The following is a 57,671-nucleotide window of genomic DNA, read 5'->3' on the forward strand; positions in this document are numbered from 1 at the left end:
CTATAACGGTCCTAAGGTAGCGAAATTCCTTGTCGGGTAAGTTCCGACCCGCACGAAAGGCGTAATGATTTGAGCACTGTCTCGACAATGCATCCGGTGAAATTGAAGTACCAGTGAAGATGCTGGTTACCCGCGCCAGGACGGAAAGACCCCATGGAGCTTTACTCCAGTTTGGTACTGGGATTCGGTACTGCATGTACAGGATAGGTGGGAGACTAAGAACTTGGGACGCCAGTTTCAAGGGAGTCGCTGTTGGGATACCACCCTTGCAGTATTGGATTTCTAACCAGCCGCCGTGATCCGGCGGTGGGACAATGCCAGGCGGGGAGTTTGACTGGGGCGGTCGCCTCCGAAAGGGTATCGGAGGCGCTCAAAGGTTCCCTCAGAATGGTTGGAAACCATTTGAAGAGTGCAAAGGCAGAAGGGAGCTTGACTGCGACACCGACGGGTGGAGCAGGTAGGAAACTAGGACTTAGTGATCCGGTGGCATAAAGTGGGATTGCCATCGCTCAACGGATAAAAGCTACCCTGGGGATAACAGGCTTATCACTCCCAAGAGTTCACATCGACGGAGTGGTTTGGCACCTCGATGTCGGCTCATCGCATCCTGGGGCTGTAGCAGGTCCCAAGGGTTGGGCTGTTCGCCCATTAAAGCGGTACGCGAGCTGGGTTCAGAACGTCGTGAGACAGTTCGGTCCCTATCCGGCGCGGGCGGAGGATATTTGAGAGGAGCTGTCCTTAGTACGAGAGGACCGGGATGGACGGACCACTGGTGTATCTGCTGTCGACCAACGGCATGGCAGAGTAGCCAAGTCCGGAAGGGATAAACGCTGAAGGCATCTAAGCGTGAAGCCCCCCTCAAGATGAGATATCCCTCACATAAGTGAGTAAGATCCCTTGAAGACTACAAGGTAGATAGGGCAGAGGTGGAAGCACGGTAACGTGTGGAGCTGACTGTTACTAATCGATCGAGGGCTTGACCAAATATAACGAATAATGTTTGCAGGTTTGATGGATGGATTCTGTGTGAAGTTTTGAAGGTACAACTTATTTATGATAGGTTTTACCGGAAGCTGTGTATCAGCTAATATTCCTCGATAGCTCAGTCGGTAGAGCACGCGGCTGTTAACCGCGCTGTCGTAGGTTCGAGTCCTACTCGGGGAGTTTTTTTTGACTGTAGAAGTGTATTTGTAAAACTACCTGGCTCCATGGTCAAGCGGTTAAGACATCGCCCTTTCACGGCGGTAACACGGGTTCGATTCCCGTTGGAGTCACTAGCTTTTGGCTGGCTGTAATCAGCTGAGGTAAATATGCCGATGTGGCTCAATTGGCAGAGCAGCTGATTTGTAATCAGCAGGTTATCGGTTCGAGTCCGATCATCGGCTTATAGAAGTAATCTACTTGGACCATTAGCTCAGTTGGTTAGAGCAACCGGCTCATAACCGGTCGGTCCTGGGTTCGAGTCCCCGATGGTCCACTTGTCACAAAAGCGTTTGTAAGATGTCTGGCCTAATGGCTCAGTTGGTTAGAGCGCCGCCCTGTCACGGCGGAGGTCGCGGGTTCGAGTCCCGCTTGGGTCGCTCATGAGAGCAAAATTGTTCTTATGATAATTTCATATGGGATCTTAGCTCAGCTGGGAGAGCATCTGCCTTACAAGCAGAGGGTCATAGGTTCGAGCCCTATAGGTCCCACTTCTGTAACAACTGTTACAGTAATGCCGGCGTGGCGGAACTGGCAGACGCGCAGGACTTAAAATCCTGTTGTGGTGACACAGTACCGGTTCGATTCCGGTCGCCGGCATTCATATCCAGCTACTTGACAAGAGTGCTATAATAGATATGTAAAAAAGAATATGTGTGCGTAGCTCAGCTGGATAGAGCACTTGGCTACGGACCAAGGTGTCGGGGGTTCGAATCCTCTCGCGCACGTAGGAAAGCCCGGAAGATCATCTTCCGGGTCTTTTTTTCCTCTATAGTATATATCTTTTGATTTATCTGAAAATCATATCGTAGAAATGCTTTATAAATCCCTCGATTGAAGCCCAAATTTAGCCACAATTACTATTGAAAATCATGCAAAAAGTGCGTAATATACAGAATTGGTGTCAAAAAGAGGACATCAGGATTGTGTATAAAAAGAGGAATGAGGATTAGAAATGCAAGAGGGAAAGAAACAGAGAATCGAATTTCTGGATTATCTCAAGGCAGTCTGTGTCATTATGGTAATCATTACGCACTATGGATGGGAGGATAAGACATCTCCTTTTTTTACGATGCTGATCAACATGGCAGTGCCGGTATTTATGATTGTGAGCGGTTATAATTTTGCAATGTCAAACCGCAAAAAAGCAGACGGAAATCTGGAGAAAATGTATGGCTGGAATATGATGAAACCAAAGCTGATCCGCTTTTTGCTGCCGTTTTTTGCCATTTGTCTGCTTGAGATTCTGTTGCTGGCAGCGCAGGATAAAAATATACCGTTGTTCCGTATTTTTGTGCTTGGCGCATACGGACCTGGAAGCTATTATGTACCGATCATGCTGCAGCTGCTTGTTATTTTTCCGTTGATTTATGTGATGATCGCATACAATGCTAAGCTTGGACTTGCTGTGGCAGCGCTCGCCAATCTCGCGTTTGAGGTGTGCGTCATCGTGTTTGATATGGATAAATATTATTACCGCCTGAGCATCGGAAGATACCTGCTCTTAATCGCGTTTGGCTGTTATCTGTATCTGCATCCGGAGCAGAGGGTAAAGCCGTATCAGATGTGGATGATGTTTCTGGCAGGACTGGCATATCTGATTGCAGTTTTCGGATTCGACAAGGATTTCGAGTTGTTTGGCTACTGGAAGACGACAGCGATGCCGGTTGCGTTCTATATTTTCCCGATCGTTATTTTATTGTTCCGGAAATTTTATCACTGTACGATTCCGGGATTTGCGGGGAGACTGCTCACACAGATTGGAAAAGCTTCCTATCATATCTTCCTGATTCAGATGGTATACTATCACTTTGAACTGGGCGGCGCGATCATGCAGACGGCATGGTATATTGCTGTCCCGTTTAACATTCTGGTTACGGTTCCGCTTGGCCTTGGATTCTATGAGCTGGACAACCAGTTTGTGAAAAAGCTGCGCGAGGTAAAGCATTACATCCGGGCGGTTGTATAGGGAACATATTTATTTGCGCACAGGTTGTGTCACGTGACACGGTCTGTGCGTTTTTTATGTAATAGGATTCTTTTTTCAGGAAATGCCGCGTTACATTTAGCGGTGAAAGTTGGGCGCGCAGGCAGAAAGGCATTGCACAGAGAGGGAAAAGAGTATAGAATAAAAATGGAATTTTAGCATCGTATCATGGGATAAGTGAACGAGAGCAGGAGGAAAAAATGAATAAGCAGAGCGAAAAGCCAAGGGGACTTTTGAGCGGGAAAACCGTACTCCTTTGTGTGACGGGAGGAATTGCCGCTTATAAGATGCCGAATGTAGCGCGCATGTTGAAGAAGCTTGGGTGCAACGTACATGTTCTGATGACGCAGAATGCCACGAATTTTATCACAGCGACGACGTTTGAGACGCTGACGGCGAACAAGTGTCTGATTGACACGTTCGACCGGAATTTTGAGTTCTCGGTGGAGCATGTGGCGCTTGCGAAACAGGCGGATCTGGTGCTGATTGCACCGGCTACAGCAAACGTGATCGGCAAGATTGCGAACGGAATTGCAGACGACATGCTCACAACGACGGTGATGGCGTGTACCTGCAAGTGCCTGATCGCCCCGGCAATGAACCATAATATGTACCACAATCCGATTGTGCAGGACAATATCCGCAAGCTGGAGCATTACGGCTATGAGATGATTGAACCGGTGCGGGGGATGCTGGCGAACGGCGATACGGGAGACGGCAAACTGCCGTCCGAGGAAGAGCTGGCCGAGTATGTCTTAAGAGAACTTGCTGCGCCAAAGGACATGGCAGGATTAAAAATTCTTGTCACTGCAGGTCCGACACAGGAAGCGATTGACCCGGTGCGCTATATTACCAATCACTCCACAGGGAAGATGGGATATGCGATTGCGAGACGCGCCATGTACCGAGGGGCGGATGTGACACTTGTGACCGGACCGACAGCGTGCGAGCCGCCGCGGTTTGTGAATGTTGTTCCGGTTGTGACGGCGGCACAGATGTATGACGCGGTCATGAGCCGTGCAAAGGAGCAGGATATTATTGTCAAGGCGGCAGCGGTGGCGGATTACAGACCGGCATCTGTGGCGGAGGAGAAGATCAAGAAGTCCGATCGGGAAGCTTCGATCGAACTGGAACGCACACAGGATATACTGGCAGCTCTAGGGGCGGACAAAGGAAAGACGATACTGTGCGGGTTTTCCATGGAGACGGAGCACATGCTTGAGAATTCAAGAAAAAAGCTTCGCAAAAAGAATGTGGATCTGATCGCAGCCAATAATCTGAAGGTGGAAGGCGCCGGTTTCGGAACCGATACGAACGTGCTGACACTGATCACAGAGGACGGCGAGCGGGAACTGGCACGGATGAGTAAAGAGGAGGCAGCGGACGAGCTGCTTACGGAATTGTTAATAATAAGTAAAGGACGCGCGAAGGGGCAGTAGACACACGGTCATGTGCGCAGGCAGGGGACAGAGAGACGATGACGACAGTAAAGGTACAGAAGAACCAGATAATTGCCAAGCAGAAAGAGAAAGTAAAAAAATGGTATATCGTGCAGGAGGGTACTGTCATTCAGTGCAATTCCTACGCCAAGATTGTTCTTGGAAAAAATGCGGTGATTGGAATTTCTGAGGGCGACAGATATCTGTGTGATTATGTTGCGACCGAGGATTCCGTGCTGGCGGTGTTCAATTGTGAATCGGCGGAGGATTTAAAGGAGGCGATTCACGGGCAGGAGAGCATGCGCAGTATTCTGCTTCGGGCAGCACTCGGACAGCGGCAGATGCTTCTTAGAACCTATGCCGGTTTTACCAATCTGGTAAGGCAGTTTCACTCCTTTGCCGAGAATGAGTACAGCCAGTATGAGAATCTCTGCGCACAGTACCATCTGGACGAGCAGAGTTTTACGCGCATGGACAATTTCAAGCCGTTGGAGATGGTGCACCGGGCGGAGAACTGGGAGATAGGCAACAGTGCCAGCCTGACCGGAAGTTATTTAGAGGAGTATGTGCATCTGATGCAGCGGGACGATAATCTCTGCATCGGGGCGATCATGGAAGCCAGTTATCAGACCAGGCGTGTGACGCAGGGAATCATTGAGATGGTGGAATATCTCCGCTACAATCAGGATATTCTTCTGGCGGAATCGAAAAACGATCTTTTTAACCTGTTCTTTGCTCTGGCGATTCAGGCGCAGAAGAAAAATTATGATGTAAAGCCGCTTTTAAATGAGATGGACCGGATTGCCGAGGTAATCAAAAAGCTTGGCATCTACAGCGGAAAGCTGGTCGACATGCGGATGGAAGAATACCGTGGATACCATTTCGAGACAGAAGGTGCAGCGTATGAGACGCCGCAGGCACAGGATGGCGAGGAGGAAGAACCGCAGGAAGAGCGCAGTGAAGACTGCCTGGTTCATATCCTGACCTATGCGGATACCGAGCAGAGCGTCATTGAGGAGATGCAGGAGCTTGTGCAGAAGTACCGGGATCTGCCGGATATGTTTTCCACGGACGCGCAGACGTTTGCAATCCGCAAGCGGATCACACAGATTTTCTACGATACCTACTTAAAAGCGTTTATGCATACCGTAAAGGGGGAAAAAGAGCTTACCCCGATTGTGGAAATGTTTTTGAATTTCGGATTTATGGATGTGCAGATGGCCGGCGAGGAGAATGCCAATATTCTGTTCGATCTCACGGAGCATCTGGATGTCTGCAAATCTGACCATGTATACACGATTTTTGAATGGCTGCGCAGTGTTTATGACGGAAGAAACGAGCCGTCGAAAAATGAGTTCGATATGGATTATCCGGCATATCTTGCAGAGATGCGCAAGACCGGCAAGATTACGACAGAGCAGCAGAAGCATTTTATGTCCAACCGGGAGCTCAAAGTCAAGTTTGAGATTCAGAACATGTTCACGTCCGGAAACCGTGCGACCTATGGCAAGCTGTCCACGTTCTGCCCGATTTTAGGGGAGTATGATCTGATCAACTCCATTGAAAAGATGCTCGTGACGGCGCAGAAGCTGGACGAGTCACTGCACAAGATCCGCGACATCGATTTCTCCGCGTTCTATCGTGAAGTGCAGTTCTCGGATCCGGACAAGGGCATCAACCGCGAGATGATTATGAAGGAGATCATGCCGGACATCATTCTGATGCCGAATGCAGGAACACGCTCGATGATGTGGCAGGAGACAGCAGGCGTGCGAAGAGATACCTCGGCGCGTTTCCTGTTCCCGATTTTTACAGCGGTCGATATTGACGATATGATGGTCGATACGGTCGGAAGATACCGCTGGGAGATCTGCAGGAAGATTCAGGGTGTACACTGGAACGATATCCGTGAGAAGTCCCTGACGGCGGAGTATTGCGATTATCTGCAGTTCTACCGGAAGAACCGCGAACTTTCCGCCGAGGCGAAGGAGAAGATCAAGAGTGCGCTCTTGCGTGGAAGAAATAATTACCGTGAGGTCTTCGTCAAGGATTACCAGAACTGGATGAAGTATGAGTCGAAGGGAAGCTACCGCCTCAACAAGATCGCAAGAGAGATCCTGATTACCTATTGCCCGTTCGCAAAGCCGATCCGGGAGGAGTTAAAGGGGAATCCGATGTATGAGAGCGCTCTGCACCGCCTCGATCTTTTGAACGCGAAGACCGTGCAGCGTATCCAGGGAGTCTATGACAAGTATCAGAAAGCCGGAGGCAGGATCACGCAGGAGCTTACCGACAATCTCGAATATTATGAACTGTGATAAGATATGAACTGTGATAAGATAGAAAAAGCCAGGTGCGATGCACTTGGCTTTTTCTGAGGGGAGTATAAATAATTAATAAGGGGTATAAAATGATATGTTTTACATATCACAGCATTAGTATAGAACATTCTTTTTGAAAAAGCAATGCAAAACCACAAAAGCCATGTATATTTTCCGGGGAACATCAGATACTAACCATGCAGTAAGCAAATAAAAAGATTCGGCACGAGCACGTGCCGGGATGGAGGGCAACATGGCAAAAAACGAAAGTACACAGAATTCGACTTCTAATTGCAGAGACGGTTATGAGAACAGCTACGAGAACAACGCGGGAAGCGGTTCCAACAGCGCAAAGAATAAGTCGACCAACAAGTCAACCAACAAGACATCCAACGTGTCCGGTTCCAACAAGACCTCTGACAAGTATCAGCAGTAGACTGGCACAGGCAGAGAAAAAGCGCATAGGATAGAATAAGATTGACAGAAACAGATTACAGAGAACCTCTTTGTAATCTGTTTTTGCGATTACAGGAGCATATGGCGGAAAAGGAGGATACGCGGGCATGACGTTTTATACGATACATCCAAGGGAATTGGAAGATATTATGAGAAGAAAGCACGGAATTCTGATTGATGTGCGGGAGGCGGATTCTTATCGGGAATACCATTATCCGAACGCCAGAAATCTTCCGTATGAAAAGATCGATCAGTGGATGCACCGTCTGCCGAAGAACAGACCGCTGGTGCTCTACTGCGATTATGGAAGCACCAGTCTTCTGGCGGCGAGAAAGCTCGGCAGGGAGGGGTATGAGGTATATACCGTGGTTGGCGGCATTGAGGCAATGCGAACAAGTGATTGACAGGGAAAATTAGAATGGATAATATATTATTAGGAAATTAGACATATGATACAGAGGAGAATACATGAAGACATATGAACTGGTGGTTCCATGTCATTTTGGACTGGAAGCGGTACTTAAGAGAGAAATCTATGACCTGGGATATGAGATCAGCCGGGTGGAGGATGGCAGAGTCTCATTTCAGGGGGATGCGGAAGCTGTCTGCCGTGCCAATATCTTTCTGCGCACGGCAGAACGCGTGCTGATCGAAGTGGGCAGATTCCGCGCAACGACCTTTGAGGAATTATTTCAGGGAATCAAGGCGCTTCCGTGGGAGGACTATATCCCTGTGAACGGAAAGTTCTGGGTAAAAAAGGCGTCTTCTATCAAGAGCAAGCTGTTTTCTCCGTCTGATATTCAGTCGATCGCGAAGAAGGCGATGGTGGAGCGCATGAAGCAGCACTATGATGTGGAATGGTTCGCGGAGGACGGGGCGCCGTATCCGGTGCGCATCTTTCTGCTGAAGGATGAGGTTATGGTGACGCTGGATACGTCCGGGGACTCCCTGCACAAGCGCGGATACCGCACATTGACGAGCAAGGCGCCTCTGACCGAGACGCTGGCAGCTTCCCTGCTGCTGTTGACGCCGTGGAGACCGGACCGGATTCTGGTGGATCCGTTCTGCGGCAGCGGTACGTTCCCGATAGAGGCGGCGATGATTGCTGCCGGTATTGCGCCCGGAATGAACCGTGAGTTCACGGCGGAGCAATGGACGAACCTGATTGACCGCAAGCTGTGGTACGAGTGCGTAAAGGAAGCCGAGGAGATGATCCACACGGATGTGAAGGTCGACATACAGGGCTATGATATTGACGGGGACGTCATAAAGGCAGCCAGGGAGAATGCAAAACGCGCCGGCGTGGATCACCTGATTCATTTTCAGCAGCGCCCGGTAGCGGAACTCCACCACCCGAAGAAATACGGCTTTATCGTGACGAATCCGCCGTACGGCGAGCGCCTCGAGGACAAGGCGGATCTGCCGAAGCTGTACGGGGAGATCGGGGCGGCATTCCGGGGACTCGATTCCTGGTCGATGTATCTGATTACGAGTTATGATGAAGCGGAGCGCTATATCGGCAGAAAAGCGGACAAGAACCGCAAGATCTACAATGGAATGCTTCGCACCTATTTTTACCAGTTTATGGGGCCGAAGCCACCAAGGCGGAGCGTAAGGGATACCGCCGGAGGGGATGAATGAAATATTCAAAAAGATATATCGTGTTTGGCGTGCTGGTAGCCGCCATGCTGATTTTTAAATTAGAACCGGGGGCATCGGGGAGCGGAACGGTGGAAAATTTCCGCGGAGCCAATCTGCAGGCGGCAACCTGGAACCCGTTGATCGCATCCAGCGTAAATGATAATCTGTTGTCGCTGGTGATCGATAACAAGGAATACACCAACGAGAACCATACGTTTTATATGGATGACCAGCTGAATATCATGGTTCCGGTGAACATTCTGCGCGATGCACTCAACTGCAGCGCGCATGTGTATGACGGAAAGCGGCTCCTTGTGGAGAAGCATGCGAATGAGGTGGAGTTTTCACTGGGCGCCTCGGAGGCGAAAGTCAACGGAACCCGTGAGGTGATCGTGTCGCCGTTTATCCGCAAGGACGATACCTACTATGTAAGCCTGAATGATCTGGCGAATTATCTGGATTATTCCTATTCCTGGGATATACAGGAGAATCAGGCGTCGGCGATGGACACGTCGGACAGTGCGACAATCATACCGACCCGCTATGATCTGAGGGAGAAGGGACGGGCGGCAGCAGTGCGCAATCAGGGAACTTTCGGCACCTGCTGGGCGTTTGCCGCGCTGGGGGCACTGGAGTCGTCGTTGCTGCCGGAAGAGAAACTGCAGTTTTCGGTCGACCATATGACGATGAACAATGGATTTACACTGACGCAGGATGACGGCGGGGAATATACCATGGGAATGGCTTATCTGGCGGCATGGGAAGGACCTGTATACGAAGCGGATGACCCTTACGGGGACAATAAAACGAATCCGGATCTTACAGCGGTCAAGCATGTGCAGGAAATGCAGATCATCGACGGAAAAGATTATGAGAAGATCAAGGAGTCGGTCTTTTTATACGGCGGAGTGCAGACGTCGATCTATAACGGGCTGCGCAGCTCGCAGTCAAAGTCTCCGTATTACAATCAGAAGACAAATTCCTACTGCTACATCGGTACAGAGAAGCCGAATCACGACGTTGTGATTATCGGCTGGGACGACAGTTATTCCAAGGAGAATTTTAATGTGGATCTCGAGGGAGACGGCGCATTTATCTGCCAGAACAGCTGGGGAGATACGTTCGGCGAGGACGGGGTGTTTTACATATCGTATTATGATACGAATATAGGCACCCACAACGTTGTGTATACAAAGATCGAAGAGCCGGGCAACTATGACCATATCTATCAGAGCGATCTGTGCGGCTGGGTCGGACAGCTTGGCTATAACAAGGACAGCGCCTACGGCGCCAATGTCTACACGACGTCACAGGAAGAGGAACTGGTGGCAGCCGGTTTTTACGCGATAGGAAAAGACTCCCAGTACGAGCTGTACGTTGTAAGGAACTTTGAGGATGCCGGTTCGCTGACGCAGCGGATTCCGGTGGCGTCCGGCAAACTCTCCAACGCGGGCTATTATACGGTTGATTTTAATCAGGCAATTTCACTGGATGCGGGGGAGCGTTATGCGATTGTGCTTCACATGATTACGCCGGGGTCGGTGCATCCGATGGCAATCGAATACGCTGCCGACGAGGCGACTGCGGATGTGATTCTGGACGATGGCGAGAGTTATATCAGTACCAACGGCGCCAGATGGGACAGCGTGGATACGGTGGAGGAATGTAATCTCTGTATTAAGGCATTCAGTAAGAATCGATAAAGGAATATACGGTTATGGAAGAAAAAGCATTGAGACTGTCGGCTGTCTTTCTCATGATTCTGACAGCTGTATCTTTTGTGCTTCTGCCAAAGCTTCCGGCGCTTCACACGTGGGAGGCGGAGGCGAGAGAGGAACGCATTGCTGAGGAAGAGTTCGCCCAGAGTCAGGTCACGATGCAGAACTTAAAGATCAAAGAGCAGAATGAAGCGGCGGGGGCAAAGGGAGAATTGAGTATTCGCCTGCCGGAGGGTGTGACCGGGGATCAGATTGCTGTCAGCAGCGATTATGTGACCCAGACCATCCGGGTGGAAATTCCGCAGGCGGACCGCACGTATTTTGACAGCTACCCGGTTCTGGGGAACAGCGACTATATTGACGGCCTCTCCTACACCAGGCAGGGGGAGACGGGCGTGATAGAGGTCACGACCAACAAGGTATATGAACTGCAGACGGAATATGACACTCAGACTTTTTATTTTAATTTTTTTGACACCTCATGAAGTCTATGATAAAGTAGTCGTAATCGATGCGGGGCACGGAGGAAGAGCCGTCGGTGCGAACAAGCAGGGAATCAACGAGAAGGACATTGACCTGGCGATCGTGCTGAAGCTGAAGGAGATTTTTGACAACAGCGATGAGAACATCGGTGTGTATTACACCAGGACGGATGACAGCAATCCGACGTTTGACCAGAGAGTGCAGCTTGCCAACAAGTCTGACGCGGATCTTTTCATCAGTATACATAATAACTCGACGAGAAGCGGACGCATGTCAGGTACCAGCGGTACGCAGGTGATGTACGACGAGACGTCGGAGGCGAGCCGCCAGTTCGCGCAGATCTGTCTGGAGGAAGTCACAGGCAGGATTGGAAGCCGTGACAAGGGACTGGTGGAAGGCGACAGTATTTATATCATTAGAACCAGTGAGGTGCCGGTTGCACTGATTGAAGTCGGATTTATGACGAACAAAGATGAATTGGAAAAGCTGAATTCTGATGCATATCAGATGGAGACGGCAGAGGGCGTCTATCAGGCAGTGCTTCGCGCATTTGAAGAAGGATACTAAAAAGAGGACAAAGCCATGAGAATAATTTTTGCCACCGGCAATGCCGGAAAAATGAGAGAAATCCGCGAGATTATGGCGGATATGGATATGGAGATCTGCTCCATGAAGGAAGCAGGTATTTCCCTGGATATTGAGGAGAACGGCACGACGTTCGAGGAGAATGCGCAGATCAAGGCGAAGGCAGTAGCTGCCTGTACGAAGGATATTGTGCTGGCTGACGATTCCGGTCTGGAGGTAGATTATTTAAACAAGGAGCCGGGCGTATATTCGGCGCGGTATCTGGGCGAGGATACCTCCTATGATATTAAGAATCAGGCGATTCTCGACCGTTTGAAGGGCGTGCCGAAGGAGCAGCGCACGGCGCGGTTTGTCTGTGCGATTGCAGCAGTGCTTCCGGACGGGAAGACACTTGTGACACGGGAGACGATCGAGGGATATATCGGGGAATGTCCGGCAGGGGAGAATGGATTTGGATATGATCCGATCTTCTATGTGGATGAGTATCACTGCTCGACGGCGGAGCTGACAGAAGAGCAGAAGAATGAGATCAGCCACAGAGGAAAAGCACTTCGTTCCATGAAGAAGCTGCTGCATGAGTACGGGTTTTAGCCTATGAAAATACTGGTTGTAAGCGATACGCACAGGAAACTTGAAAATTTAAAAGTTATCTTAGAGCGTGAGCAGCCGATGGATCTTCTGATCCATCTGGGTGACGCGGAGGGAGATGAGGACAGTATTGCGGAGATGGCGGGCTGCCGGCTGGAGATCGTTGCGGGCAACAATGACTTTTTTTCCAATCTTCCACGGGAAAAAGAACTTCGCATCGGCAGCTACCGTGTATTGATCACGCATGGACATTATTACTATGTCAGTGCGGGGATCGCCGATATTGAGCGGGAAGCGGCGGCACAGGGCTATGATATTGTGATGTTCGGACACACGCACAGGCCTGTGATCGATTACACAAGGGATGTGATTGCGCTCAATCCGGGCAGTCTTTCCTATCCGAGGCAGGAGGGGAGAAGACCGTCCTACATTGTGATGGATCTGGACAAAAACGGAAAGGCAAATTTTGAAATAAAATATTTATAAAAAAGTGTTGACTTTTCAGAAGCTGTCCTATATAATAATCCTTGCGTCACGAAAAGGACAGCTCAGTGGCCGGAAGAGTGCGCAAGCGATAAAATCCTTCGGGGTGTGGCTCAGCTTGGCTAGAGCGCCTGGTTTGGGACCAGGAGGTCGCAGGTTCGAATCCTGTCACCCCGATTTCGTGCGGGTGTAGTTCAATGGTAGAACACCAGCCTTCCAAGCTGGATACGTGGGTTCGATTCCCATCACCCGCTTTAAATCTGCACTGACAGGTTTATACAAGATCATATGTGTTCGTAGCTCAGCTGGATAGAGCAACGGCCTTCTAAGCCGTGGGTCGGGGGTTCGAATCCCTTCGAGCACATTTTATGGTGGGTATAGCGCAGTTGGTTAGCGCGCCAGATTGTGGCTCTGGAGGCCCAGGGTTCGAATCCCTGTATCCACCTTAGTTGCGATAGGTGCAACGATTATTTGTTGGGCTATCGCCAAGCGGTAAGGCACTGGATTTTGATTCCAGCATTCGCAGGTTCGAATCCTGCTAGCCCAGCTTGCTTTTGTTGTAATCTGATATAGGGGATACTAGCTCAGTTGGTAGAGCACCTGACTTTTAATCAGGTTGTCGGGGGTTCGAATCCCCCGTGTCTCACTAAGGAATGGAGAGCGGAAAGCCGGTAAAGGTTTTCCGCTTTTTGTGACTTTGGAACAAAACTTAGTGAGAATTGCCTATTGTATTACCGCTAAGGTATGTTATACTGTTACCGTTGCAAGTAAATATTGTTCGCAGAGTAGACACATGCGCGTTAAGTGCCGGCTGAACAGGGAGTTGTCAGCCAGACGAAAAGAGTTTCTTGCGGTGCATGAGTCGCATCCCGCTGCATCCGAAGATAGGAATATTATCTCCAGTTGTAGTATGATGAGGTCTGCAAAGGAGGTAATTTTTTTATGAAAAAATTCGTCGCTTTGTTCACCGATTCCTACCGTGAATTAAAATCGGTAAGAACCATCACTACCATGGCTATGCTGGCAGCCATCGCCATTATTCTTGGCATGTTCTCCATCGAATATGGCAATTTTATCCGCATCGGTTTTTCGAGTATCCCGAACGGAATCATTGCCTACCTGTTTGGACCGACGGTTGGCGGCATTTTTTCCGGAACGCTTGATATTATTAAATACATCTTAAAGCCGACCGGTCCGTTCTGTCCGCAGCTGACACTGGTTACGATGCTGGCAGGCGTCATGTACGGCTGTATGTATTATAAGAAGAAACTCACACTGCCGAGGGTGCTTGCCACCAAGTTTATCGTGATGCTGGTGTGCAATGTGTTCCTGAATACATTGTGCCTCACCGTGTTATATGGACAGGCATTCATGGTGATCCTTCCGGCGCGTGCATTAAAGAATCTGATTATGTGGCCGATTGATTCCGTCATCTTCTTTGCAACAGCGAAGGCGCTTGAGAGCATTGGCGCATTCCGGTTTGTGCGAAGGGCGCAGGCGGAGCGGATCGCCAGATCATAAAGAGATAAGAAATAAGAAATAAGAAATGCTGCCGGAATACGGCAGGCATATAGAGCGAAAATCCTCACGATGTCATATTCCGGCATCACGGGGATTTTTGTTGTTTCATGGGAATAGTGCGAAAGTACGAAAAAAGGCATGTAAATTTTCGGACAGTATGGTATAATATAGGCGAAGGCAGAAGTGAATATGGTGCCAGGACGGACGCCCGCGTTTTCATGCGGCGGACGAAAGTGTTCAGAATATAAGGAAGGTAAGCAGGGAGCATCACCGGAAAAGGAGGAGACCTATGAAGAGTCGAAGAATTCCGTTAGAGTCCGAAGTAGACAAATACGAAGTGGGAAAAGGGATGGAAGATGGTTTTGAACTGTTTTCCGATGTTGTGACCAAGGGATGGATCGTGACGGATTCGCTCGTAAAGATTGAGCGGCCCGACGGTACGATCGTGTGCCCGTACATCAAGCACCGCAGAGGACGTACCTTTATCGGTGAGGGCGATTATATTATCGTTCAGCAGGACGGCACGAAGAATGTATGCGGCGCGGACAAAGTGTGGACACGCTATGAGAAGCCGGAGGCTTAAATCCAAAAAGAAGTTGCAATCTGTCTGCCAGCACGCTATAATATACCGGTAGCTTTCCAAGGGAAGCAGTTATTTCTCTGATAAGCGGGTATGGCGGAATTGGCAGACGCGCCAGATTTAGGTTCTGGTGGGAGACCGTGCAGGTTCAAGTCCTGTTACCCGCAGTAGAGCAGGAGAAAAGTGGAAGACAGGACTTGAACCTTTTCAAGCTCCTGTTACCCGCAGTAGAGCAGGAGACAGAGCGCAGAATACGGCGTGAAGTTTTCGGGTTTTACGGGCGTTTCCGTGAATAGGAATAGAATAAGAAAAGCCATGTACGAAGATGTATACTTCGTATGTGGCTTTTTTTTGGTGCTGTGTTACAGTGCAGTGATAATGAATCAGCGAGATGCTCATATAAAGAAAGAGACTGATTCAACGGCCGGGCCATTCGGTGCGGCGCGCACTCCACTGTTCGTTCAGCCAGTCGACCACCTGCTCTTTGCCCTCCGGCGTAAACGGAAAGACAGCAGAACTTTTCAGATCGTCCGCGGTGCTGGCAAAATTATAAGGACCGGGCCAGATGGTGACGCGAAAAATATCATGTTTTACATTTTCGTCCTCGGCATCCTCCTCCTGATCTTTTTGGATGAGGTAACGCATTCCCTGATAACTGCCGGTAAATTTTTCCTTTTTATAAAAGTTCATATTCAGAATATCATCATTTTGAATCATGATGGATCTGCCTTCTTTCTGTAAGAGATAGTGTGATTGAAGAAAGTATAACAAATTTCTAAAAAAAAAGAACAGAGTATTTATGTGGGAAAAACACTTGTATTTACTGGGCGTACAGAAAAAGGAGGTAATATCCATGTATTTTTGTATACAATTAGCAGTTGACAAATGATAGTGAGCGAGTATAATACATTTATATTATTTTATCGGGTTAACGTGACATTGCATTAGAGATACAAACAGATAAAAGAACGCAATGCTAGAGCGATAAAATGAGAAAGAATTTTCAAGAAGCAGGAGAGAAAAAAAGTGGGAAAGTATATCGTAAAACGAGTTTTACTGGCGATTGTATCCATCCTGATCGTCAGTGCCATTACATTCTTTGTGATGAACATTATCCCGGGCGGTCCTTTCAATAAGGAAAAGGCAACGAGTGCGGAGGCACAGAAAGTCCTGGAAGAGAGATATAATCTGGACAAACCAATCCCGGAGCAGTATGTGATTTATATGAACAATCTTCTTCATGGTGACTGGGGCGTATCTTTACATAGCGGCCGTGATATCTGGGGCGAGATTTCTTCCCGTTTTAAGGTATCGGCAAAGCTTGGCGGCATGGCTGCATTGGTGGCAATCGTGGCTGGGCTTGTACTTGGAAGCATTGCGGCGTTGACGCGTAATCACTGGCCGGACCGGCTGATCGTATTTTTTACAACACTTGGTACGGCGATGCCGTCCTTCGTGCTTGCAACACTGCTTCTTCTGGTGTTCTGCTTAAAACTCGGCTGGTTCCCGGTATGGTCGTCCACGAGTCCGAATTATGTACTGCCGATCATCGCGCTGAGTGTTTATCCGATGGCGTATATCACACGTCTGACAAAGACCAGTATGCTGGATTCCCTGAACCAGGATTACATCCGTACCGCGAGAGCGAAGGGTGTTCCGGGCTGGAAAGTCATTTTCAAACATGCACTGCGCAATGCGCTGATTCCGGTAATCACTTACGTGGGACCGATGGTTGCATACATTTTGACAGGTTCCATGGTTGTTGAGAATATTTTTACTATCGGAGGACTGGGATCGTCTTTCGTAACAAGTATTACCAACCGTGACTATACGATGATTATGGCAACGACAATTTTCCTCGCAATTCTGATGGTTGTGGCAAACCTGCTGACCGATATTGCATATAAGTTCGTCGATCCAAGAATCACATTTGAGTAAAGTACGAAAGGACGGATAGAAGTAATGGAGTTGAAACATAGACAGATTCTGTCGGCACAGGTAGATCTGAGCAAATTCAATAAGGCAAATTTCGAGAAGGCGACAGATGAGGAAAAAAAGCAGCAGGATGTCATGGGTGAGTCTACCACATTTTTCAAGGATGGTATGAGACGCCTGCGCAAGAATCCGCTTGCCATGGGAAGTATCATCGTACTGGTATTGATTCTTCTGACCATCATCATCGCACCGCATATATGTCCTTACAAGTATTCCGAGATTATCTCGGTCAACGGTGTGCGTGACAAATCCGCAGCGAACCTTGGACCGTTTGAATATTCCAAGCTTGAGACAAAGTATATGAACGAGACCGGCGAGAAGCTGTTTCCACATATCTTCGGAACGGACAGCTTAAGCCGTGACTACTTTATCCGTGTGATCTACGGAACGAGAGTCAGCCTGTCGGTCGGCGTTGTGGCATCGATCATGGTATTGATCATCGGCCTGCTTTACGGTTCCATCGCAGGATACTTTGGTGGAAAAGTCGACCTCATCATGATGCGTATTGTGGATATTATTTATTCCCTGCCGGACATGCTGATCATCATTCTGCTGTCGGTAGTGTTTAATGAGACGTTAAAACCGCTCATTACCGGAACGGTGCTGGAAAAGCTGGGAACGAACATGATCTCCATGTTTATCGTATTCGGACTTCTGTACTGGGTAAGTATGGCGCGTCTGATCCGAGGCCAGATCCTTTCCATTAAGAACAACGAGTACGTTCTGGCAGCAAGATGCATCGGTACAAAGAATGCCAGAATCCTGCGCAGACATATCCTGCCGAACTGTCTGTCCGTTATCATTATTACGACAGCGCTTCAGGTGCCGAGTGCAATTTTTACCGAAAGTTATCTGAGTTTCCTTGGCCTTGGTGTATCTGCACCGCTTACTTCCCTGGGAAGTCTGGCAAACGATGCCAGAGCCGGCATGCAGTCCTACCCACTTAGATTGGTCATTCCTGCAATCGCCATCTGCCTGATCGTGCTGGCATTGAACTTACTGGGTGATGGTCTTCGTGATGCTTTCGACTCGAAATTGAATTAAGGAGATAAGGATATGAGCGAAGAAAATAAATATATATTAGAAGTAAAAGACCTTCATACCAGTTTCTTTACAGATGCAGGTGAGGTAAAGGCTGTCAATGGTATTTCCTTTAACTTAGAGCCGGGAAAGACCCTCGGAATCGTAGGAGAGTCCGGTTCCGGTAAATCCGTTACCGCATATTCCATCATGCAGATTCTGGCGGAGACCGGTAAGATCACTGGCGGAGAGGTAAGATTCCACGGTGAGGACATTACCAAATGGAACAGCAAGCAGATGCAGAAGTTCCGCGGAGAAAAATGCTCCATCATTTTCCAGGATCCGATGACCAGCTTAAACCCGGTATTTACCGTTGGAAGCCAGCTGATTGAGGCAATATTATTACACACGGATAAGAATAAAAAAGAGGCGTGGGCGCGCGCGGTGGAGATGCTGACACTGGTCGGCGTCAATGAGCCGGAAAGCCGTATGAAGCAGTATCCGCATGAGCTGTCCGGTGGTATGCGTCAGCGTGTCATGATCGCCATGGCACTTGTCTGTGAGCCGGATATCCTGATTGCAGATGAGCCGACAACGGCACTTGATGTGACGATTCAGGCACAGATTCTGGAACTGATGCAGGATCTGCAGAAGAAGCTTGGAATGGCGATTATCATGGTAACCCATGATCTCGGCGTCATTGCAAGTATGTGTGATGAGATTCTTGTTATGTACGGCGGACGTGTCTGCGAGCGCGGTACAGCGGATGATATTTTCTACCGTCCGGCACATGAATATACCAAGGGACTGCTTCGTTCCATCCCGAAGGCAGACAATATGAACGAAAAGCTGGTGCCGATCGGCGGTACACCGATCAACCTGTTGCAGATGCCGGCTGGCTGTGCATTCTGCCCGCGGTGTGATGCGGCGATGAAGATCTGTCTTTCTGAGAAACCGGAAGAACTTCGCATCAGCGATACCCATCTGGCAAGCTGCTGGATGAACATCAAAGAGTTATATGAGGCACAGGAGGAGGCAGAGTAATGAGTGAGGAAAAGAACCTTCTTGAGGTAAGTCATTTAAAACAGTATTTTCCTGTGCATCAGGGATTTAAGACGATTCCGCTAAAAGCGGTGGATGATATTTCATTTGCAATCAAGCCGGGCGAGACACTTGGTCTGGTAGGAGAGTCGGGATGCGGCAAGACGACCGTCGGCAGAACGCTGCTTCGTCTGTACCAGCCGACCGCCGGACGCATCGTGTTCGATGGTAAGGTGCTTTTTGACAGCGGCGAACAGTATGATGAGAATGGCAAGCTGATCGTCGATGCAAACGGCAAGCCGGTGCTTGGCAAGAAAGTGGATGTGGACATGCTTCCTTACCGCAGACAGATGCAGATGGTATTCCAGGATCCGTATTCATCCTTGAACCCGCGTATGACGGTCGAGGACATCATCGGAGAGCCTCTGGATGTTCATAAATTATATGCGAATAAAAAAGAGCGCCGTGAGAAAATCTTGAACCTCATGGAGCTGGTTGGACTGAATGCCGAGCATGCCATGCGTTATGCACATGAGTTTTCCGGCGGACAGAGACAGCGTATCGGTATTGCAAGAGCACTCGCGGTAAACCCGAAGTTTATCGTCTGTGACGAGCCGGTATCCGCACTGGATGTGTCCATTCAGGCGCAGGTGGTAAATATGTTCGAGGAACTGCAGGACAAGCTGGGCGTGGCGTATCTGTTTATCGCGCATGATCTGCTGGTCGTTCACCACATTTCCGACCGTATTGCGGTTATGTACCTTGGAAAAATGATGGAGATCGCCGATGCCGATGAGTTAAACGGCAACCCGATGCATCCGTATACATTGAGCTTACTGTCAGCGGTTCCGATTCCGGATCCGGAGACAGCCAGACACAGCAAGCGTATCGTGCTGGAGGGAGATGTACCGAGCCCTCTGAAGATGCCGACCGGATGTCCGTTCCGCACCAGATGCAAATACGCGACAGAGCAGTGCGCAAAAGAGATGCCGCCGCTTTCCGACAGAGGCAGCGGACACTTCGTTGCATGCTGGAATAAGTAAGGTTTCAACGTTACCGAAAAGGTACGTGGAACATAGATCATTTTATAGGAGGAAAATCCTCTGCTCCTGTTGTGACAGTCGCATTTTCCTTCGGAAAACAAGGAGGATTCATTATGAAGAAATTAGTAGCATCATTACTGGTTGCTTCTATGGCACTTGGTCTTACGGCTTGTGGCGGATCATCTGATTCCACAGCAAGTACAGGCGAGTCCACAGGAACTGCTGCTGGCACAGAGGCTGCAGCAACTGCAGAAGCAACAACCACAAACGCTGAGACAAATGTGCTCAACATCAACCTGGCAAGTGAGCCGGATTACCTTGATCCTGCATTAAACAGCTCCGTAGACGGCGGCTGCCTTGCAGTAAACTCTTTCGCAGGTCTTTATACCTATGATAAGGATGGTAATCTTATCCCGGCACTCGCAACCGATATGCCGGAAGTATCTGAGGACGGAACAGAGTACACTGTTCACATGATTGAGTCCAAGTGGAGCAACGGAGATGACTTAAAGGCATCTGACTTCGTATACAGCTGGAATCGTGTCATCGATGAGAAGACAGCAGCAGACTATGCTTATCTGTTCGATGTAATCGACCGCAACGATGACGGTACACTGGCAGTTGAGACACCGGATGATTACACACTCGTGATCAAGCTTGTCAGCCCGTGCCCGTACTTTAACGACTTACTGGCATTCCCGACATTCTATCCAGTACATCAGGCATCCGTAGAGGCTGCTGATACGGACGGCACTGTTCCTGGCAAGTGGGCACAGGAAGCTGGTTTTGTATGCAACGGTGCTTACACACTGGAGTCCTGGAACCACAACGAGAGCATGGTTTATGTAAAGAACCCGAACTTCTATGATGCGGCAAACGTAACCATGGACGAGCTTCACTTCATGTTAAGCGCTGATGATACAGCAATCTATGCTGCATACAACAGCGGTGACCTTGACTACATCGATACCGTACCGAACGATGAGATTCCTTCCTTAAACGGCGTCAATCCAGAGTTTGGTATCCTTGACAACCTGGGAACCTATTACATCGGCTTCAACGTAAACGACCCGGTCTTCGATGGCAAGACAGAGGAAGAGGCTGCTAAGATGCGTGAGGCAATCAGCTTACTGGTTGACCGTCAGTTCATCGTTGAGAACGTAGGCCAGACAGGTCAGATCCCGGCTGATTCTTTCGTACCGGAAGGTATGGCAGACGGTAACGGCGGCGTATTCAAGACAGCAGATACTTCTTACTATGATGCAACAGCTACCGGTGCCGGCGAGCTTGAGACAGCAAAGGGCTTACTGGAAGAGGCTGGATATACATTTACAGACAACGGTGACGGTACATACGCAGTAGATCCGGCAATCTCCATGACATACTTAACAAACGACGGTACAGCACACATTGCGGTTGCTGAGTCCGTACAGCAGGATGTTGCATTACTTGGTATCAACCTTGAGATCAAGTCTGAGGACTGGAATGTATTCCTTGAGGATCGTAAGAGCGGTAACTTCACCATCGCGCGTGAGGGATGGCTTGCAGATTACAACGACCCGGTTAACATGTTAGAGATCTTTACCTCTGATTCCGGTAACAACGATATGCAGTTAGGAAAGGGTACTCCGGTATCTTCTTCTCCGGACTGGACAGCATATGATGAGCTGATCAATCAGATCCGCACCACAACAGATTTTGCAGCGCGTGTTGACTTAATGCATCAGGCAGAGGATATGCTGATGGATACATGGGCAGTAGTTCCGATCTACTACTACAATGATATTTACATGCAGAAGTCTAACGTAACCGGTATCTACGCAACGATATTCGGTATGAAGTACTTCATGTACGCAACAAAGACAGCATAACATCATAAGAACTGACCGGTATGTATGACTGCAGGTGATGCATACTTATACAGGAAAGAGAAATCCCGGAACGGAGAGTAAAATCCGTTCCGGGATTTTTTGCGTGGAAAAACATGGAAAAAGAAAACTGCATATTTAGTCATGAAAAAATTGGGATCAAAAAATGAAAAATGACAGAAAAACAGCACAGAATAGAAGAAAAAGTAGAAAAAACAAATAAAACATAGTGTAAAAATATGCATAGAACCAAATGAGATTGTAAAAACATGCGAAACGAGGCAGAATGTGCCAGCGGGAAAAGTATTGACAAAAACAGTTTCCCATGTATAATAAAAAAAGTGTTGTGCGTGTGCAACATACAAGTGTATTTTGCAAAGTGTTCAGTGGACAAAGAGGTTCATTGTCACTTTTTTTTGTTACACAAAAATATTTTAGCGCAATAACGCGGTAATATTGCACTATGCAGTATGGCAGGCAGAGCGATGAGGCGGAAGCGGCGATGATCAAGAACCCTTACCAAAAGGATTATCAAAATGAATTAAAGCAGAACCGGCACGGTCTTCTGGTGACAAGAACGTCCTATCAGGGAGATTTTTATGTGCTTCCGTTTGATGAACAGCAGAAGCGGCGGACAGGCATTTTTAATGTCATCTGGACGATCGCGCTGTGGGTGATTGAGCTTGGAATGGGACTTTTAAATCCGGATTCGTCCCGCACAGCGTGGATTGTATTCCCGTATCTGTTTGTGATTCTTCCGCTTGGATACATGCTTTATGGTGCGGTCAGCTATATCGGGGCACCGGTCCGTATGCACCGGGCACACTATGAGACGGGGCTGCTTCGCATGAAGCGTTCCTGTATCGGGGCAATGGTGCTGACGGGAATCGGAGCGGTTCTGGACCTTGTATACATGGTGCTGCACCGTGGTGGGATCCGTATGGGAATGGAATGTATCTATCTGATATGTCATTTCCTGTTTCTGGCGGTTGCATTTTTCTTCGGAAAGTATTATGACCGCAATTACAGCGGCATTCTGATTGAGAATGCCACAATGGAGTAGGTTTTTTCCTTTTATAAGGTTAAAACATAGATAATATTTTTATAAGGAGGAAATATTATGAAAAAAATGAGACAGACTCTTGCTTTGTTACTGGCAGGAGCACTGACTGTCGGTTCATTTGCAGGCTGCGGCGGAAGCAAGGCTGGCGGCGAGACAGCTGGAACCGAGACAGCAGGCACAGAGGCAGCAGGCACGGCTGCATCCGGCAGCGACACACCGCTCGTTATCGCAAATGACGGTATGAGCGAGAAGTTCAGCCCATTCTTCGCTGAGAGTGTGCCGGATCAGAACATCGTTGATGTGACACAGATTTCTCTGGTTTACAACGATCGTTCCGGTGAGTTTATCTACAATGGTATCGAGGGTGAGACCACTTCGTACAACGGTACCGATTATACTTACTACGGACCAACCGATCTGACTATCACAGAGAACGAAGACGGAACCGTATACTATGATTTCAAGCTTCGTGATGATCTGACCTTCTCCGATGGAGAGCCGGTAACCGCAGATGATATCATCTTCTCTTTCTATGTATTCTGCGATCCGACTTATGACGGAGGCGCATCTGTATACTCTCTCCCGATCGAGGGTATGGAAGAGTACAGAAGCGGTATGTCCACATTGGCATCTTTACTTGCGGCAGCGGGCGAGGATAACACAGACTTCACATACTGGACAGAAGATCAGCAGAACGCATTCTGGGATGCTGTAAACGATGGTGGTGCAGCATTTGCACAGGAAATCGTTGATTACTGCGTAGAGAACGGCGTCAGCGAAGAGGGCGACGTAGCAGGCGCAGCAGCACAGTGGGGCTTCGACGGTCTTGCGGCAGATGCGACCGCTAAGGATTTCTTTATGGCAATCGGTGACAAGTACGGATGGAGCTTCACCGCTATGGAGGCTGAGTCTGCAGGAAGCGCTCTCTCCGATCTGATTCCGGAAGACGTATATGCATACGCTACCGAAGGTGTTGAGACCGGTGATGCAGCAGCAAATATTTCCGGTATCCAGAAGCTGGATGACAAGACCGTACGTGTTGTTCTGACAGAGGTCAGCGCACCGGCACTTCAGACCATGGATATCCAGATCACACCGCTTCATTATTATGGTGATGAGAGCCAGTACGATTACGATAACAACCAGTTCGGTTTCACAAAGGGTGATCTTTCCGCAATCCGCGAGAAGACGACCGCTCCGCTTGGCGCTGGTCCGTATGTCTTCAAGAGCTACGAGAACAAGACAGTATATCTCGAGGCGAATGAGTCATACTACAAGGGAGCACCGGCTACCAAGGAACTCCAGTTCAAGGAGACCGCTGAGGCAGATAAGCTTCCGGGTGTTGTTCAGGGTACGGTAGATATTTCTGATCCGTCCATCTCCAAAGAGGTTATGGCACAGATCTGCTCTGAGAACAGCAACGGTGAGGTGTCCGGTGATGTATTAACCACCGCTCTGTATGACAACAATGGTTATGGTTACATCGGAATCAACTCTCAGAATGTCAAGGTTGGCGATGATCCTTCTTCTGAGCAGTCCAAAGATTTAAGAAAAGCAATCGCAACAGTAATTTCTGTATATCGTGATATGGTTATCGACTCCTATTATGGAGAGGCAGCAGCAGTAATTAACTACCCGATCTCCAATACTTCCTGGGCAGCACCGCAGAAGTCTGACGCAGACTACGAGGTTGCATTCTCCAAGGACGTAGACGGCAACCCGATCTACACAGACGGTATGTCGGATGACGAGAAGTATGCTGCAGCACTTGACGCAGCACTTGGATTCTTCGAGGCAGCAGGTTACACAGTAACAGATGGCAAGCTGACAGCAGCTCCGGCTGGTGCGAAGTTAAGCTATGAGGTAATGATCGGCGGAGGCGGAAAGGGAGATCATCCTTCCTTCGGTATTCTGACCGCAGCATCCGAGGCACTTAAGACCATCGGCTTTGATCTGACAATCAACGATCTGGCTGACGGAACCATCATGTGGGATGCGTTAAACAGTGAGACTGCAGAGATGTGGTGTGCAGCATGGCAGGCAACCTTAGATCCGGATATGTTCCAGATCTATCACAGCGAAGGCGGTAGCGCAAACTACTATGCAATCTACTCTGACGAGCTGGATGAACTGGTAATGGAGGGAAGAACCAATACCGACCAGGCATTCCGTAAGGCAGTTTATAAGGAAGCACTTGACTTTATCGTAGATTACGCTGTAGAGATTCCGGTATATCAGAGACAGAACGCTTCTGTATTCAGTACACAGCGTGTCAATGTGGATTCCATTCCGCAGGATCTGACAACCTTCTATAGCTATCTCAACGAGATTGAGAAGATCCAGATGAACTAAGGATCAGAGTAACTGGCTGATGGTGGAGGGAGAGGGGAGCAGGCTCCCCTCTTCTACAACCTGTGCCATGGTGCATAGGGATTTAAAGGTATTTTGCAAGAGGATGCGTGACGCCTTTTTGCAAAATACCTTTAGCATCAGAAGCAGCGAGGAAAGGAAAAAGAATCATGAAGAAATTTGTTGTTAAGAGAGTATTGCTCTCGATTGTCATACTGTTCTTCGTCTCCATGATCATCTACGCGATCATGCGTTGCATGCCGTCGTCATTCGTGGAGCAGCAGGCACTGACATTGTCACAGAGACCGGGAGCAAAGAGTTATGACGAATGGGTGGCACAGTTAAATGCATCGTACGGTCTGGACACCGGTGTGATCCAGGGATATTTCCGCTGGGCAGCAAAAGCAATCCGCGGACAGTTCGGTGATTCCTGGTATTTTAACCAGCCGGTACTGACCAAATTCGCAAGCGTTATCTGGTATTCGTTTGCACTGTCACTGGCATCTTTTGTTCTGGAGATCATCATCGCAATTCCGGCAGGTATTGCCGCTGCGAGAAAGCAGTATTCTGCAACCGATTATACAATCACCGTTATTGCACTGGTCGGTATTTCTCTTCCGAGCTTTTTCGTTGCAACACTTTTAAAATGGGTCTTTTCCGTAAAGCTTGGCTGGTTCGACCTCTACGGTATTGTCGGACGTAACTTCCAGAGCCTTTCCTCCGGACGGCAGATTCTGGATATGGCATGGCATCTGGTACTTCCGGTAATTACACTGACGATCGTGAGCATCGGTTCCCTGATGCGTTACACCAGAACCAATATGCTTGAAGTGCTGAATGCGGATTACATCCGTACGGCGCGCGCGAAGGGACTGCCGGAGAAGCGTGTCATTCATTACCACGCATTCCGCAATATCTTAATCCCGATTATCACGCTGCTCGGCGGTACACTGCCGGGACTCTTCAGTGGTGCCATGGTAACAGAGACGCTGTTCCAGATCCCAGGTATCGGATATACTTCTTACCAGGCGGTATTACAGGGTGACATTCCGTTTGTTATGTTCTACATGCTGTTTTCCGCAGTGTTGATCTTACTTGGCAACCTGATTGCCGATATTTTATACGCAGTTGTGGACCCGCGTGTCCGCGTGAACTAGAAAGGAGGAGAGAACATGGAGAACGAGAAGAATAATATGAAGCTTGATGACGCGCAGCGTGTCCGCGTACTTTCCCCCGGAATGATGGTTGCAAAGCGGTTTTTCCGCAACAGACTGGCAATTGTAGGACTGGTTATCATTATCTGTATGTTCCTGTTTGCCTTTGTCGGAGGTGCAGTCAATCCGTATTCCCAGAGTGAGGTCTTTTACCGCACGGAAGAGATGAAGAAGGATTATGCCGGCGCGGCAAAAATTGATGAGTTTCAGGTGTTTGCAGCGGACGGTGTGGAGCTTCCGAGCGATGTGTATTCCAAGATGATCCTGGCCGTGACGAAAAATGCCCTGGTGTTCGAGACCAGAGATGGACAGACACTGGCACTTGGCAAAATTGATGACGACACATATCACATCTACGCGGCAGAGCAGCAGATGAATCCGCTGGCATTAAAGTCTGAGGAGCATGACGCTGCGGAGGCAGCCGGACAGAACCAGTTTACTTACAACGGCGTGGAGTATGTGTTTGATGCATCCGGTGTGAAAGAGACACTGTACACGACGACAGAGCTTGGTATTGCCTGCCGGAAGTCTGTGACAGCTTTTGATGAGGGCACAACATTTTCTTATGATTTTTACAGCAAGGTGCTGACTGCGATTGCAAACGGCGATAAGAACGTTGAGGCGGACGGCGTGAACTACACGGTTGAAAACGAGGGCAGCGCTGCCATGATTCATACGGCAGACGGTGCGGATTATGCTTATGTATCTGATATGAGCATGAATCCGGTTTCCAGTGGTATCGTGCTGACACCGGCGTTCAAGGAGGCAGCTGAGGCTGCAATGACTGCCGGGGAGAATTCCTTTGAGTATACGGACGAGCAGGGTGAGACCGACACCTATCTGATCAAGGATAAAAACGGTCAGTATACGATTCAGCGCTATCAGGAGACGCGTGTCATCGACAGTTATGCGGCACCATCTGCAAAGCATCTGTGCGGAACGGATGGCAACGGAATGGATCTTCTGGCGCGTCTGATGTACGGCGGACGAATTTCCCTTATGATCGGATTTGTCGTAGTTATCATTGAGCTTATCATTGGTATCATTGTAGGTGGTATCGCAGGATTTTTCGGCGGATGGGTGGACACACTCCTGATGCGTGTGGTTGATGTTGTTTACTGTATCCCGGCGATTCCGCTGTATCTGATCCTCGGTTCGATCATGGATTACTACAAGGCTTCGGCAAAGACACGTATCTACATGCTGTGTATTGTCATGAGTATCATCGGCTGGGTCAGCATTGCCCGTATTATCCGCGGACAGATCTTGTCCCTGCGAGAGCAGGAGTTCATGACGGCGGCAGAGGCAACCGGTATCCGCGTAAGCCGTAGGATTTTCAGACATCTGATCCCGAATGTTATCCCGCAGCTTGTCGTATTCGCAAGTATGGGAATCGGTGATGTCATTCTTGCCGAGTCCACATTGAGTTTCCTGGGTCTTGGTATCAAGTATCCGGCGGCTTCCTGGGGAAGTATCATCAATGCGGTCAACGACTCTTACGTTATGACGAACTATTTATTCGTGTGGGTTCCGGCAGGCGTCCTGATCCTGCTCACGGTACTTGCATATAACTTTATCGGTGATGGTCTGCGTGATGCATTCGATCCGAAGATGAAACGGTAGGTGACAGGAATGGCATTTAATAATAAGAAGAAAAACGCAAATTATATCTCCGCAAAAGAATCCCGCGCGATTGCGCGGGAGAACCGCAAGATTACGCAGGAGATCGAGAAAAAAAGAAACAGAAAGCATATTCCGGAGGAGGAATATGTGACAAAGATGAAGAATCCGGAGAACTGCGTTGAGTTCGACAACGTTCAGACTTATTTCTTCACGGACATCGGAACGGTCAAGTCTGTCGATGGTGTATCGTTTGATGTGCCGCAGGGCAAGACGGTCGGTATCGTAGGTGAGTCCGGCTGCGGAAAATCCGTGACAAGCCTTTCCCTGATGCAGCTGGTACAGCGCCCATCCGGTCAGACCGTGGGAGGAGAGATCCGCTTTAATACCGGCGATCATGTATACAATGTGGTCAACACGCCGACTTCTGTAATGCAGAAGCTGCGCGGCAACTACATGTCCATGATTTTCCAGGAGCCGATGACCTCCTTAAATCCGGTACTTCGTATCGGCGAGCAGGTGGATGAGGTCATTGCACTTCACAATCCGGATATGACAAAGGATGACGTCAAGACACGTACGATCCAGATGCTTGAGATGGTCGGCATTGCCAACAAGGAAGGCGTATACCGGATGTATCCGCACGAGCTTTCCGGCGGTATGCGCCAGCGAATCATGATCGCAATGGCGCTTGCATGTAATCCGCGTCTGATTATCGCCGATGAGCCTACAACAGCGCTCGATGTGACGATCCAGGCACAGATCCTCGATCTGCTCCGCGGACTGAAGGATAAGATCAACAGCTCCATCATGCTGATCACACACGATCTCGGTGTGGTTGCAGAGATGGCAGATTACGTGGTCGTTATGTATGCGGGACGTGTTGTGGAAAAAGGAACGGCACGCGAGATTTTCAAAGATCCGAGACACCCGTATACCATCGGACTGATGAAGTCAAAGCCGGTGGTCGGTAAATATACGGAGAAGCTTTACAGCATTCCGGGAAGCGTTCCGAACCCAATTGATATGCCGAACTACTGCTACTTTAAGGATCGCTGCGAGATGTGCGTAGACGGCTGTGAGGGAGCATATCCGGGAATGTACCAGATTTCCCCGACACATTTTGTAAGCTGCTACCGCTGTGCGGCGGAGGCAGTCGGCAAGGAAGGAGACACGAAGAATGAGCAATAACGAAGCAACAAAGACAACCAATCAGAGCGGCAATATTCTTGAAGTGTCTCATCTGAAAAAGTATTTCCCGATTAAGGGAGGGTTCTTCGGCGGTGCGACAGGCAGTGTGAAGGCGGTCGACGACGTGTCTTTTAACATTAAGCGCGGCACTACCATGGGACTTGTAGGAGAGTCCGGATGTGGAAAGTCCACGACCGGAAGAACGATCTTGCGTCTGATCGAGAAGACAGACGGCGAGATTCTCTTCAATGGCGAGGACATCAGCAAGTACGATAAGAAGCAGCTCCGCGATCTGCGCACAAAGATGCAGATCATTTTCCAGGATCCGTATTCATCCCTGTCTCCGCGTCTCCCGATCGGTGAGATCATCGGTGAGGCAGTGCGTGAGCATGGACTCGTGCCGAAGGAGCAGTTTGATGATTATATCACCAAGGTTATGAAGGACTGTGGATTACAGGAGTATCACAAGGATCGTTATCCGCACGAGTTTTCCGGCGGTCAGAGACAGAGAATCTGTATCGCGCGTGCGCTTGCGCTGAATCCGGAATTCATCGTGTGCGATGAGCCGGTATCTGCACTGGACGTGTCGATTCAGGCACAGATCATTAACCTGCTTCGCGATCTGCAGAAGGAGAGAGGACTGACCTATCTGTTTATCTCTCACGATCTGTCTGTCGTAGAGCATATTTCTGATACCGTGGGCGTTATGTACCTTGGCGGCATGGTAGAGTCCGGCGAGACGGCCGATATTTTCGGAAACCCGTTGCATCCGTACACGAAAGCGCTGTTTTCCGCGATTCCGATGCCGGATCCGGATGTCAGAAAGGAACGTATCCTTTTGAAGGGCGATATTCCTTCCCCGGCCAATCCGCCTGCAGGATGTAAGTTCCACACCCGCTGCAGTGAGTGCATGGAGATCTGTAAGCACGAGGAGCCGCAGGTCAAGGATGTTGGCAACGGACATAAGGTAAAATGTCATCTCTATGATGAAAAATAGACGGGAGGCTGCCGCTTCAGGCGGACAGCTGGCGTCGAAAGAGATGTACTAGGATAAAAGATCACATTTTTCGATTTCGCTGGAAGTGTAGATGGAACATTCGTTGAAAAAAATGCGTGCATTTCTTCCGGCTGAATGTTTGCATCAGATTCCGTGTCTCTTCCACGTTTGGACAATCCGACGGGTGCATGTCCGACACACCGGAGACAATGGGCGGACTTTCTGGTGTCCCTAATGGCACCTCTTCACAGACAATATAAAACCGCGCGAACCGAAACTCTTTGCCATCTGCTATTAAAAACATGGCAGATGGCAATTCAAACATCGGCTTCGCGCGGTTATGTTTTGCTCAGAGGTGCCATAAGGGACACACACAAAAGTCCTACAAATTGTCTTCCGGGATGCGGACATGACCCGCGGAGTGCTCCAAACTTGGAAAGACACGGATCATCGAAGATGCAGACATTCGGCTGGCTAGAAATGCCGCTTTTTTTGATCCGGATTTCCATCTACATTCCATCGAAATCGAGAGGTGTGATCTTTTTATCCTATTTACTTATCTATCCTGGGAGGCTGCCGCTTGAAGCGTCAGCCTCTTCGCTTGAAATTGGCTTGAAGATGACGGATGGGTTTTATATAATAAAGGGTAGAAATGTCAGATCGGGAGAAGGAGCGAGGGAAATGTTGTTTGACAGAGCTGCGAAAGGAAAGAAGTCAAAAGAGCTAAAAGGGGAGTTGAAGGATTTAAAAAAGAGTCTTCTGAATGCGGGGGGCGAGAAGGCGTATGTGAATGAGGCGCTGAGGGATTATCAGGCGGCGCTGGAACAGGGGGATACTCTGCGGGAACAGTATGAGGAGGCGAGAAGGCACCTCGCGCAGTCGAGGGCGGCGATTGAGCGTCTGTTGGAGTGCATGAAGGAAAGTCCGGTAAGTGAAGTCAAAAAGAGCCTGGACGAGCTGATGGGAGATCTGGACCAGGTCTATCATGATTGTTCCATCCGGGATGACGATCTCGATTTTCAGTCCACGATTCAGAGCTTAAAACAGATGGTAGCGGAGTATGAGGAGCACGCGGCGAAGGCGCAGACCGAGGCGGGGAGCAAGCTGGCAGCGATCATGCTTCGGAGTGAGCTTGAGAATGTGGCGGCGGTATTGAAGGATGCGACAGGCTGGGAGGAGCCGGATTTCTTCGCGCTTGCATATTATCTCGGACATGAGAACCGGGGATCCTTGCGGGAGATGGAGAATGCGCAGCGCAACAGCTATCTGGTGGATTACTGCGGCGAGCGTTTCTGGAACCGGTTTCTGGAACTGTGCCGCCGGGCAGAGGCGGAGCAGATGGTGCGTTTTATGACGCGCAAGTATATTTACAACACGGAAGAAAGCCCGTCAAACAGTTAAAAAATGCAGAAGAACGGACAATATAGCCGCCTGGAATACGCAATATAACCTATGGTTATTGAAAAAGACAAATTGCATAATCATACGATAAAATAAATCAAGAATTTGGTGTAATTTTAACATTGTGAATCATCTCTAATTTTGCTATTATTTCAGAAAAGATAAAGGCACTTGAGGGAGGACAATATTATGAAGAAAGCATTGAGTGTATTGTTGACAGCAGCGATGGCTGCAAGTATGATGGCAGGCTGTGGAAGCTCTTCCGACGGAGCAGCATCCGGTACGACCACAGATAACGGCGCAGCGGCAGGTACAGAGAGCGCAGGAGCCGCAGCGGCAGATGGCGCGGCATTTAAGATTGGCGGTATCGGACCGACTACCGGAGCAGCAGCGATCTACGGTACAGCAGTTATGAACGGAGCACAGATTGCTGTTGATGAGATTAACGCAGCGGGCGGTATCAACGGATATCAGATCGCATATAAGTTTGAGGATGACCAGCATGATGCCGAGAAATCCGTCAATGCTTACAACTCCTTAAAGGATTGGGGTATGCAGATGCTGATGGGTACCGTTACAACGACTCCCTGCGTGGCAGTTGTTGAGAAGACCGCAGAGGACGGCATGTATGAACTGACACCGTCCGCATCTTCCACGGATGTAATCGATAATGATAATGTATTTCAGGTATGCTTTACCGACCCGAACCAGGGTACTGCATCCGCACAGTATATCGGTGAGAACAAGCTGGCAGCCAAGGTTGCAGTGATCTACGACAGTTCCGATGTATATTCTTCCGGTATCGAGGCGAACTTCGTAAAAGAAGCCCAGAATCAGGGACTTGAAGTTGTTGCAGAAGAAGCGTTTACCGCAGATTCCAAGACAGACTTCTCCACACAGCTTCAGAAGGCACAGAGCGCAGGTGCAGAGCTTGTATTCCTTCCGATCTACTACACAGAGGCATCCATCATCTTGACACAGGCAGACAGCATGGGATATGCTCCGACATTCTTTGGATGCGACGGTCTGGACGGACTGCTTGGTGTTGAGAATTTTAACACAGAGCTGGCAGAGGGCGTAATGCTCTTGACACCGTTTGCAGCAGATGCAGATGATGAGAAGACACAGTCCTTTGTTACAAAGTACAAAGAAGCATATGGGGATACACCGAACCAGTTCGCAGCAGATGCTTACGATGCAATCTACATTATCAAAGCAGCGGCAGAGCAGGCAGGCGTGACACCGGATATGAGCGTGGCAGATATTGGCAGTGCACTTGAGGCGGCTATGGCAGAGATCAGCGTTGACGGTTTGACTGGTGATTCCATGACATGGCAGGCAACCGGCGAGGTCAGCAAGGCGCCGAAGGCAGTCGTAATCAAAGACGGTGCTTATTCAGCAATGTAATAGAGCAGGCAGGAAAGGCCAATAAAGAGGTTGGCGCGTTGGCGGGGGCGACTACCCGCCGGCGCGGAACCTCTTCTTTTTTCGGTTTTAAGTTGTATACAGGTATGTAACATGTTATAATAAGTGAAACTGCTGACGTTTTAACGTATTAAACAAGGAAAGACAGAGGTGTTGTTATGAATTTCTTATCCTATCTGATCAATGGAATCAGTCTGGGAAGCGTATATGCGATCATTGCACTCGGCTATACCATGGTATATGGTATTGCGAAAATGCTGAATTTTGCACATGGCGATGTCATTATGATCGGGTGCTATGTGGTGTTCCTTGCAATGAGCGGCCAGGGGATCAGCCCGCTTCCGGCGGTGGTTCTCTCCATCATCGTATGTACCGTTCTCGGAATTGTTGTTGAAAAAATTGCCTACAAGCCGCTGCGAAGAGCAACGCCGCTTGCCGTGCTCATCACAGCGATCGGTGTCAGCTATTTCCTGCAGAATGCGGCATTGCTGCTGTTTGGAGCGGATACGAAATCATTCAGTTCCGTTGTGTCCCTGCCTTCCTTAAAGCTGGCAGACGGCGCGTTGACCATTTCCGGCACAACCATTGTCACCGTGCTGGCATGCGTGGTGATTATGATCGCACTGATGATGTTCATTAAGAAGACGAAAGCCGGACAGGCAATGCTTGCGGTATCCGAGGATAAAGATGCGGCACAGCTCATGGGAGTCAATGTCAATGCGACGATTTCCCTGACCTTTGCCATCGGTTCCGGACTTGCGGCGATCGCAGGTGTGCTGTTCTGTTCCGCGTATCCGACGCTGACACCGTACACCGGTTCCATGCCGGGTATCAAAGCATTTACGGCTGCTGTTTTCGGCGGAATCGGATCGATCCCGGGAGCACTGATCGGCGGAATTCTCCTTGGAATTATTGAGATTCTGGGACGTGCCTACATATCCTCCCAGCTTTCGGATGCGATTGTATTTGCGGTTTTGATTGTTGTGCTTCTTGTAAAACCGACCGGAATTCTTGGAAAACAGATTCATGAGAAAGTATAATGCAAAAGGGAGAACAGCTATGGCAAAGTTAAATTTAAAAACGGTGAATAAAAAAACAAAAGACCAGCTGATCACCTTTGTGTTGGTGATTGCGGTATATATTGTGGTTCAGATCATGGTAGCTGCCGGAGCAATTTCTTCGCTGATGCAGGGACTGCTCGTTCCCATGTGCACCTACTCTATCGTGGCGATCGGTCTGAATCTGTGCGTGGGATACCTCGGAGAGCTGAGTATCGGTCATGCGGGCTTCATGTGTGTGGGAGCTTTTTCCAGTGCCTTCTGCACCAAGATGCTGGAAGGTGTGATCGGCAGCCAGATAGTGCTCTTTATCATTGCGCTGCTCGTGGGCACTGCGATGGCGGCATTCTTCGGATTTCTGATCGGCATTCCGGTCTTACGTCTGCGCGGCGATTATCTTGCGATTGTGACGCTGGCGTTTGGTGAGATCATCAAAAATATCATCAACGTTCTTTATATCGCAAAAGACGGAAGCGGATTCCACTTTGCAATCTCGAACGGAAACGCGATTGATCTCGCAGATGACGGTGTCTGGCTGATTAACGGTGCGAAGGGAATCGCAAAGATTCCGCATCTCTCCAGCTTTACAGCGGGCGTGATCTTAATTCTGATTTCTTTATTTGTTGTATACAATCTGGTCAATTCCAGAAGCGGCCGTGCGATCATGGCAATCCGTGATAACCGTATTGCGGCAGAGTCTGTCGGCATCAACATCACCAAGTTCAAGCTGATGGCATTCACGATCTCTGCGGCGATTGCGGGAGCGGGCGGCGTGCTCTATGCGCACAACCTTTCCACGGTTACGGCGACGCCGGCGAACTTCGGTTACAATATGTCCATCATGATTCTGGTATTCGTCGTACTTGGTGGTATGGGTAATTTCCGTGGTTCCATCATTGCAGCCGTTCTTTTGACCCTTCTTCCGGAGGTGTTAAGAGGACTGTCCGATTACCGTATGTTAATCTACTCGATCGTGCTGATCGTCATGATGCTTTTCAACTGGGCTCCGAAGTGCATTGAATGGAGACAGAAAATGGCACAGAAGTTCCGCAAAAACACAAAGAAGGAGGCAGTATAGTTATGGCAATGTTAGAGGTAAAGAATCTTGGCATCTCCTTCGGAGGACTTCGTGCGGTAGATGATTTTCATATTTCCATCGAGAAAGGACAGTTGTACGGTCTGATCGGACCGAACGGTGCCGGCAAGACGACGGTATTTAATATGCTTACCGGTGTGTATACGCCGGATGAGGGAACTATCAGCCTGGATGGTGCGGATATCACAGGAAAGAAAACGATCGACATCAACAAGGCAGGTATTGCGCGTACATTTCAGAACATCCGTCTGTTCAAGGATCAGAGCGTGCTTGACAATGTAAAGATCGGACTGCACAACCAGATGTCCTACTCGACGCTGACCGGAATCTTACGTCTGCCGAAATACCGCAAGGTTGAGGCGGAGATGGATGAGAAGGCAATGGAATTATTAAAAGTGTTTGATCTGGAGCGCGAGGCGGGTTTCCTGTCCTCCAATCTTCCATACGGAAAGCAGAGAAAGCTTGAGATTGCGCGTGCACTTGCAACGAATCCAAAGCTGCTGCTGCTCGACGAGCCGGCGGCAGGCATGAACCCGAACGAGACGAAAGAGCTGATGGAAACGATCCATTTTGTGCGGGATGAGTTCGATATGACAATCCTTCTGATCGAGCATGATATGAAACTGGTGTCCGGTATCTGTGAGAAGCTGACGGTGCTTAACTTCGGTCAGGTACTTGCGGAGGGCGCGACGGGTGATGTACTTCATGACCCGCAGGTAATCAAGGCATATCTTGGAGAATGACATGAGATAGATGGAGGAACGACTATGGCAATGTTGGAAGTAAAAAATCTGAAAGTACATTATGGTGTCATTCAGGCAATTAAGGGGATCTCGTTTGAAGTAAACGAAGGGGAAGTCATTGCGCTGATCGGAGCGAACGGTGCGGGGAAGACGACGACACTTCAGACGATAACGGGAATGTTAAAGCCATCCGAGGGTGAGATCCTTTTTGAGGGACAGGATATCGTGAAGGTGCCGGGACATAAGATCGTATCGATGGGAATGGCGCATGTGCCGGAGGGACGGCGCGTGTTCGCGGAACTTTCCGTCTACGAGAATCTGAAGCTGGGCGCTTATACCAGAAAAGACAAAAACGAGATTGCGGAATCGCTGGCAAAGGTTTACAAGAGTTTCCCACGTCTGGAAGAACGAAAAAACCAGCTTGCAGGAACGTTAAGCGGCGGCGAGCAGCAGATGCTTGCAATGGGGCGCGCCCTGATGTCCAAGCCGAAGATCATTCTGATGGATGAGCCGTCCATGGGACTTTCCCCGATTTTTGTGGAGGAGATTTTCCATATCATCCGGGAGATCTCAGCGAGCGGTACGACGGTTCTTCTGGTGGAGCAGAATGCGAAGAAAGCGCTTGCGATCGCAAACCGCGCGTATGTGCTTGAGACCGGAAATATTGTTCTCTCCGGTGACGCGAAGGAAATGATGAACAATGATTCTATTAAGAAGGCATATCTGGGAGAATAGACGGAAAATGCAGGGAGGTAGAATGGAATGAAAAAAACAGTCATTACCATTGCGAGAAGCTATGGAAGTGGTGGAAGAACACTGGGAAAGCTTTTGGCTGAGCAGCTTGGAATCAACTGCTATGACAGGGAAATTTTAAGAATGGCATCGGATGCCAGCGGCATCAACGAGGCACTTTTCGGACAGGCAGACGAGCGGTTGAAGCGGTCTCCGTTGTTTGGAATTTTGAAGAAAAATCCGTACAAGGGTGGTGTGATTCCGCCGGAGAATTCGGATTTTGTGTCCGATGATAACCTGTTCAATTATCAGGCGAAGGTCATCAAAGAGCTGGCAGCGCAGGAATCCTGCGTGATTATCGGCCGGTGTGCGGATTATTTACTCCGGGATGATCCGGATGTCATCAAACTGTATTTCTGTGCGCCGAAGAAGGACTGCGTCGCACGAGTGATGAACCAGAACGGCCTCTCGGAGAAGGAAGCGGAGAGACGGATTGAGAAAATCGACAAGTACCGCGCGGAATATTACCGCTATTATACCGGAAGAGACTGGAATGACGCCAGAAATTATAATTTCTGTCTGGACACGACGTCCATGAGCTATGAAAAGCTTGTGGAAGTGGTCACAAATTTTATTCAGATTTACCAGAAATAGAATCCATGCTATAATAAAAGTGTTCTGCCGCATGCAAGCGGTGGGACACTTTTTTCGCTTCACAGGAAAGGTGTCCTGGGAAGCAAAAACATTACAGGAGGGGAATAATGACAACAGAATGGTCGTTAGACGAACTTTATAAAGGATTTGATGATCCGGCATATGGAAAGGATGTGGCAGAGCTTACGGCGCAGATCGATGCGCTCGCCACACTGCTTGCAGATGCCGGAAGGATGCAGGAAAAGGAAAGGACAGAGAAGGTGCTTGCGGCGCAGAGCGGGATCGCACAGCTTTTCTATCAGTTATCGCTCTATGTGGAATTGAGACAGTCCGTCAATACAGAGGACGGCACAGTGATGGCAGAAAATGCGAAGCTGATGAAGCTTCAGGCAAAAATGGCACCGTTAGAGGCCGCGGCAGGAAAGCTTTTAGCGGGAATCCGGGACGTGGATGCGCTGGCAAAAGAGAGCGGGCTTGTGCGTGAGCATACATTTTACCTGAAAGAGAAGCAGAAAGAGGCAAAGCATCTGCTCAGCGATGAAGTGGAGGAGATGGCTGCCTCCATGAACATGAGCGGCGGCGCGGCGTGGTCGAAGCTGCAGTCCTATCTGACCTCCACGGTAAAAGTGGATTATCAGGGAAAGCAGATTACACTGTCGGAAGTAAGAAACTTAGCGTACAGCCCGGAGGCTTCCGTGCGCAAGAGCGCTTATGAGGCGGAGATTGCCGCTTATGAGAAGGTGGAGGATGCCATCGCGTTTTCCCTGAATTACATTAAGAACCAGGTGACGATGCTCAGCGAAAAGAGAGGCTATGCTTCACCACTTGCCATGACGTTAGAGCAGTCGCGCATGAAACGAGAGACTTTAGACGCTATGATGGCGGCGATCGACGAATACCTGCCGGTATTCCGCAAGTATCTGCGGAAAAAGGGCGGGATGCTCGGACATGTCAACGGCCTGCCGTGGTATGATCTGTTTGCACCGCTCGGCAAGGCAGATAAGACCTACAGCATTGAGGAGGCCAAGCAGTATCTTATTGATACATTCACAAAGCTGACACCGGAGATGGCAGATCTGATGCGGGAAGCGTTTGAGAACGAGTGGATCGATTTCTACCCGAGAAAAGGAAAAGAGGGCGGTGCTTTCTGCGCGGGAGCCATGTGGTTAAAACAGAGCCGGATTCTGACCAATTACGACGGTTATTTCGGATCGGTTGACACGCTTGCACATGAACTCGGACATGCATTCCACAACCGCCAGATCGAGAATCACGCACCGCTTAATCAGGACTACCCGATGCCGGTAGCCGAGACAGCATCAACCTTTAACGAGGTGCATCTCGGAAAGGCAGCCCGGGCAGAGGCATCCGGAGAGGAGCTTTTGAATCTGCTGGAGAACGACATCAAGGAGCAGACGCAGTGTATCGTGGACATTTACTCCCGCTATCTGTTTGAGACGGCAGTATTTGAACAGAGCCAGAATAAGTTCCTCATGGCGGACGATTTAAAGCAGATCATGCTGGACGCGCAGAAGAAGACGTACGGCGACGGGCTGGACCCGGAATGCATGCATCCGTATATGTGGGTGTGCAAGGGACATTATTACAGCGAGGGACTGAGCTTTTACAATTTCCCGTATGCTTTTGGCAATCTGTTTGCGCTTGGACTTTACAGCCAGTTTGAAAAAGAGGGGGAGGCTTTTATTGGGAAATATAAGGCAATGCTTTCGGCAACCCCGTGCTGCACGATCGAGGAGGCTGGCGCAATGATGGGAATCGACCTCACAAAGAAGGATTTCTGGAGAACGGGACTTTCTGAGATTGCGGAAGAGATTGAGCAGTTCTGCACGATGTAGAAGGAGATGTGTTATGGAAGATTTAAAACAGATCATGCCGAAGAAGCTTGGGTTTGGCTGTATGCGGCTGCCCGTTGCAAACGGCAATAGCGAAGAGATTGACGACGCGGTATTCTGCAGGATGATTGACCGCTATATGGAGCAGGGATTTGTCTATTTTGACACGGCATACCCTTACCACAATCAGAAGTCGGAGGAGGCAGTGCGTCGCTGTCTGGTGGAGCGTTATGACAGAGAGCGCTTCCTTCTCGCAGACAAGATGCCGGTGTGGCTGGTACAGAACATGGAGGACTACAGCGAGATCTTTGAGAGGCAGCTGGCGCGCTGCGGCGTGACTTATTTTGACTTTTATCTGTTTCACGCCATGAACAAGACACGGGTGGAAGAGACAGAGAAAACGGGCGGCTTTGCGTTTGTGCAGAGAATGAAGACGGAAGGGCGCATCCGCCATATCGGATTTTCGTTCCATGATACGGCAGAAGCGCTCGAGGAGATCCTGAAAAATCATCCGGAGATGGAATTTGTACAGCTTCAGATCAATTATTATGACTGGGAGTCGGAGAATGTGCAGTCCCGCAAATGCTATGAGGTTGCCCAAAAGTATGGTGTACCGGTGATCGTGATGGAGCCGGTAAAGGGCGGAACACTCGCCAACATGACCGGCAGACCGGCAGAGATCTTAAAGGAGCTTTCACCAGAGGCAAGCTTTGCATCTTACGCGATCCGCTATGCGGCATCACTGGAAAATGTGATGCTGGTGTTGAGCGGCATGTCGGACGAGCAGCAGCTCATCGACAACACGGCTTATATGAGGGAGTTCAGACCACTTGATGAGCGGGAGCGCGCAGCGATCGCCCGGGTGGTGGAGGAGCTTGCCGCCATGCCGACGATCGCCTGCACCAAGTGCCGCTACTGCGTGGAGGGATGTCCGAAAAAGATTCCGATCCCGGATGTCTTTGAGGATTACAACATGACCGTGCAGTTCGGGATCAATGAGACAAACCGCGGCAGTTACCGGCGGCATACCGCTGACGGTGGCAGTGCGGATGTCTGTATCCGCTGCGGCAAGTGTGAGGGACAATGTCCGCAGCATCTGCCGATCCGCGACCTGCTTGTGAAGGTGGCAGAGACATTTGCGGAGTAAATGGAGTTCTGTTCGTTTGGCTATGCAGGTTTGATGGAATAAAAAAGTTGAAAAAGGACAGGTGAAGGATGCCAGAGCAACAGGACGGGAATTATCAAAATAAACTGTAAGATATTTCCAAGATATTAGAGCCAGTCAATGTACTGGCTCTTTTTGTGCATTTCATCTGTATATCGTTAGAATTTCAGAAAGAAATAGAATATTTTGACCATATAAATATAAAAAAACTATTAAAATTGTTAAAAATGTGCTAAAGTTAATAAAAATGTACGGTTTTCATTGTGAGGATAGAACTTTATAATTAAGACATAAACAAAGCCGCCGGATGAAGCGCGGCGGGAGGAGAAGAAGGAGGATTTTTACATGAAGAAAAAAGTTTTATCCGCACTGTTATGTGCAGCAATGGTGGTTTCCATGACCGCCTGTGGACTGAAAGCGCCAGAGGCTGCCGACACGACGACAAGCCAGAACACAGATGCAGCGGCAGATGCAACGGCAGATGCAACGGATAGCGCAGCGGCAACCGAGGCCGGTGATTCCACAGGAACAGAGCCGGTCGGACCGGCAGTGACTCTGGTATACGCAGAGGTAAACCCGCTGGAGGGAACCATTGTAGGACAGACAGCAACCGCATTCAAAGAGAAGGTAGAAGAGCTTTCCGGCGGAAGTATTACGATTGATATTCAGGCAAACGGTGTTCTCGGTGCAGAGTCCGATGTACTCGACACCATGCTCGGCGGCGGCGGTACCATCGATATGGCACGTATTTCCGCATTCGCACTCACAAGCTACGGCGGAGAGAAATCCAGTCTCTTATCCGTACCGTTCACATTCGTAAGCCGCGATCATTTCTGGAACTTTGCAACCTCTGATCTGGCACAGGAGTTCCTGCTTGAGCCGCATGAGAACGGAACCGGTATCCGCGGACTGTTCTACGGCGAGGAAGGTTTCCGCCATTTCTTCACCGTCAATCCGATCGAGGGAATGGATGATCTGGCAGGCATGAAGATCCGTGTATCCAACGACCCGATCATGACAGGTATGGTGGAAGGACTTGGAGCAAACCCGACCGTTGTTGCCATGGGTGAGTTATATTCCGCATTACAGACCGGTGTGGTAGATGCAGCAGAACAGCCGATCGCAAACTATCAGGCAAATGCATTCCCGGAAGTAGCACCGAACATCATTCTTGATGGACATACCTTAGGAGCAATCCAGGTAGTTATCACAGACGAAGCATGGGATTCCCTGACACCGGAGCAGCAGGATGTGCTGACCGAGGCCGGCGAGTATGCTTCCCAGTACAACCGTCAGATCTCCCAGGAGACAGAGGATAAGATCCTTGAGGAGTTAAAGGCAGACGGCGTTAATGTTATTGAAGTAGACGATATCACACCGTGGCAGGATGCCTGCAAGGATGTCATCGAAGAGGCAACCAAGAATAACAAAGAGTTATATCAGCAGATCGTTGATATGCAGTAATCGACAGAAAGATTGACACTTATAGGTTTGATAGAAGGAAAACCCGCAATAATGTAAGTGCGTTTTCAAGGGGCACAGGGAGAATGGCTGCTCCCCCGTGCCCCGACTTTTTTAAGGAGGAAAAAATGCCTAAGATTTTTCAGACTTTAGATAAAATAAAGCCGGCATATGATGTGGCATATAAGTTTGTACTGTTTGTATGCAAATTGCTGCTCACGGCAGATATCGTAATCACGAGTGTCTGCGTTGTCGGAAGATATGTTTCCTTCGTACCCGATCCGGCATGGAGCGAGGAAGTGGTACTGACCCTGATGTCCTACATGGCAGTGCTCTCGGCGGCACTTGCAATCCGCAGAAATGCACATATCCGTATGACGGCGTTTGACGCATACCTGCCGAAAAATGTTATTAAGGCATTGGATATTCTGGCAGATGTCGCCGTCTTTATTCTGGCGATCGTGATGATTACCGTTGGATTCAGCTATGCGACAGGCATTGGAGCCAAGGGTAATTACGTCAGCATGCCGTGGCTGTCCAAGTTCTGGATGTACTTCCCGATTCCGCTTGCCGGCGTAGCGATGGTCGTTTTTGAACTGGAAGCAATTTATAATCATATTAAGAGTATTTTTGTAAAGGAGGGGACGAAATAATGAGTGTACAGAGTATGGCAATCGCAGTGTTGCTCGTAAGCTTTCTTGTCATGATTCTGCTGCGTTTCCCGATTGCATATGCAGTAGCGTTATCTTCCCTTCTGTGCCTGTTATCGCAGGGACTTCCGCTGACAACGATCTGTCAGCAGATGGTAAAGGGAATCAGTTCCTTTAGTTTGATGGCTGTACCGTTCTTCATCACGATGGGCGTGCTGATGGGCACCGGAGGTATATCAGATAAGCTGATCGCACTCGCCGATGCCTGCGTAGGCTGGATGACCGGTGGAATGGCGATGGTAAATATCGTTGCATCCTATTTCTTCGGCGGTATTTCCGGATCTGCATCTGCAGATACGGCTTCCATCGGAAGTATCATGATCCCGATGATGGTAGATCAGGGATACGATGATGATTTTTCGACGGCGGTTACGATCACTTCCTCCTGTGAGGGACTGCTGGTTCCACCAAGCCATAACATGGTAATCTATGCAATGTCCGCCGGCGGTGTATCGGTAGGAAGCCTTTTCCTTGCAGGATATGTGCCGGGCGCACTGCTTGCGATCTCCTTAATGATCGGATCTTATATTATCTCGAAAAAGAGACATTATCCGAAGGGGGATAAGTTCAGTGTCAAGAGACTGTTAAAACAGCTTGGAACTTCTTTCTGGGCATTGGCAGCAGTTGTAATCGTAGTTGTCGGCGTTGTAGCCGGATGGTTTACCGCGACAGAGTCCGCTGCGATCGCAGTATTCTACAGCTTGATTGTCAGTGTATATATTTACAAGGGTCTTACCTGGAAGGGTGTCTGGAAGAGCCTGGAGCAGTGCATTGATACATTGTCTATCGTCCTGATCTTAATTTCGACATCCAGTATTTTCGGTTACTGCCTGACGACACTTCATGTGCCGGATCTGGCTGCAAAGGCAATCATCGGATTCTCGAGCAACCCGATCGTGATTGCACTGTTAGTGGATTTGATTCTGCTCATTTTAGGATGTATCATGGATATGGCACCGATCATCCTGATCGCGACACCGATCTTACTTCCGATCGCAACCTCCATCGGTATCGATCCGGTACAGTTCGGTATCATCATGGTATTAAACTGTGGTATCGGCCTTCTGACACCGCCGGTTGGATCAGTTCTTTTCATCGGTTCTGCAGTCAGCGGTGTAAAGATGGAGCGCGTGGTAAAAGCAACCCTCCCGTTCTATCTGTGTATGATCGTTGTATTATTACTTCTGACCTTTATACCGGAATTAAGTATCGGACTTCCGATGTTACTTGGAACGTAAAGGGAGCCAGTTTGTGAATACAGAGGAGATGGCATATGGAATATCAATATAAGTGCAGAATTACGGCATGGGATTTTTTCCGGCTTACCATGCGTCAGACCTACCGCTCCATGGCGGGGATGTGTAATCTGGTATTTACGGTGGCGATGATCCTTCTTACGGCAAAGTTCTGGAGTCAGTCGGGGGAAGTCCTGCAGGTTCTGATGCTGATCGGATGCCTACTGTTCCCGGTCATCCAGCCGGCGGCAATCTATGCGAAAGCCAGGCGTCAGGCGGCGGCTGTACCGCAGGATGTCAGGCTTACCTTTGATGAAAAGGGGCTGCTCGTTACAACCGGAGGAGAGAGACAGCATCTGCCGTGGAACCGGCTGCGGGTTACAAAACAGCCGGGGATGGTGCTGGTGCTTTCGGGAGCCGGAAGCGGCTATATGCTGACCAACCGTGTGCTGGGAGCCGACCGGGAGGCGTTTTGGTCCTTTGTACAGAGCAAAGTGGAACAGAATAGATAAAGCAAATATGCAAAGCTGTATTTACGGAGTGTGTATCTACGGCTTTGCTTTTGCCGCATTATAGAGAGAACAGAGAGGCATGGGAAAAACAAGCGTGAGAAAGAGGATAAAACAGTTCTGGCAGGCACTTACGATCAAAAAGAAAATAGCGACGTTTACCGGGACAGTATTTCTCATCATTGCAGTCTCTGTTCTTTTTAATGTATGGGTTGTCAAGTTTTCCCTGATCGACTTTAACCGGATTTTACAGGATAACGCAGCGGTGAGCGAACTGGCACAGGCGCTCGAGGAAGAGAGTATCCAGTTTGAGACATACATAAAGGGCAATCGCGAGGAGAGAGAAAGTCTGGATATTGCGATAGAACGAACCGGAAGAGCGGTGGAAAAGCTTCCGTTCCGCTATTCTGAGATTGGAGAGCAGCGCTACGCAAAGACCTGGTCGATCAAGAGCTGTTATGAAGTCTATTGCCAGAAGCGGGACGCCATGCTTGCGATGGGGGAAAATGCGCCGGACTATATCAAGCGCCTGTATGAGGTCTACGAGATGCAGGACTATCTCGAGGAATACGCGGCGACGCTGATGAATGAGACGATCGAGGACGGCGACGGCCTCTATCATAAAAAGGTGCCCATGCTCATATGCATGCCGATTGTGGTTGTGGTATCTGGGATTATTCTCGTAACCGGCATGATGGAGCTGGCGGCATTGATGAACCAGACCATTATCTCGCCGGTGGTGGCGCTCGTGAAAGCGGCGCAGCGCATTGCCGCCAATGATTTTTTCTCGGAGGACGTGCAGGTGCAGAATGAGGACGAGCTGGGGGAACTGGTGCATGCGTTCAACAAGATGAAATACGCGACAGGCGAGTACATTATGGCGCTGGAAGAAAAGAGGAAGACTCTTGATCTTCTGCATGAGGAGGAGCTGGGAAAGCTGGAGACGGAGAAACGCCTGGAGATGATAAAGCTGGAATTGTTAAAAAGCCAGATCAATCCGCATTTTTTGTTCAACACGCTAAATGTCATCAGCGGAATGGCAAAGCTTGAGGAGGCAGAGACGACCGAAAAGATGATTCTGGCGCTCAGTTCCCTGTTCCGTTACAATTTAAAGACACCCGAACAGTCCGTTCCGCTGGCAAAGGAACTGAAAGTGGTTGCAGATTATATGTACCTGCAGCAGATGCGCTTCGGGGAGCGGATCCGTTATGAATTAAACTGTAAGGTGGAACAGGAACTGGTCATGGTTCCGGCATTTACCTTTCAGCCGCTTGTGGAAAATGCAATTATCCACGGAGTTTCCCCGAAGGAGGAAGGCGGAAGCATCCGCATTGTGGTCAGACAGAAGGAAATGCGGCTGCACATAGTGATCGGGGATGACGGGATCGGGATGACGGAAGAGGAACTGCAGCAGTTAAAGAGCCGCCTTAAGACGGACGATGCCAGACACAGCGGAATCGGTCTCGGCAATGTGTACCGGCGGATCACTGCGATGTATGCGGACGGAAATTTTGAGATATACAGTAAAAAGAATGCGGGAACAGTAATTTTTATAGATATTCCATGCAGAGAGGAAACGGGGGATATGACATGAAACGAGTGCTGATAGCGGATGATGAACCGATTGAGAGAATGATTGTAACCAGAACCATCCAGAAATATTTCCCGGAGGAGCTTGCGGTTGTGAGTGCGGTCAATGGAAGAGAGGCGGTGGAACAGTTTTTTGCCGAGAACTGCCAGATTGCGCTGCTGGATATTGAAATGCCCGGAATGAACGGGCTGGAGGCAGCGGAGCAGATTCGAGAGAGAGATAAAAACTGCAGTATTATTTTTCTTACGGCATTTGATGAATTTAACTATGCCAAGCGTGCGATTGCCGTCCGCGCTATGGAATATCTGCTAAAGCCGGTCGAGGATCAGGAACTGGAGGCAGTGCTTGCGGAGGCTATACGGATTGCCGATGAGCATACGGATGACCGGGAGGCAGGAGAGAAGAAGGAAGATGAGCCGGTTTTTGCCGAACGGGACTGTCATGAGGACGCGGCGGATACGGAGCGCTCGAGAATCCGGCTGCAGGCGGTTGCCGGGAATATCCAGGCGTTCATTGAACACAATTATATGGACGACATTTCTTTGCAGACGGTGGCAGAGGCCATGAACTACTCCGACGCCTATTTCTGCAAGATTTTCAAACAGTGTTTTGACAAGAACTTTATTGTCTATCTCTCGGAGTATCGTGTGGCAAGGGCAAAAGAACTGCTGGGTGACGTCCTTATCAATGTAAAGGATGTGAGCCAGAAGGTAGGCTACCGTGACTCCAACTATTTTGCGAAAGTATTCAAACGGATTGCCGGCGTCACGCCGACGGAATACCGGACGCAGGTATTAAAGGAGGCGGGGGAGCGATGAGACGGATATGCGCGGCGGCAGCTGTGGCTGGAATGTTGATACTGCTCACACTGTCTGCCTGGAGAAATCACACGTATCCCTCCAAGACAGAGATGGAACCGGAATATGTGTTTTCCTATGCGGAAAATCAGCCGGAAGATTATCCGACGACCCTGGGTGCCAAGTATTTTGCAGAGCTTGTCGAGGAGCGGACAAATGGCAGGATACGGATTCTGGTGCAGCCGGTCGGAGTGCTCGGGTCGGAGAATAAAGTCATCAAACAGATGCAGTACGGCGGTATTGATTTTGCGCGGGTGTCACTGGCGCAGCTTGCGGAATATATTCCGAGCCTGAATGTGCTGCAGATGCCCTATCTTTATACGGATTCCGACCATATGTGGCGGGTGCTTGACGGAGAGATCGGAGATGCGTTTCTGGAGAGTGTCAGCGCGGATGATGTCATCGGTCTGTCCTGGTATGATGCCGGAGCGAGGAATTTTTATAACTCTGTGCAGCCAATTACCTGTCTGGAGGATCTGAAAGGCATGCGGATCCGTGTGCAGGAGTCGGATCTTGCCGTTGATATGGTGGAGGCGCTCGGCGCCACGGCGATTCCCATTGCCTACGGAGATGTTTATGCCAGCCTGGAACGGCAGGTGGTGGACGGAGCGGAGAATAACTGGCCGTCCTACGAGGCGATGCGGCACTATGAGGTCGCGAAATACTATACGGTGGACGAGCACAGCAGAGTGCCGGAAATGCAGATCTGCTCGGCGTATACCTGGCAGAAACTGTCGCCGGAAGACCGGGAGATTATTCTGGAATGTGCCAGAGAATCGGCGCTCTACGAGCGTGAGGTGTGGACACAGCGCGAGGAGCAGTCGCGCAGCATTGCCATTGAAAACGGCACGAAAGTGGTGGAGCTTTCCGCAGAGGAAAAGAAGCGGTTCCAGAATGCCGTGTACGGGGTATATGAAAAATACTGCGGGGATGATATGGGACTCATCGAAGAAATTTTAAAAGAAGGATCGTAATGCGGCAGGCAGAATGTGCAGACGGCCGGGGAAAATGCCGCATACAGATAAAACCAAAAAGAGAAAGGGAGATGGAGCAATGGAGAAAACAGTAAAAAATCAGGTGTGGAACTTTAATGACAGGATCGATGCCGAGGTGTGTGCTGAGGGTGTGGAACGCAAGATTTTAGCGTACACGGATGAACTGATGTGCGTGGAAAACCACTTCAAAAAAGGAGCGGTCGGCGCACTGCATCATCATCCGCATACGCAGATCACATATGTGGTGTCGGGCAGCTTTGAATTCGAGATAGACGGCGTCAGAAGAGTCATCAAACCGGGCGACGCACTGTTAAAGCGCAACGATATTGAGCACGGCTGCGTCTGCCTGGAAGACGGCATCCTCTTAGACATCTTTACCCCGATGCGGCAGGAGTTTGTATAAAACTAATCCCGCCGGAACAAATCTCTCGTGTAGACTTTGTCTTTTACATCATCGAGACAGGAATCATAGCGGTTGGCGATGATGCTGTCGCTAATCTTCTTAAACTCGTCGAGCCGGTTGACCACCTTGCTTCCGAAGAAGGTGGTTCCGTCTTCGAGTGTCGGTTCGTAGATAATCACGGAAGCCCCCTTTGCTTTGATACGCTTCATGACGCCCTGGATACTGCTCTGCCGGAAATTGTCAGAGTTGGATTTCATCGTCAGGCGGTAGACGCCGATGGTGACCGGATGCTCCATGCCGGAATTGTAGGTGTTGGCGGAAGCGTAGTTGTAGTATCCTGCCATCTGCAGAACGCGGTCGGCGATAAAATCTTTGCGGGTGCGGTTGCTTTCCACGATCGCGCTCATCATGTTCTGTGGAACGTCATTGTAATTAGCCAGAAGCTGTTTGGTGTCTTTCGGCAGACAGTAACCGCCGTATCCGAAGGACGGGTTGTTGTAATGCGTGCCGATTCTCGGGTCGAGACATACACCGTCGATGATGTCCCGTGTGCTTAAATTTTTTGTCTCCGCATAGGTGTCAAGCTCATTGAAATAGGACACGCGCAGCGCCAGATAGGTGTTTGCAAAAAGTTTGACGGCCTCCGCCTCGGTAAATCCCATGAAAAGTGTCGGGATATTCTCCTTGAGGGCACCCTCCTGCAGCAGTGCTGCAAAATTCCTTGAAGCGACCACAAGGCGCTCGTCGTCGGAGTCGGTTGAGACGATGATCCGGCTCGGGTAGAGATTGTCATATAACGCCTTCGACTCGCGGAGAAATTCCGGACTGAAGATGATGTTTGCGGTGTGGTATTTTTGGCGTACCGATTCCGTGTAACCGACCGGGATCGTCGATTTGATGACCATAATCGCGTCCGGATTGACGGAGAGAACCAGTTCGATCACGGCCTCCACAGCGGAGGTGTCAAAATAATTCCTGGCGCTGTCATAGTTGGTCGGTGCGGCGATGATGACGTAATCGGCGTCCCTGTATGCTGCGGCGCCGTCTAAGGTGGCGGTGAGATCGAGATCTTTTTCGGCGAGATATTTTTCAATGTAATCATCCTGAATCGGGGATTTGCGCCGGTTGATGAGGTCGACTTTTTCCGGAAGAATGTCGACCGCCGTCACATGGTTGTGCTGCGCGAGCAGGGTGGCGATGGAGAGACCGACGTAACCGGTGCCGGCAACCGCAATGCATAACGGTGACGGGGAGGAAAGCCTGTCGTGCGCGGTGTCGGCGAAGACGCTGTCCGGCTCAAAGCCGAGCACTTCTCCCAGCTGTTCTAACTGCGGGATGGACGGGATAAAATCCTGTTTTTCAATTCTTGAGATCAGGGCGCGGTTGATCCCGGTCGCCTCAGCGAGAGCCTGCTGCGTCATGGACTTCTCTTTTCTCTTGCTGGCGACGAGGTCCGCCAGAATCACAGATGATAATTTCTTCATGAAATCTCCTCCTTGCGTGTTATTTTAAATAACCATATCTGGAAAAATAATCTGATAAAATCATACCACAAGGCGAAAATAAAAGCAATATTGGATAATGATGATATTTAAAATAACAACGCGAAGACAAAAAAGGGAGTGGATGTAGAAGAACTGTACCGTAGGGGAAAGTTCTGGTTGAGAAACAAAAAAGAAAACACTATAATAAGAATAAGTGGGGCGAAGGGCTCTGCATGAATGACAGGAACAAAAGAGGATTGGAATAAGGGGGAAGCTATGGGCGGACTGATATGGATCATCGTGATTGTAGTGGTGATAAGTGAGATAAAGAAATTCCAGAGAAAGAACGGACAGCGTGTGAAACCGAATGTGCCGCGGCAGCAGCAGTACATGCGTCCGGATCAGACGAAGGTAGGACAGCAGAATGTGCGCCCGAATCAGATGCCGCGGCAGCAGCAGAACGTGCGCCCGAACCAGATGCCGCGCCAGCAGCAGGGCATGCGCCCGAACCAGATGGCGGGGCAGCAGAATGTGCGCCCGAACCAGATGGCAGGACGGCAGAATGTGCGCCCGAACCAGATGCTGGGACAGCGGACGCAGAGTGCAGGCGGGGCTGCCATGGCAGGCTGCCGCAGACCGCAGCCTAATCAGGCGGAGAATGACATATTAAAACGTGCCACAGAGAATGTGAGCGAGAACGATGGGGATGAACTGGAGCAGCAGATGATGGCGGGAGCACACGAACTCGTCAACGCGATCGATATTGACAGTGCCAGTGAACTGATGCATGAGGTGGAGGATCTGATGATTATGGGTTATCAGGCAAATCTGCCGTTTGAGCGCGATTTTATCGCGGAGGGAGTGGCAATGCTGAACGGTTATGAGCTGGATATGGGTGCATAAAGATACGGCAGGACAGCAAAGAGGGACAGAAGGAAGGTTACAGGAATGGAAAGAGTGAGAATCCCGCAGAGCGGGGAGATCTATCGTCACTTTAAAAACAGACTTTATCAGGTCATCGCAGTGGCAACACATTCGGAGACCGGAGAAAAACTGGTCATTTATCAGGCTCTCTACGGAGATTATCAGGTATATGCGAGACCGCTCACCATGTTTGTGAGCGAGGTCGATCGTGAAAAATATCCGGATGCGGCGCAGACCTACCGTTTTGAACGCGTGGACCGGAGCGAACTTGCGGGCGCTGGCAGCGGACGCATGGAGCGGGCTGAGGCGCGGAAGCAGGCACAGGCGACGGCATCGTTTGCGGACGAGGTGCAGGAGACGGAGGCAGAAGAGCTGACGGATCAGATCCGGGTAAGCCAGATGGAGCAGTCGCTTTCCGATGAGGTGAATCCGAAGCTGATGCAGTTTTTTGACGCTGATACGCTGGAAGAAAAATATAATATTCTGGTGTCGATGCGGGATGAGGTGGACGACCATCTCATCAACAGCATGGCGGTTGTGCTGGATGTTGTGATTCCGGAGGGACCGGTGGCGGACCGCTATGAGCAGTTGAAAGCCTGCATCCGCACAAAGCAGCGCTACGAGACGCAGCGGATGCGCTGACCAGATACGAGAGCAGGAGAGTACATGGAAGAACAGAAGGAAAAATTATCTGCGATTGCGCAGGCCAAACCATATAAAATCATTATCAGCAAACCGGCGGGTGGGGAGATCCCTTACCGCCGGATTGTCATTGAGCGCAAGGAATCCTATTACCAGGCGGCAGCCTATACGGAAAAACAGGTATTTCACGAGAACATACCGCCCGAGAAGCTGGCGGAATATCTGGGGAAAACGGCCGTGGGGCAGTATCTGCAGGTCAATGCCTGGGATGATGCTGCAGAGCATATATATCTGTGTTCCCAAAAGGGAAAAGTAACCTACAAGACGAAAAAGAATGTGCAGACGGCGGCAAAGGCAAGCGGGAGCCACAACCGCAAAAAGCAGTATATTCTGGAGGAGGGAACGCCGATAGAACCGCTTGTGGATATGGGAGTGTTTACACCCGAAGGAAAAGTCGTGCGCACGATGTATGACAAGTTCCGGCAGATCAACCGTTTTTTGGAGATGGTCGGTGATGCGGTCGGGGACGATACATCAGAAACACTTCACATCATTGATTTTGGCTGTGGAAAATCTTACCTGACATTCGTGCTGTATTACTATTTTACGGAGATTCAGAAAAGAAACGTGCAGATTGCAGGGCTTGACCTGAAAGCGGACGTGATTAAGAACTGCAATGCCGCCGCGAAAAAGTACGGCTATGAGAATCTGCATTTTGAGGTGGGAGACATTAACGGATACCGCACGGATGCGCCGGTGGATATGGTGGTGACGCTTCACGCCTGCGACACTGCGACGGATTATGCACTGTACAACGCCATCATGTGGAACGCGCGCATGATTCTTTCCGTGCCGTGCTGCCAGCATGAATTAAACGGACAGATCCAGTCGGAGGATCTGGGACTGATGACGCGCTACGGAATTATTAAGGAGCGCTTTGCGGCACTTGCCACGGACGCAATCCGCGCGAATCTGCTTGAGTGCTGCGGCTATAAGACGCAGGTGCTGGAATTTGTAGACTTTGCCCATACGCCGAAGAACCTTCTGATCCGCGCAGTGAAAAAAGGCGGATCCGATGCGGCGAGAGCGATCGTGCCTGCCGCCGTCCGCAAGCGGTACCTCGGCGAGGTGGAGCGCATGATGGAGGAGTTCCATCTGGATCCGACTTTGTACCGCCTGTTAAAGGAGGCGGGGCGCCTGGGCTGATGCCCCGGTTCAGGAAGAAAAGGTGCGCTGGCTTAAGGTACTGTTGTGGTATTTTGTGGAGAACGTGACGTCCTCGCCGAACCACTCGGGCGGGACAAACGTATTCGCTTCCTCCTCAGTCTCAAACTCGACTTCCGCGAGCACGAGCGGGGCAAGCGCTCCCTCAAATACATCCAGCTCAATGGTATATTTTTCCGCGAGCGGAATCAGATAGCGGCGCTTCTGAATCAGAAGACCGTCAATTTTTTCTTTTAAATGGGTGAAGGACTCTTCGTTCAGGGGAAGATTATATTCCTCACGGACCATGAGTCCTTTTCCCTTGTAAGTCAGAATATAGCGGTCATTGCTGCGTCGGATGCGCACGACCGGGTTCGTGCTCAGATAGCCCTGCTCAATCTGCCTGCAGGGGTACTGCTCCAAGTGGTCCGGCAGGATCTTGACGAGATACTTGCGTTCGATTTCCATGTGAATTCCTTTCCGGCTGCCGCAGGGAGTGTTCCGGCTGGCGGCAGACATGCTGATGCATTGATTGTGTATTGATTCTATCATAGCACGTTTTTGCAAAGTGTGGTACTCTTTTGATAGGGCGAAAGCCCGACAGCGAGGAATGCGCAGCATTTCGAGCGTGCATTGCGTAATATAGTGAATGCAAAAGTGAAAGCGAAGAAAAAGAAAAGAGGAGAATTATGATGAGTAAAATTGGAATTTTTATGGCAGACGGATGTGAGGAGATTGAGGGACTGACCGTGGTGGATATTGTGCGCCGCGCGAAGATGGACATTACGATGATCTCCGTGAACGGAAAAAGAGAAGTGACCAGTTCCCACGGCGTGACCTTTTTGGCGGACGCCGTAGCGGAAGAAGTGGATTATGGCGCACTTGACGGAATCGTGCTGCCGGGCGGAATGCCGGGAACACTGCATCTGCTCGACCATGCGACGGTAAACGAAGTGATTAAGAAGTTTGCGGGCGAGGGAAAACTGGTGGCAGCCATCTGCGCGGCGCCGAGTGTTCTCGGAGCTGCCGGTATTCTGGAGGGCAGACGCGCAACCTGCCATCCGGGGTTTGAGGAAAAGCTGACGGGTGCGGCAACGAGTGAGGACGCCGTGGTTGTGGACGGAAACATCATCACAAGCCGCGGAATGGGAACTGCAATTCCGTTTGCGCTCGAGATTGTCCGCTATTTTGCGGATGATGCGGCAGTGGAGCACATCAAGGACGGACTGGTATATCACGTGGTGCAGTAATAAGTGTCTGACAGCGTCCTCCATGCGGCGTGTTTTATGGGGCTGCCGCTTTCCGTGTATTGCTCCTTTTAGCGATAAGTAATATTATGAGAAGTACACCGTTACGATTTCGGGTGGAATGCCTATGGAACATTCTGTTCAAAAAATGCGGCATTTCTAACCAGCCGGTGACTGCATCTGCGATGATCCGTGTCTTTCCAAGTTTGGAGCACTCTACGGACTGTGTCCGCAAGCCAACAGACAATTTTAGGACTTTTGTGTGTCCCTTATGGCACCAATGAACAAAACATAACCGCGCGAAGCCGATGTCTGAATTGGCATCTGCCCTATTTTCAATAGCAGATGCCAACGAGTTTCGGTTCGCGCGGTTTTATATTGTCTGTGAAGCGGTGCCATTAGGGACACTAGAAAGTCCGCTCATTGTCTGTGGCTTGTCGGACACACTCCGGGAGAGTCCAAACGTGGAAGAGACACGGAATCAGATGCAGTCATCCGACTGGAAGAAATACACACATTTTTCTCCAACGAATGTTTCATATGCAGTTCCATCCGAAATCTGTATCAGGTACTTTTTATAATATTACTTATCGCTAAAGGGGCAGGACACGGAAAGCGGCAGCTCCATAAAATACAACTTGTGTACATGACCATACAAGTCGTACGATGGAAGCGTTACAGGTAAATGGTAATCTGCAGGTGAAAACGGGGCTCGGTGCAGAGAACGTCTGAGATCGGTAAAAGGAGAAGGAAATGTTTACAGACAGGACGACGAAAAGATGGCGGGGGAGCTGGAAGCGGCAGAGTGCACGGAAAAACCCGGGGATGTATGGTTATGGAATAGTGGCGGCATCGCTGGTTATGGCGGCAGGTCTGACTGGCTGCGGCGAGGCAAAAGAGGTGGCGCTTGCCAGGACGGAGAGCAGCAATCCGATTGTAAAAACGGATGACGGCGGAGAGCGGATTTATGGCGGAGATCCATCGGTGCTGGTGGACGGAGATACCGTGTATCTGTACACGGGACACGACGCGTCGACGGACGAACAGGTGGCGAATTCCGTTTATGAGATACCGGAATATCTGTGTTATTCCTCCACGGATCTGGTGAACTGGAAGTCTGAGGGAACCGTCATGACGATGGATACCGTGGACTGGGCGAAGGATGATGTATCGGCTTGGGCAAGTCAGGTCATGAAATACAACGACAAGTATTATCTGTACTACTGCAGCTGGGATAAATCCGGCAAGCAGTCGATCGGTGTGGCGGTGGCGGACAGTCCGACGGGCACGTTTGTCGATATCGGAGAACCGCTTGTGCGCGGTTCTGTGACGAAGCCGCAGCTTTCCACCTTCAATGACATTGATCCGACGGCGTGGGTGGAGACGGATGAAAACGGTGAGGAGCACCGGTATCTGGCGTGGGGCAACGGCATGTTTTTCATGTGCGAGCTCAATGAGGATATGATTTCAGTCAAGGATATGAACGGAGACGGGGAGATTACCAGTGGTACTTCGTTTGACGATGCGGACATCATGTATCAGAAGGGCGGCATTGAGAATTACACCGAGGCGCCGTGGCTGTACCGCAGATCGGATGAACAGGGCAACTACTACGGAGATTATTATCTGTTTTACGCGTACGGGTGGAGAGAATGCATGGCATATGCGACAGCGCCGGATTTAACCAGCGGTGACTGGACATTCGGCAATGTCATAATGTACCCGACTTCGACCTCGAACACGAACCATATGGCGGTCTTTGATTTTAAAGGCAAGACGTATTTTGCCTATCACAACGGCTCGCTGCCGGGAGGCAACGGTTACCGCAGAAGCGCATGCATCACGGAGCTGCATTTCAATGACGACGGCAGCATCGATTACTTCGAGGAGACGACGGCGGGACTTGCCGGTACCGCAGTGACGTTACAGTCCGCGGCGGGCGACGGGGCGCTGCTCTCGCACGAGGGATTCGTCAATTCATCGGCGGATGTGGATTATCCGATGAAAAATGTCAAGGTCGGAACCGGACTCGGAGATCTGTCGACGGATGAGAAATGGGTGCTCTGTGACGGAAAGGCGGATGCATCCAACGAATATTACGTGTCCATCCAGTCCGAGAACAAGTCGGGACTGTACCTGACAGCACAGACAGACGGCACCGTTGTGCTGGCACAGGATGTGGATGCCGCGGAGGAGACGGCGCAGGCGCAGACATTCCACACGATGGAGGGATTGTCCGACAAGAAGGGAGTTTCCTTTGAGAGCGTGCTCATGCCGGGACAATATCTGACGCTGCAGGACGGCAAACTGGTGCTCACCGACGGAAGCGATAAGAAGGCGGCAACCTTTTATTTGAATTAAACTTTGATAAAATATAAAATACTTTAATAAAACTAAAAATAAATATTGTATTACCTCCTGTTATCTGATATATTGTAGCTAAAGCTGGGCAATGAAGATCATGGGAGGTTTTTTTATGCGAAATGGAAGGAGAACCATTTCTGTTCTGCTTGTGGCGGCAATGACCGCCGGACTTGCTGCCTGCGGAACGACAGAGGCGGCAGAGAATGTGACGGAGTCTGAGACGCCGGAGAATACCGATTACAATTTTACGGTGAGCTACGACGGGATTCAGACCGGGGACGTTTCCTCCGGGGTGGCGGTACATGATCCGTCAATCTATGAGGAAAACGGAACTTATTATATCTTCGGTTCCCATATGTCGGCAGCAAAAAGTGACGATCTGCTGCACTGGGAGTCCATTGCAGACGGATACAACAAGACGAATCCGGTTTACGGTCAGATTTATGATGTGGCAGACGAGGCGTTCGCCTACGCCGGCAGCAAGAACAGCCTGATTCAGACAGATGATAAGAAAACACATGTCTGGGCACCGGATGTAATCTATAACAAGACGACCGGACTGTATTACATGTACTATTGCACAACATCCACCTGGAATGCATCGAACCTGTGCTACGGGACATCCGAGACGATCGAGGGACCTTACGAGTGGCAGGGAGCGCTCATCTATTCCGGTTTTGACAAGGACACAATCGCAGGAACCGATGTGCTGGATTATGTCGACGAGGAATATGCATTAAAAAAATATGTGAGAAACAACAGTTATAACTTCGAGGAATATCCGAATGCGATCGACCCGACGGTATTTTACGATGCCGACGACCGCATGTGGATGGTCTATGGTTCCTGGAGCGGCGGTATTTTCCTGCTGGAGCTGGATCCGGCGACCGGACAGGTGATTCATCCGGAGGCGGACGAGGAACACAATGTGGATGCCTACTACGGAAAGCGTCTGCTCGGAGGCGGACACAAATCAATTGAGGGACCTTACATCCTCTATGACGAGGCGACGGATTACTATTACCTGTATGTATCTTACGGTACGCTCACAAGCAGCGGCGGCTATCAGGTGCGCGTGTTCCGTTCCAAGACCGTGGACGGCGATTATGTGGATATGAACGGGGAATACCCGACCGCGGATGTGGATCATCAGCTTTACGGTCTGAAGCTGACCGGCAATTACAAGCTTCCGTCCTTAGAGCGCGCGTACATGGCGACCGGACATAACTCTGCATTCATCGATGAGGACGGCAGACAGTATCTGGTCTACCATACCCGTTTTAACAACGGCACGGAAAATCATTCGCCGCGCGTACATCAGATGCTGATGAACGAGGACGGATGGCCGTGCGAATTGCCGTATCAGACACAGGGAGAGACGGTGAGCGGTACCGGTTATGAGACGGATGCCGTGGTCGGAAGATATTTTGTGATCAATCAGGGAACCAATATCAGCAATGACATTGCCAACCCGGTGATCCTGTACCTGAATGCTGACGGTACAGTCGTCGGAAGA

General features: G+C 49.8%; 50 protein-coding genes, 15 tRNA genes, 1 rRNA gene and 1 riboswitch (2 of these 67 only partly in view). Of the genes, 63 read left to right on the forward strand and 3 right to left on the reverse strand.

Annotated elements, in window-relative coordinates:
* The 29 genes from RHOM_RS02820 to RHOM_RS02955 all read left to right on the forward strand — a co-directional run.
* Positions 1–984 (forward strand): 23S ribosomal RNA (locus RHOM_RS02820); it begins 1,905 nt to the left of the window's first position.
* Between the two features lie 107 nt (positions 985–1,091).
* Positions 1,092–1,164: transfer RNA gene (locus tag RHOM_RS02825), tRNA-Asn, on the forward strand.
* A gap of 38 nt (positions 1,165–1,202) precedes the next feature.
* Positions 1,203–1,274 (forward strand) — tRNA-Glu (locus RHOM_RS02830).
* Positions 1,275–1,312: 38 nt separating this feature from the next.
* A tRNA-Thr gene (locus RHOM_RS02835) sits at positions 1,313–1,385 on the forward strand.
* 18 nt (positions 1,386–1,403) lie between these two features.
* Positions 1,404–1,477 (forward strand) — tRNA-Ile (locus tag RHOM_RS02840).
* 29 nt (positions 1,478–1,506) lie between these two features.
* A tRNA-Asp gene (locus tag RHOM_RS02845) sits at positions 1,507–1,580 on the forward strand.
* 38 nt (positions 1,581–1,618) lie between these two features.
* A tRNA-Val gene (locus RHOM_RS02850) sits at positions 1,619–1,691 on the forward strand.
* 25 nt (positions 1,692–1,716) lie between these two features.
* Positions 1,717–1,800, forward strand: a tRNA-Leu gene (locus RHOM_RS02855).
* A 54-nt stretch (positions 1,801–1,854) separates the two neighbouring features.
* Positions 1,855–1,928 (forward strand) — tRNA-Arg (locus RHOM_RS02860).
* Between the two features lie 227 nt (positions 1,929–2,155).
* Positions 2,156–3,169 carry an acyltransferase family protein gene (locus RHOM_RS02865; RefSeq protein WP_014078748.1) on the forward strand — a complete coding sequence of 338 codons (1,014 nt, stop codon included), beginning with the start codon at positions 2,156–2,158 and terminating at the stop codon, positions 3,167–3,169.
* Between the two features lie 218 nt (positions 3,170–3,387).
* On the forward strand, positions 3,388–4,626 hold the full coding sequence (gene coaBC / locus RHOM_RS02870) for a bifunctional phosphopantothenoylcysteine decarboxylase/phosphopantothenate--cysteine ligase CoaBC (protein WP_014078749.1): 1,239 nt from the start codon (positions 3,388–3,390) through the stop codon (positions 4,624–4,626).
* Between the two features lie 38 nt (positions 4,627–4,664).
* Positions 4,665–6,944 (forward strand): cyclic nucleotide-binding domain-containing protein, encoded by a 2,280-nt coding sequence (locus RHOM_RS02875; RefSeq protein ID WP_014078750.1) that lies wholly within the window; start codon positions 4,665–4,667, stop codon positions 6,942–6,944.
* Between the two features lie 256 nt (positions 6,945–7,200).
* Positions 7,201–7,383, forward strand: a complete 183-nt coding sequence (locus RHOM_RS02880) for a hypothetical protein (protein ID WP_014078751.1) — start codon at positions 7,201–7,203, stop codon at positions 7,381–7,383.
* Between the two features lie 127 nt (positions 7,384–7,510).
* Entirely contained in the window at positions 7,511–7,807 is a 297-nt protein-coding gene (locus RHOM_RS02885; protein WP_014078752.1) for a rhodanese-like domain-containing protein, read from the forward strand.
* 64 nt (positions 7,808–7,871) lie between these two features.
* Positions 7,872–9,044: a THUMP domain-containing class I SAM-dependent RNA methyltransferase gene (locus RHOM_RS02890; RefSeq protein WP_014078753.1), complete on the forward strand. Its 1,173-nt coding sequence runs from the start codon at positions 7,872–7,874 to the stop codon at positions 9,042–9,044.
* On the forward strand, positions 9,041–10,747 hold the full coding sequence (locus RHOM_RS02895) for a lectin like domain-containing protein (RefSeq protein ID WP_014078754.1): 1,707 nt from the start codon (positions 9,041–9,043) through the stop codon (positions 10,745–10,747). The genes RHOM_RS02890 and RHOM_RS02895 overlap by 4 nt, the downstream gene beginning before the upstream one ends.
* A 14-nt stretch (positions 10,748–10,761) precedes the next feature.
* On the forward strand, positions 10,762–11,247 hold the full coding sequence (locus RHOM_RS17885; RefSeq protein WP_014078755.1) for a hypothetical protein: 486 nt from the start codon (positions 10,762–10,764) through the stop codon (positions 11,245–11,247).
* Complete coding sequence (locus RHOM_RS17890; protein WP_014078756.1) at positions 11,204–11,812, forward strand: N-acetylmuramoyl-L-alanine amidase family protein; 609 nt, start codon at positions 11,204–11,206, stop codon at positions 11,810–11,812. Before RHOM_RS17885 ends, RHOM_RS17890 begins: the two co-directional genes overlap by 44 nt.
* Positions 11,813–11,827: 15 nt before the next feature.
* Positions 11,828–12,421, forward strand: coding sequence for an XTP/dITP diphosphatase (locus RHOM_RS02905; protein WP_014078757.1), 594 nt, complete (start codon positions 11,828–11,830; stop codon positions 12,419–12,421).
* A 3-nt stretch (positions 12,422–12,424) separates the two neighbouring features.
* Positions 12,425–12,904: a metallophosphoesterase family protein gene (locus RHOM_RS02910; protein ID WP_014078758.1), complete on the forward strand. Its 480-nt coding sequence runs from the start codon at positions 12,425–12,427 to the stop codon at positions 12,902–12,904.
* Positions 12,905–13,003: 99 nt separating this feature from the next.
* Positions 13,004–13,078, forward strand: a tRNA-Pro gene (locus tag RHOM_RS02915).
* A gap of 6 nt (positions 13,079–13,084) precedes the next feature.
* Positions 13,085–13,155 (forward strand) — tRNA-Gly (locus tag RHOM_RS02920).
* A 36-nt stretch (positions 13,156–13,191) separates the two neighbouring features.
* Positions 13,192–13,265: transfer RNA gene (locus RHOM_RS02925), tRNA-Arg, on the forward strand.
* A 7-nt stretch (positions 13,266–13,272) separates the two neighbouring features.
* A tRNA-His gene (locus tag RHOM_RS02930) sits at positions 13,273–13,346 on the forward strand.
* A gap of 30 nt (positions 13,347–13,376) precedes the next feature.
* Positions 13,377–13,448, forward strand: a tRNA-Gln gene (locus RHOM_RS02935).
* Between the two features lie 26 nt (positions 13,449–13,474).
* A tRNA-Lys gene (locus tag RHOM_RS02940) sits at positions 13,475–13,547 on the forward strand.
* A gap of 133 nt (positions 13,548–13,680) precedes the next feature.
* Positions 13,681–13,778: riboswitch (THF riboswitch) on the forward strand.
* Positions 13,779–13,843: 65 nt separating this feature from the next.
* Positions 13,844–14,422, forward strand: a complete 579-nt coding sequence (locus RHOM_RS02945; RefSeq protein ID WP_014078759.1) for a folate family ECF transporter S component — start codon at positions 13,844–13,846, stop codon at positions 14,420–14,422.
* A 289-nt stretch (positions 14,423–14,711) separates the two neighbouring features.
* Positions 14,712–15,005, forward strand: coding sequence for a hypothetical protein (locus RHOM_RS02950; protein ID WP_014078760.1), 294 nt, complete (start codon positions 14,712–14,714; stop codon positions 15,003–15,005).
* A gap of 84 nt (positions 15,006–15,089) precedes the next feature.
* Positions 15,090–15,169, forward strand: a tRNA-Leu gene (locus RHOM_RS02955).
* Positions 15,170–15,419: 250 nt separating this feature from the next.
* Here the strand turns inward: RHOM_RS02955 and RHOM_RS02960 are convergent.
* Positions 15,420–15,719 carry a hypothetical protein gene (locus RHOM_RS02960; protein ID WP_014078761.1) on the reverse strand — a complete coding sequence of 100 codons (300 nt, stop codon included), beginning with the start codon at positions 15,717–15,719 and terminating at the stop codon, positions 15,420–15,422.
* A 309-nt stretch (positions 15,720–16,028) separates the two neighbouring features.
* Here RHOM_RS02960 and RHOM_RS02965 point away from each other — a divergent pair, with 309 nt between their 5' ends.
* The 28 genes from RHOM_RS02965 to RHOM_RS03100 all read left to right on the forward strand — a co-directional run bounded on the left by RHOM_RS02965 (position 16,029) and on the right by RHOM_RS03100 (position 48,291).
* A complete protein-coding gene (locus RHOM_RS02965; RefSeq protein ID WP_014078762.1) occupies positions 16,029–16,940 on the forward strand; it encodes an ABC transporter permease in 912 nt (303 codons plus the stop codon).
* A 24-nt stretch (positions 16,941–16,964) separates the two neighbouring features.
* Positions 16,965–18,041 (forward strand): ABC transporter permease, encoded by a 1,077-nt coding sequence (locus RHOM_RS02970; RefSeq protein WP_014078763.1) that lies wholly within the window; start codon positions 16,965–16,967, stop codon positions 18,039–18,041.
* Between the two features lie 12 nt (positions 18,042–18,053).
* Positions 18,054–19,061, forward strand: a complete 1,008-nt coding sequence (locus RHOM_RS02975; protein ID WP_014078764.1) for an ABC transporter ATP-binding protein — start codon at positions 18,054–18,056, stop codon at positions 19,059–19,061.
* Entirely contained in the window at positions 19,061–20,101 is a 1,041-nt protein-coding gene (locus RHOM_RS02980; protein ID WP_014078765.1) for an ABC transporter ATP-binding protein, read from the forward strand. The genes RHOM_RS02975 and RHOM_RS02980 overlap by 1 nt, the downstream gene beginning before the upstream one ends.
* A gap of 113 nt (positions 20,102–20,214) precedes the next feature.
* Positions 20,215–21,972, forward strand: a complete 1,758-nt coding sequence (locus RHOM_RS02985) for a peptide ABC transporter substrate-binding protein (protein WP_014078766.1) — start codon at positions 20,215–20,217, stop codon at positions 21,970–21,972.
* Positions 21,973–22,432: 460 nt separating this feature from the next.
* On the forward strand, positions 22,433–23,032 hold the full coding sequence (locus RHOM_RS02990) for a hypothetical protein (RefSeq protein WP_014078768.1): 600 nt from the start codon (positions 22,433–22,435) through the stop codon (positions 23,030–23,032).
* A gap of 57 nt (positions 23,033–23,089) precedes the next feature.
* Positions 23,090–25,384 (forward strand): ABC transporter substrate-binding protein, encoded by a 2,295-nt coding sequence (locus RHOM_RS02995; RefSeq protein ID WP_014078769.1) that lies wholly within the window; start codon positions 23,090–23,092, stop codon positions 25,382–25,384.
* Between the two features lie 167 nt (positions 25,385–25,551).
* Positions 25,552–26,538: an ABC transporter permease gene (locus RHOM_RS03000; RefSeq protein ID WP_014078770.1), complete on the forward strand. Its 987-nt coding sequence runs from the start codon at positions 25,552–25,554 to the stop codon at positions 26,536–26,538.
* Positions 26,539–26,553: 15 nt separating this feature from the next.
* Positions 26,554–28,218, forward strand: coding sequence for an ABC transporter permease (locus RHOM_RS16845; protein WP_014078771.1), 1,665 nt, complete (start codon positions 26,554–26,556; stop codon positions 28,216–28,218).
* Between the two features lie 9 nt (positions 28,219–28,227).
* Positions 28,228–29,406, forward strand: a complete 1,179-nt coding sequence (locus RHOM_RS03010) for an ABC transporter ATP-binding protein (protein ID WP_014078772.1) — start codon at positions 28,228–28,230, stop codon at positions 29,404–29,406.
* Complete coding sequence (locus tag RHOM_RS03015) at positions 29,396–30,403, forward strand: ABC transporter ATP-binding protein (RefSeq protein WP_014078773.1); 1,008 nt, start codon at positions 29,396–29,398, stop codon at positions 30,401–30,403. The genes RHOM_RS03010 and RHOM_RS03015 overlap by 11 nt, the downstream gene beginning before the upstream one ends.
* Before the next feature lie 681 nt (positions 30,404–31,084).
* Complete coding sequence (locus RHOM_RS03020) at positions 31,085–31,804, forward strand: hypothetical protein (RefSeq protein ID WP_081467947.1); 720 nt, start codon at positions 31,085–31,087, stop codon at positions 31,802–31,804.
* A 189-nt stretch (positions 31,805–31,993) separates the two neighbouring features.
* Entirely contained in the window at positions 31,994–33,211 is a 1,218-nt protein-coding gene (locus RHOM_RS03025; RefSeq protein ID WP_014078775.1) for an ABC transporter substrate-binding protein, read from the forward strand.
* Between the two features lie 176 nt (positions 33,212–33,387).
* Positions 33,388–34,269, forward strand: a complete 882-nt coding sequence (locus RHOM_RS03030; RefSeq protein ID WP_014078776.1) for a branched-chain amino acid ABC transporter permease — start codon at positions 33,388–33,390, stop codon at positions 34,267–34,269.
* A gap of 19 nt (positions 34,270–34,288) precedes the next feature.
* Entirely contained in the window at positions 34,289–35,365 is a 1,077-nt protein-coding gene (locus RHOM_RS03035; protein ID WP_044024799.1) for a branched-chain amino acid ABC transporter permease, read from the forward strand.
* 2 nt (positions 35,366–35,367) lie between these two features.
* Positions 35,368–36,126: an ABC transporter ATP-binding protein gene (locus RHOM_RS03040; RefSeq protein ID WP_014078778.1), complete on the forward strand. Its 759-nt coding sequence runs from the start codon at positions 35,368–35,370 to the stop codon at positions 36,124–36,126.
* A 24-nt stretch (positions 36,127–36,150) separates the two neighbouring features.
* Positions 36,151–36,861, forward strand: coding sequence for an ABC transporter ATP-binding protein (locus RHOM_RS03045; protein WP_014078779.1), 711 nt, complete (start codon positions 36,151–36,153; stop codon positions 36,859–36,861).
* Positions 36,862–36,888: 27 nt separating this feature from the next.
* Positions 36,889–37,512, forward strand: a complete 624-nt coding sequence (locus RHOM_RS03050; protein ID WP_014078780.1) for a cytidylate kinase-like family protein — start codon at positions 36,889–36,891, stop codon at positions 37,510–37,512.
* Positions 37,513–37,619: 107 nt separating this feature from the next.
* The gene (locus RHOM_RS03055; protein WP_014078781.1) at positions 37,620–39,368 is read left to right on the forward strand and encodes a M3 family oligoendopeptidase; all 1,749 of its coding nucleotides are present in this window, start codon (positions 37,620–37,622) and stop codon (positions 39,366–39,368) included.
* Between the two features lie 13 nt (positions 39,369–39,381).
* Entirely contained in the window at positions 39,382–40,512 is a 1,131-nt protein-coding gene (locus tag RHOM_RS03060) for an aldo/keto reductase (RefSeq protein ID WP_014078782.1), read from the forward strand.
* A 363-nt stretch (positions 40,513–40,875) separates the two neighbouring features.
* Positions 40,876–41,994 (forward strand): TRAP transporter substrate-binding protein, encoded by a 1,119-nt coding sequence (locus RHOM_RS03065; protein WP_014078783.1) that lies wholly within the window; start codon positions 40,876–40,878, stop codon positions 41,992–41,994.
* Between the two features lie 125 nt (positions 41,995–42,119).
* Positions 42,120–42,644, forward strand: a complete 525-nt coding sequence (locus tag RHOM_RS03070; RefSeq protein ID WP_014078784.1) for a TRAP transporter small permease — start codon at positions 42,120–42,122, stop codon at positions 42,642–42,644.
* Positions 42,644–43,939 carry a TRAP transporter large permease gene (locus tag RHOM_RS03075; RefSeq protein ID WP_014078785.1) on the forward strand — a complete coding sequence of 432 codons (1,296 nt, stop codon included), beginning with the start codon at positions 42,644–42,646 and terminating at the stop codon, positions 43,937–43,939. The genes RHOM_RS03070 and RHOM_RS03075 overlap by 1 nt, the downstream gene beginning before the upstream one ends.
* Positions 43,940–43,974: 35 nt before the next feature.
* On the forward strand, positions 43,975–44,448 hold the full coding sequence (locus tag RHOM_RS03080) for a YcxB family protein (RefSeq protein WP_014078786.1): 474 nt from the start codon (positions 43,975–43,977) through the stop codon (positions 44,446–44,448).
* 79 nt (positions 44,449–44,527) lie between these two features.
* Positions 44,528–46,039, forward strand: a complete 1,512-nt coding sequence (locus RHOM_RS03085) for a sensor histidine kinase (protein WP_014078787.1) — start codon at positions 44,528–44,530, stop codon at positions 46,037–46,039.
* Positions 46,036–46,854 (forward strand): response regulator transcription factor, encoded by an 819-nt coding sequence (locus RHOM_RS03090; protein WP_014078788.1) that lies wholly within the window; start codon positions 46,036–46,038, stop codon positions 46,852–46,854. The genes RHOM_RS03085 and RHOM_RS03090 overlap by 4 nt, the downstream gene beginning before the upstream one ends.
* On the forward strand, positions 46,851–47,867 hold the full coding sequence (locus RHOM_RS03095) for a TRAP transporter substrate-binding protein (protein WP_014078789.1): 1,017 nt from the start codon (positions 46,851–46,853) through the stop codon (positions 47,865–47,867). The genes RHOM_RS03090 and RHOM_RS03095 overlap by 4 nt, the downstream gene beginning before the upstream one ends.
* 79 nt (positions 47,868–47,946) lie before the next feature.
* The gene (locus RHOM_RS03100; RefSeq protein WP_044024802.1) at positions 47,947–48,291 is read left to right on the forward strand and encodes a cupin domain-containing protein; all 345 of its coding nucleotides are present in this window, start codon (positions 47,947–47,949) and stop codon (positions 48,289–48,291) included.
* A 2-nt stretch (positions 48,292–48,293) separates the two neighbouring features.
* Here RHOM_RS03100 and RHOM_RS03105 read toward each other — a convergent pair whose 3' ends face one another.
* Positions 48,294–49,775: a nucleotide sugar dehydrogenase gene (locus RHOM_RS03105; RefSeq protein WP_014078791.1), complete on the reverse strand. Its 1,482-nt coding sequence runs from the start codon at positions 49,773–49,775 to the stop codon at positions 48,294–48,296.
* A 276-nt stretch (positions 49,776–50,051) separates the two neighbouring features.
* Between RHOM_RS03105 and RHOM_RS16460 the strand changes: the two genes are divergently transcribed.
* The 3 genes from RHOM_RS16460 to RHOM_RS03120 are packed head-to-tail and all read left to right on the forward strand — an operon-like array spanning position 50,052 to position 52,547.
* On the forward strand, positions 50,052–50,678 hold the full coding sequence (locus tag RHOM_RS16460) for a hypothetical protein (protein ID WP_014078792.1): 627 nt from the start codon (positions 50,052–50,054) through the stop codon (positions 50,676–50,678).
* Between the two features lie 45 nt (positions 50,679–50,723).
* Positions 50,724–51,341 carry a DUF1653 domain-containing protein gene (locus tag RHOM_RS03115; protein ID WP_014078793.1) on the forward strand — a complete coding sequence of 206 codons (618 nt, stop codon included), beginning with the start codon at positions 50,724–50,726 and terminating at the stop codon, positions 51,339–51,341.
* A gap of 24 nt (positions 51,342–51,365) precedes the next feature.
* The gene (locus RHOM_RS03120) at positions 51,366–52,547 is read left to right on the forward strand and encodes a class I SAM-dependent methyltransferase (RefSeq protein WP_014078794.1); all 1,182 of its coding nucleotides are present in this window, start codon (positions 51,366–51,368) and stop codon (positions 52,545–52,547) included.
* 9 nt (positions 52,548–52,556) lie between these two features.
* On the opposite strand, the gene RHOM_RS03125 is transcribed toward RHOM_RS03120, so the two are convergent.
* Positions 52,557–53,012 (reverse strand): CYTH domain-containing protein, encoded by a 456-nt coding sequence (locus tag RHOM_RS03125; RefSeq protein ID WP_014078795.1) that lies wholly within the window; start codon positions 53,010–53,012, stop codon positions 52,557–52,559.
* Positions 53,013–53,236: 224 nt separating this feature from the next.
* Here RHOM_RS03125 and RHOM_RS03130 point away from each other — a divergent pair, with 224 nt between their 5' ends.
* The 3 genes from RHOM_RS03130 to RHOM_RS03140 all read left to right on the forward strand — a co-directional run.
* Positions 53,237–53,794, forward strand: a complete 558-nt coding sequence (locus RHOM_RS03130) for a DJ-1 family glyoxalase III (RefSeq protein WP_014078796.1) — start codon at positions 53,237–53,239, stop codon at positions 53,792–53,794.
* Between the two features lie 750 nt (positions 53,795–54,544).
* A complete protein-coding gene (locus tag RHOM_RS03135) occupies positions 54,545–56,152 on the forward strand; it encodes a family 43 glycosylhydrolase (protein WP_014078797.1) in 1,608 nt (535 codons plus the stop codon).
* Positions 56,153–56,267: 115 nt separating this feature from the next.
* Positions 56,268–57,671: the 5' portion of a glycoside hydrolase family 43 protein gene (locus RHOM_RS03140; protein WP_014078798.1), read on the forward strand. It continues 180 nt past the right edge of the window; 1,404 of the gene's 1,584 nt are visible here — the first part of the coding sequence; the start codon lies at positions 56,268–56,270; its stop codon lies beyond the right edge, outside the window.

Origin of the sequence: Roseburia hominis A2-183 (assembly GCF_000225345.1) — a bacterium.
GTDB classification, from domain to species: domain Bacteria; phylum Bacillota; class Clostridia; order Lachnospirales; family Lachnospiraceae; genus Roseburia; species Roseburia hominis.

Bases quoted from the DNA above. Each gene is read 5' to 3' on its own strand.
- RHOM_RS02960 (WP_014078761.1), bottom strand. From the start codon at position 15,719: ATGATTCAAAATGATGATATTCTGAATATGAACTTTTATAAAAAGGAA.
- RHOM_RS03010 (WP_014078772.1), top strand. From the start codon at position 28,228: ATGGCATTTAATAATAAGAAGAAAAACGCAAATTATATCTCCGCAAAA.
- coaBC (WP_014078749.1), top strand. From the start codon at position 3,388: ATGAATAAGCAGAGCGAAAAGCCAAGGGGACTTTTGAGCGGGAAAACC.
- RHOM_RS02980 (WP_014078765.1), top strand. From the start codon at position 19,061: ATGAGTGAGGAAAAGAACCTTCTTGAGGTAAGTCATTTAAAACAGTAT.
- RHOM_RS03105 (WP_014078791.1), bottom strand. From the start codon at position 49,775: ATGAAGAAATTATCATCTGTGATTCTGGCGGACCTCGTCGCCAGCAAG.
- RHOM_RS03040 (WP_014078778.1), top strand. From the start codon at position 35,368: ATGGCAATGTTAGAGGTAAAGAATCTTGGCATCTCCTTCGGAGGACTT.
- RHOM_RS03100 (WP_044024802.1), top strand. From the start codon at position 47,947: ATGGAGAAAACAGTAAAAAATCAGGTGTGGAACTTTAATGACAGGATC.
- RHOM_RS03020 (WP_081467947.1), top strand. From the start codon at position 31,085: ATGTTGTTTGACAGAGCTGCGAAAGGAAAGAAGTCAAAAGAGCTAAAA.
- RHOM_RS02910 (WP_014078758.1), top strand. From the start codon at position 12,425: ATGAAAATACTGGTTGTAAGCGATACGCACAGGAAACTTGAAAATTTA.
- RHOM_RS03015 (WP_014078773.1), top strand. From the start codon at position 29,396: ATGAGCAATAACGAAGCAACAAAGACAACCAATCAGAGCGGCAATATT.
- RHOM_RS03085 (WP_014078787.1), top strand. From the start codon at position 44,528: ATGGGAAAAACAAGCGTGAGAAAGAGGATAAAACAGTTCTGGCAGGCA.
- RHOM_RS03135 (WP_014078797.1), top strand. From the start codon at position 54,545: ATGTTTACAGACAGGACGACGAAAAGATGGCGGGGGAGCTGGAAGCGG.
- RHOM_RS02885 (WP_014078752.1), top strand. From the start codon at position 7,511: ATGACGTTTTATACGATACATCCAAGGGAATTGGAAGATATTATGAGA.
- RHOM_RS03070 (WP_014078784.1), top strand. From the start codon at position 42,120: ATGCCTAAGATTTTTCAGACTTTAGATAAAATAAAGCCGGCATATGAT.
- RHOM_RS16845 (WP_014078771.1), top strand. From the start codon at position 26,554: ATGGAGAACGAGAAGAATAATATGAAGCTTGATGACGCGCAGCGTGTC.
- RHOM_RS02985 (WP_014078766.1), top strand. From the start codon at position 20,215: ATGAAGAAATTAGTAGCATCATTACTGGTTGCTTCTATGGCACTTGGT.
- RHOM_RS03045 (WP_014078779.1), top strand. From the start codon at position 36,151: ATGGCAATGTTGGAAGTAAAAAATCTGAAAGTACATTATGGTGTCATT.
- RHOM_RS02950 (WP_014078760.1), top strand. From the start codon at position 14,712: ATGAAGAGTCGAAGAATTCCGTTAGAGTCCGAAGTAGACAAATACGAA.
- RHOM_RS03095 (WP_014078789.1), top strand. From the start codon at position 46,851: ATGAGACGGATATGCGCGGCGGCAGCTGTGGCTGGAATGTTGATACTG.
- RHOM_RS03030 (WP_014078776.1), top strand. From the start codon at position 33,388: ATGAATTTCTTATCCTATCTGATCAATGGAATCAGTCTGGGAAGCGTA.
- RHOM_RS02990 (WP_014078768.1), top strand. From the start codon at position 22,433: ATGCAGTATGGCAGGCAGAGCGATGAGGCGGAAGCGGCGATGATCAAG.
- RHOM_RS16460 (WP_014078792.1), top strand. From the start codon at position 50,052: ATGGGCGGACTGATATGGATCATCGTGATTGTAGTGGTGATAAGTGAG.
- RHOM_RS03065 (WP_014078783.1), top strand. From the start codon at position 40,876: ATGAAGAAAAAAGTTTTATCCGCACTGTTATGTGCAGCAATGGTGGTT.
- RHOM_RS03130 (WP_014078796.1), top strand. From the start codon at position 53,237: ATGAGTAAAATTGGAATTTTTATGGCAGACGGATGTGAGGAGATTGAG.
- RHOM_RS03055 (WP_014078781.1), top strand. From the start codon at position 37,620: ATGACAACAGAATGGTCGTTAGACGAACTTTATAAAGGATTTGATGAT.
- RHOM_RS03050 (WP_014078780.1), top strand. From the start codon at position 36,889: ATGAAAAAAACAGTCATTACCATTGCGAGAAGCTATGGAAGTGGTGGA.
- RHOM_RS03075 (WP_014078785.1), top strand. From the start codon at position 42,644: ATGAGTGTACAGAGTATGGCAATCGCAGTGTTGCTCGTAAGCTTTCTT.
- RHOM_RS02880 (WP_014078751.1), top strand. From the start codon at position 7,201: ATGGCAAAAAACGAAAGTACACAGAATTCGACTTCTAATTGCAGAGAC.
- RHOM_RS02865 (WP_014078748.1), top strand. From the start codon at position 2,156: ATGCAAGAGGGAAAGAAACAGAGAATCGAATTTCTGGATTATCTCAAG.
- RHOM_RS02890 (WP_014078753.1), top strand. From the start codon at position 7,872: ATGAAGACATATGAACTGGTGGTTCCATGTCATTTTGGACTGGAAGCG.
- RHOM_RS03115 (WP_014078793.1), top strand. From the start codon at position 50,724: ATGGAAAGAGTGAGAATCCCGCAGAGCGGGGAGATCTATCGTCACTTT.
- RHOM_RS03125 (WP_014078795.1), bottom strand. From the start codon at position 53,012: ATGGAAATCGAACGCAAGTATCTCGTCAAGATCCTGCCGGACCACTTG.
- RHOM_RS02895 (WP_014078754.1), top strand. From the start codon at position 9,041: ATGAAATATTCAAAAAGATATATCGTGTTTGGCGTGCTGGTAGCCGCC.
- RHOM_RS03080 (WP_014078786.1), top strand. From the start codon at position 43,975: ATGGAATATCAATATAAGTGCAGAATTACGGCATGGGATTTTTTCCGG.
- RHOM_RS03025 (WP_014078775.1), top strand. From the start codon at position 31,994: ATGAAGAAAGCATTGAGTGTATTGTTGACAGCAGCGATGGCTGCAAGT.
- RHOM_RS02945 (WP_014078759.1), top strand. From the start codon at position 13,844: ATGAAAAAATTCGTCGCTTTGTTCACCGATTCCTACCGTGAATTAAAA.
- RHOM_RS02995 (WP_014078769.1), top strand. From the start codon at position 23,090: ATGAAAAAAATGAGACAGACTCTTGCTTTGTTACTGGCAGGAGCACTG.
- RHOM_RS17890 (WP_014078756.1), top strand. From the start codon at position 11,204: ATGACACTCAGACTTTTTATTTTAATTTTTTTGACACCTCATGAAGTC.
- RHOM_RS03090 (WP_014078788.1), top strand. From the start codon at position 46,036: ATGAAACGAGTGCTGATAGCGGATGATGAACCGATTGAGAGAATGATT.
- RHOM_RS03060 (WP_014078782.1), top strand. From the start codon at position 39,382: ATGGAAGATTTAAAACAGATCATGCCGAAGAAGCTTGGGTTTGGCTGT.
- RHOM_RS03035 (WP_044024799.1), top strand. From the start codon at position 34,289: ATGGCAAAGTTAAATTTAAAAACGGTGAATAAAAAAACAAAAGACCAG.
- RHOM_RS17885 (WP_014078755.1), top strand. From the start codon at position 10,762: ATGGAAGAAAAAGCATTGAGACTGTCGGCTGTCTTTCTCATGATTCTG.
- RHOM_RS03120 (WP_014078794.1), top strand. From the start codon at position 51,366: ATGGAAGAACAGAAGGAAAAATTATCTGCGATTGCGCAGGCCAAACCA.
- RHOM_RS02970 (WP_014078763.1), top strand. From the start codon at position 16,965: ATGGAGTTGAAACATAGACAGATTCTGTCGGCACAGGTAGATCTGAGC.
- RHOM_RS02905 (WP_014078757.1), top strand. From the start codon at position 11,828: ATGAGAATAATTTTTGCCACCGGCAATGCCGGAAAAATGAGAGAAATC.
- RHOM_RS02975 (WP_014078764.1), top strand. From the start codon at position 18,054: ATGAGCGAAGAAAATAAATATATATTAGAAGTAAAAGACCTTCATACC.
- RHOM_RS02875 (WP_014078750.1), top strand. From the start codon at position 4,665: ATGACGACAGTAAAGGTACAGAAGAACCAGATAATTGCCAAGCAGAAA.
- RHOM_RS03000 (WP_014078770.1), top strand. From the start codon at position 25,552: ATGAAGAAATTTGTTGTTAAGAGAGTATTGCTCTCGATTGTCATACTG.